Source organism: Streptococcus rifensis, from assembly GCF_053203525.1.
In genome coordinates, this window is record NZ_JBRUCW010000008.1 from 1 (window position 1) to 56207 (window position 56207).

A 56207-nucleotide genomic window follows, 5' to 3' on the forward strand; every position below is an offset into this window, starting at 1 on the left:
AATCAGGCGGTTAGAGGTTCGACTCCTCTAGGGTGCATTAAGTGGTATCGGGAAGTAGCTCAGCTTGGTAGAGTACTTGGTTTGGGACCAAGGGGTCGCAGGTTCGAATCCTGTCTTCCCGATTTTTTTATTTTGTAGAGAGGTGAGTCTTTCGACTTGCTTTTTTTCTTGTTAATTTTATGGTAGAATAAAGAGATATAAGAATGGGAGGGGAAACCATGCGTTGTCCTAAGTGTAGCGGTATTAAGTCAAGTGTTATTGATAGTCGACAAGCTGAAGATGGTAATACGATTCGAAGAAGACGTGAATGTGAAGAGTGTCGTTACAGATTTACAACTTATGAACGGGTAGAGGAAAAAACGCTTGTTGTTGTGAAAAAGGATGGCAATCGCGAGCAATTTTCCCGTGATAAGATTTTTAATGGCATTATTCGATCCGCACAAAAAAGACCAGTATCAAGTACTGAAATTGATGAGATTGTTAATCGTATAGAGCAAAAAATTCGTAGTCAGCATGATGGCGAGGTGGCTAGCGATGTGATTGGCGGGCTAGTGATGGATGAGCTGGCTAAGCTGGATGAGATTACTTATGTTCGCTTTGCTAGTGTTTATCGTAGCTTTAAAGATGTGGCTGAGTTAGAAACCTTGCTTAAGGAAGTCATTTACGGTAATAAAGAAAAAGGGAATAAGGAAGACTAATGAAACCAAATGAGACCTTTTTGTTCCTTAAAGAAAACATGGTTCATCAGGACATGGTTAGTTTAGGGCGTTGTTATCTGCCCTTGATTGGTCAGTCCGGCCTTTCCCTTTACACTTATTTCCTATCTTTTTATGATTATGGCACTTCTAACCATCAATTCAGTGAGATTCTTAATCACCTTAATTTAGGGATTGATGTGATTGAGCAAAGCTTAAATGTGTTAACTGCTGTCCACTTGGTCTCCTTTTCTCAGAACGATGATCAGACCTATAACATTGAGCTCAAATCTCCTCTAGACAGTGAATCTTTTTTGAATCATCAGGTCTTATCGCATTTGTTGGAGAAAAAAATAGGTGAGGTTGCCTATCATCGCCTTAAGCCTGAAACAGTTCTTTCGGCTAAATCACTAAATAAGGGTTTAGTTGATATTTTTGGAGGCGTTTCTGATATGGGTGAGAAAGTGACTGTTCCAGCAGTTAATGATTTTGACTTGCAGCATTTTAAGCAATTAATGGCCCGTGATCGTCTTAGATTTGAAAATGAAAAAGCTGACCTTCTGTCTTTATTTCATTATGCAGAATTGGCAAAGAAATCATGGTTTGAGACCTATCAGGCAGCGAAAGAAACGGCTATTGGTCAGGTTATCTCCACGAAACGGTTGTTAAAAACGCTTGAAAAGGACTCATTAGAAGTCGGAGAGTTTTCGCAAGGAGAGCATTCCTTGCTTCGCTGGGCCAAAACACGCAAACCACTTGAATTTTTGGCCGATATTAAGGAGACTCGTCAGGCCAGTATTACGAGTTCAGAGCGACAGGTTCTAAAAGATCTTGCTCAAATAGGTCTACTAGACTCTGTTATTAATGTTTTGGTGCTTTACACCTTTAACAAGATTAATAGTGCCAACCTCAATGAAAAATATGCCTTAAAATTAGGCAATGAATTATCCTACAAAAAAATTAATAGTGCAGAAGCCGCAGTTCTCTTTTTAAGGGAGCCAAGGGCTCAGGAACAGGGGAAACGGGCAACAACTACAAAGTCCACTCAGTCCAATGTTCCTGAATGGAGTAAGGAAAGCTACCGTACTGAAGCAACCCCTGAAGAATTAGAAGAACTTGAAGCACTTCGCCGCAGAATGCTTGGAGATAAGGAGGTCTAAGATGCTAGATATTGCCAAACAAGTGGGTAATCGTCCCAACAAGGCACAGAAAAGCTATGAAGACTTGCGGGCCGAAACCTTGGCTGATGCAGATGTTCAAGCTTTTATCAACCAGTATGAACTGACAGAGGACGAAGTCGTACGCTCCATTTCTAAGTTTTTTGAGTACATTAAGGAGAGAGATAACTTCCTAAGTGGCTCAGACAGCTATATCATGAAGGGCTATCGCCCAGTTCTGATTAAGAATAAGGGCTATGCCGATGTCAACTATCAAGAGACCCAAGAACTACTGAATGCAGTTACTCAAAGGACAATCAATCAGCGGATTAAGTTAGTTAATTTGCCCAAGGGTTTACGGCAGGTCTCGGCAGAAGATATGGACTTTAGTGATCCAAATCGGATGAAGACCTATGCTTATCTAGCTGACTTTGTAGAGCATTTTAAGGATAGTTACCAGCCAGGACTTTACCTATACGGTTCTTTTGGGGTGGGTAAGACCTTTATCATGGCTTATCTAGCCAGAGAATTATCTGAGAAGTGTCAGGTAGCGACAACCCTGCTCCACTTTCCGAGCTTTGCTGTCGATGTCAAAAATGCTATCAGTCATAATAAGGTTAAAGAAATCTTGGATGAGGTCAAGGCCAGTCCGGTCCTTGTTTTGGATGATATTGGGGCTGAGCAATTCAGTGCTTGGATCCGTGACGATGTGCTGCAGGTGATTTTACAATACCGGATGCAGGAAGAGTTACCGACTTTCTTTACCTCGAATTTTAGTCTTGAAGATTTGGAGCGTCATTTTGCTAATGGTCGTTCAGGCGATGAGACTTGGCAGGCTAAACGGTTGATGGAGAGGATCAAGTTTTTAGCAAAACCTTTGCATTTGAAAGGAGATAACCGTCGATGAACGAAACGATTAAGCTCATGAAAACCCATGTCTCAGTACGTTCGTTTACGGGTGAGGCTATTCCTGAGGAGCACCTGACGGAGATTTTAAAAGCTGGTCAAGCAGCATCAAGTTGGAAAAATTTCCAATCGTATAGCATTATCAAGGTTCGGTCTCAAGAAACCAAACAGGCCATCTATGATTTGCAACAACAACCTTGGATATTGTCTTGTGATACTTTCTTGTTGATGGTTGGTGACCTCAAGCGAGCAGAATTAGCAACCAAACTTCACACGGAACAGTTTCATGCAGACGGTGCGGAGAACTTGTTGATCAGTGCTGTTGACACAGCTCTTGTCGGGCAGAATATCCTCTTAGCGGCGGAAAGCATGGGCTATGGCGGGGTTATGATCGGTCTGGTCCGTCAATCGTCTAAGGAATTGTCTGAGTTGCTTCATTTGCCAGATTACACCTACCCTATCTTTGGAGTTGCTCTTGGTGTGCCTAAGCGCCATAATCCAGTGAAACCAAGATTGCCACTGGAAGCAGTGGTCTTTGAGGAGCGCTACCAAGAGCAGGATGCCCACGTTATCCATGATTTTGACGCCGTTCAGACGGAGTATGCCGGCGCTCGTCAGACAGAACTGTGGTCAGAACGGATTGCCCAGCAGTTTGGGGCACCGGAGAGTCCTGTAACGGCAGAGCATCTTAAAAATCAGAAATTACTTTAAAGCGCAGAGGTGACCAAGGTCCCAGCTCTGCTGTTTTTAAAAAGCCCTCATAGGGTATATCTAAGAGAGAAAGAGAGACCTCATGGCTTTACCAACCATTGCAATTGTCGGACGTCCCAACGTTGGCAAGTCTACCTTATTTAACCGAATCGCGGGTGAGCGGATTTCAATTGTTGAAGATGTGGAGGGGGTGACCCGTGACCGCATCTATGCGACGGCGGAGTGGCTTAACCGGAAATTTTCGATTATTGATACTGGGGGCATCGACGATGTGGACGCGCCCTTTATGACCCAAATTAAGCATCAGGCTGAGATTGCTATGTCTGAGGCGGATGTGATTATCTTTGTGGTGTCCGGCAAGGAAGGACTGACGGATGCGGACGAGTATGTCTCGCGTATCCTCTATAAGACCCACAAGCCAGTCCTTTTGGTGGTCAACAAGGTTGATAATCCTGAGATGCGTAATGATATTTATGATTTTTACGCGCTAGGTCTGGGTGATCCTTATCCGGTATCGTCTGTGCACGGGATTGGTACAGGTGATGTTTTAGATGCTATTGTGGAAAATCTTCCGCAGGAAATCGAGCCTGAAAACCCAGATATCATCAAGTTTAGTTTGATTGGTCGTCCAAATGTCGGCAAATCCAGCCTCATCAATGCTATCTTGGGAGAAGACCGGGTGATTGCCTCGCCAATCGCTGGAACAACCAGGGATGCTATTGATACGACTTTTACAGACAGTGATGGGCAAGAATTTACCATGATTGATACTGCTGGGATGCGTAAATCAGGTAAGGTCTATGAAAACACTGAGAAATACTCTGTTATGCGTGCCATGCGTGCTATTGACCGGTCTGATGTGGTCTTGATGATCATTAATGCTGAAGAAGGCATCCGCGAATACGACAAACGTATCGCTGGTTTTGCCCATGAAGCTGGTAAAGGCATGATCATCGTGGTTAATAAATGGGATACCATCGAAAAAGACAATCATACCATGAAGGCTTGGGAAGATGATATTCGGGATAACTTCCAGTATTTGGCCTATGCGCCGATTATCTTTGTTTCTGCTTTGACCAAACAGCGCCTGCATAAGTTGCCAGAGATGATTAAAGGTATCAGCCAAAGCCAGAACACACGGGTTCCATCTGCTGTTCTCAACGATGTGATCATGGATGCGATTGCCATTAACCCGACACCGACGGACAAGGGCAAACGCCTCAAGATTTTTTATGCGACCCAAGTGGCGACCAAGCCACCGACCTTTGTGGTCTTTGTCAATGAAGAAGAGCTCATGCATTTCTCTTACCTGCGTTTCCTTGAAAACCAAATCCGTAAGGCCTTTGTCTTTGAGGGAACGCCGATTCATCTGATTGCGCGTAAACGGAAATAAATCAAATTTTATAGCAAAATAAGATTGAAAAGGCTTCCAATCTTTTTTTGAACAGGAGAACACATTTATGGGCTATTCTAATCCCTATTTTAAATGGTTAAAAAACTACCTCGTTTTTTACCTGCTTCTAAATGTGCTGGTAGCAGTGCTCTTACTGGCTTTTGAACGTGGCTGGATTCTTTTGACGTATTTGTGGGTCATGGTTCCCCATCTTCCCATTTTTTTGCTTGGCGTCTTGGCGGTTTATGTTGCGCACAGGAGTCAGAATCGCTCTATTTGGTTACTGCCTGCAATTCTCTTTGTCTTGTCCAATGCCTGGTGGTTCTTCTTTGCCTTCACTAATGGTTACTGGCAGTATCTCTTCTTTGTTGTCTTGACTGTGATCCCGATAGTCTGTAGTTGGCTGCTTTATGCAAAAGCTCCTCGCTAACACGTCTTGAATAGAGGCATCCTTATTAAGATTAACGTACCCAAAAGCGCGTCCTGCGCTTTTTTCTATGTTTTCTACTAGCCTGTGATTTTGGACTATGGTATAATAAGGAGATACCTTTAAGGAGATATTATGAGTAGATTAATGCCTGGTTATGTCCGCAATCAAGGGATTGCTCTTTATGAGGCGCAAGCCTTGAATGACATGACAATCCAGGACGAGACCATTGTTGCTACTATAGATGGTCATCACCTGATTTTTAGTTTTGAAGATAGCTTAATTCAATGTGACTGTGACCTTTTTGGGAAAAAAGGGTTCTGTGAACATTTGGCTACTATGGAATATTACTTGAAGAATGATGAAGCTGGCCATAAGTTAGCCGAAACATTGCAATCAAGTAGTGAGCAACTGCAAGAAGAGGAACGACAGAAGTCGGAAGGGAGTGATTTCTTAGACCGTCTTCCCTTAGATGGTCAAAGAAGTCACGTTCTTTATCGCCTGGAAGCAGAAGGACACTATAGTCTACTGGACCGACAGTTGGTCTGGACCTTGAAAATTCTGCGTTTGCCCGATACTAGGTCTTATATCATTCGCGACATCAAGGCTTTTTTAAAGACTTTAAACGCGGGCAAGGACTACCAGATTGGGAAAAATTATTTTGAGCCAATTCAGCTGGGGCAGTTTGACAAAGCCAGCCAAGCCCTCCTAACGTTTTTGACTCGCCTCTTACCTGAAGCTGTTGACTTTGATAGTAGTTTCTATTTGCCTAACTTTGGCAGGAACTTGCGGTTACCAGAGGGCTTTTTTGAAGAGGGCTTAGCCCTATTACAAGGCTTGTCTGATTTCCAGTTAGTCTTAGATGAGCATAGTTATCGTCAAGTCAGTGTTATGCCTCTGACGGGAGAGGCACCACTTTATGCCTTTCATGTGATCGTCCAGCAAAGCTTGATAGATTTAAGGATGAATGAACAGTCTTCCCAGGCATTCTTTCAGAGCCGTTACCTCTTCAAGGACGGTGTCTTCTACCGTTTGACCAATCATCAGCAACTCTTGCTAAATGCGTTGAAGGAATTAGTTCCAGATAAAGATGGACAGCGCTTGCTACAGGTAGATTTAGAAGACAAGGATCGATTGGCTCTGCTTTTACTCGATTTGGAGAAAATGGGCTCAGTCAAAGCGCCAAAAAACTTTAAGATTCATGATTTTACAGCTTACTTTGAATTTACGCGTCTGGCTAATGACACCATCTGTTTAGAAATAGCTTTGGATTTTGATAAGATTTGGGTCCCTGATCAAGCTATGCTGGAGAGTTTGCCGTTTTCAGTTCATTATCAGCATCTAGCAGCCATTCATGATTTGATGCTATCTCATGGATTTCAACCGGGATTTACTAGTGAGAAACCATTGGTTCTTAGTCAAGATTTTTATGATTTTTACACAAAGACCCTGCCGGCCTTTGAAGACTTTGGAGAAGTCGTCCTTTCTGAAACGGTGACAGATACATTTAGCTCTTCTCAGGCAAAGCTTCATCTCGACTTGACAGGAGATTTCTTAGATGTAGCCTTTGATTTTCAAGATGTTAAAAAAGAAGAGATCTCAGCAGCTTATGAGGCTCTCCAATCTGATCAGCCTTTTTATGTGACAGAGTCAGGTAAGATGATCATTTTTGATGAAGAGACTAAGAGGGTTAATCAGACCTTGCAGGATCTTCGGGCCCAGCTATTGCCAAATGGTGCTCTTAAAATGACAACCTTATCAGCCCTTCAATTGGCTCAACAATTTGACGGAGAGGACTCCATTCATCTTTCAGGGACTTTTCAAGGTTTGATGGACCATTTGAGATTTCCAGAACGGTTTGAGTTGCAGCCATTTGAGCTTAATGCTACCTTGCGGGATTACCAGCTCTTAGGGGTTAAATGGTTGTCTATGCTAGCCCACTACGGATTAGGTGGGATATTAGCAGATGATATGGGGCTTGGAAAAACCTTACAGACCATCGCCTTTCTGTCTCATAGCTTAAAGGCAGATCAAAAGGCCTTGATATTAGCACCATCCAGTTTGATCTATAATTGGCAGGATGAATTTCAAAAATTTGCTCCGCATATCGATGTGGTTGTTTCGTATGGCTCAAAGGCTCAACGAATGGAATTGTTGACCGGTGACCATCAAATTACTGTGACATCTTACGCCTCCTTCCGTCAGGATTTTGAGGCTTTTCAGGAAAAGCATTTTGATGTCTTGATTCTAGATGAAGCTCAGGTGATGAAAAATGATCAGACCAAAATTGCTCATCATTTGCGTCAATTTGAAGCTAAATCCTGCTTTGCCCTATCTGGAACACCTATTGAAAACCATCTGACAGAAATCTGGTCTATATTCCAGATTGTCATGCCGGATCTTTTGCCAGCGAAGCGTGCCTTCAATAAATTGACCGCTAAGGAAGTTGCTAAGACAATTCAACCTTTTGTCCTGAGACGCCGTAAAGAAGAGGTCTTGACAGAACTTCCAGATCTTCAAGAAATCAATCAAATCAATGAATTGACTGATGAGCAAAAAGCTATTTATTTAGCTCAAATTCAACAACTTCGTGATAGTTTAAGCGATGCAAGTGACAGTGAAATCAACAGCAAGAAAATCGAAATTCTCTCTGCTATTACCCGTCTACGTCAAATTTGCAATTCCCCAAAACTCTTTATGCCTGATTATCAGGGGGATAGTGGTAAGCTAGAAAGTCTGCGTCAACTCTTGCTCCAAATCCAAGAGGGAAATCATCGTGTTCTGATCTTTTCACAATTCCGAGGGATGTTGGAGTTAATCCAAGAGGAATTGGACAAGCTAAACATGACCAGTTATACCATCACAGGGTCAACCAAGTCCGATGAGCGTCAGGATATTACACGTGCTTTTAATGCAGGTAGTCGCGATGCTGTCCTGATTTCCCTGAAAGCAGGAGGAGTTGGGATTAACCTTACAGGAGCTGATACGGTCATCCTTGTTGATCTCTGGTGGAATCCTGCTGTTGAAGATCAGGCTGTCGCCCGGGCATATCGAATGGGGCAACAGAAAAGTGTTGAATTTTACCGCTTGATCACAAGAGGTACCATCGAAGAGAAAATCCAAGCCCTCCAAGATAATAAGCGTCAACTGATTGCAACAGTACTAGACGGTCAAGATACACGTGGCAGTCTAAGTGCGGAGGATATTCGCGAAATCCTCAGTCTACCAAGACAGTAGATTTTGCATAGCTTATTAAAATACGATATAATAGGGTTCATAAATGAAGTTGAATAAAGGGCTTCTTACTTTAAAATATCTTTAGAAAGGACTTTTTATGCGAGAACAATTTCCTCTAATTGATGATGATGAATTAATGGTGCGTGAGCAACCTGTCATGAACCTTTATGATGATAAGGATTTGATTTCAAATATTAAGGGTCCTTATGATGAGCCATCGTTTACTTCTGAACAGGAGAGTTCATTTTCTTATCGGGAATCTATCCTGACACCTAAAGACCATTCAAGGCCTGGTTATGAAAGAGCAAGGGTATCCTCTGCAGTTGCTCATAGAAGCATGAGAACTTCTCAGCCACAGTCTAGTGAAAAGCAGAGAGAAAGTGCCTTTTCCTACACTCAAGTTGCTCGAGCGCAAGCGCGAGAGGACTTAAAACGCAAGCGTTCAGCTTCTTATCTCAATTTTGATAAACCTGGTTTTAAGAGTAAGGAGTTACCACAACCAAAGCCGACACGAAGGGATTTAGACAAGGAGCAAATGGATGATTTAGCACGATCTGCGAACAGATTAAGGCAAAGTAGCTATATCTTGGCAGAACTCAAGCCTGATGTGCTAGAAGTGAATGAAGAAGAGGCACCAAAGTCTCCAAAAAATAATTATGATTTCCTAAAAACCAGTCAAGTCTATAACTACCAAGGAAACTCACAAAAGAAAAATAAGAAAGTCGCTCAAGAACTGGACTTGACGCGTTTTGAATAATAAAATAATTATGACAAAAACCTATCATTTTATCGGAATTAAAGGCTCAGGAATGTCAGCCCTTGCCTTAATGCTTCATCAAATGGGGCACAAAGTTCAAGGGTCTGATGAGGAAAAATACTATTTTACTCAACGAGGGCTTGAACAGGCAGGTATTACGCTATTGCCCTTCTCAGAGGCAAATCTGACAGATGGTGTTGAAGTGATTGCAGGAAATGCCTTCAAGGCAGCAAACAATGTAGAAGTGGCCTATGCTGAGAAACACGGAATTCCTTACCGCCGTTACCATGAATTTCTTGGAGCATTCATGACAGAATTTACGAGCTTTGGAGTTGCCGGCGCTCATGGAAAAACATCGACAACTGGATTGCTTGCCCATGTGCTTCGCAACATCACCGATACGAGTTTTCTGATTGGTGATGGTACGGGTCAGGGTTCTGCAAGTGCTGAATATTTTGTATTTGAGTCGGATGAGTATGAACGCCATTTCATGCCTTACCATCCTGAATACTCTATTATTACCAATATTGATTTTGACCATCCGGACTATTTCACCAGTCTTGAAGATGTTTGTAATGCTTTTGATGATTATGCCAAGCAAGTCACTAAGGGTCTCTTTGTTTATGGTGAGGACAAGCATCTACGTCTGATTACAGCAAATGCGCCTATCTATTATTATGGGTTTTCAGATGAGAATCACTACGTTGCTTATGATGTTGAACGTTCAACGTCAGGATCTCGCTTTAAAGTCCGATTTGATCAGGAAGAGTTAGGAGAATTTGCGATTCCGACGTTTGGGAAGCACAATGTCATGAATGCTACAGCTGTAATTGCAACTCTCCACCAAGCTGGTTTTGACCTAAACTTGGTACGTGAGCATTTGATTACTTTTGCTGGCGTGAAACGACGTTTTACGGAGAAGAAAGTTAATGATACGGTTATCATTGATGATTTTGCCCATCATCCGACAGAGATTATGGCTACTATTGATGCAGCGCGTCAGAAATATCCGACAAAAGAAATTATAGCGATTTTTCAACCGCATACCTTTACGCGTACCATCGCCCTATTAGATGAATTTGCCACAGCCCTTGATTTGGCTGACGTTGTTTATCTTGCACAAATTTATGGTTCTGCACGAGAAGTAGACAATGGTGATGTAAAAGTCGAAGATTTAGCTGCTAAAATTCATAAGCCTGGATCTGTGGTGACAGTTGAAAATGTGTCTCCATTGTTAGACCATGACAATGCTGTTTACGTCTTCATGGGAGCAGGGGATATTCAATCCTATGAATATTCATTTGAGCAACTGCTCTCTCGACTGACCCAAAATGTACAATAACATATGATGACAATTAGACATGTGACGATGGATGATATCGAACGTATCATAGCAATCGAGTTCCAGAATTTTTCAGTAGAAGAAGCGTCAACGATAGAAGCCTTCCACTCTCATATTCGCCACAATAGTGAAACCTTCTTGGTTGCTGAGATTGCTGGTGAAATAGCTGGCTTTATTGAGGGGCCTGTTATTGAGGGTGAATTTTTGACAGACGACCTTTTTCAAGGCTCTCTACCTAATCCCAAGAAAGGTGGTACCATCGCTGTCACCTCTCTAGCTATCGCAAAGGAGCACCAAGGCCAAGGTGTTGGGACGGCGTTGATTGCCGCCTTAAAGGATGTAGCAGTTGCCCAAGAACGCCAAGGCATTACTCTGACTTGCCATGACTATTTGATTCCTTATTACGAAATGAACGGGTTCAAGGATAATGGTTTATCGGCCTCTACACATGGTGGAGCCACATGGTATAACATGACTTGGGAATGCCCTTAAAAAGCTGTAAAAACAAGCCTTAGAGGTGAAAAGGCTTGCTTTTATAGTGTTTTTAAGATATAATGACTAGTAATTGTGTGAAAGGAGTTAGCCGTTGTCTGATAAATTAAATCCAAACGACCAAGAGTTAACTTTTAAAGAGAAAATCCTAAGAGATTTAGAACTTCTCAAAACTCAGGTTGAAGAGACAGATGAAACTGTCTTTGAAAACAACCCCTTATCGACGGAATCTCAACCCACGGATGCCACTCAGGTGGTCAGTGAGGATATTGAACGTCTCAAAGCAGAACTAGCTGCCAAGATGACCTCTTCTAAAACTGAAACATCTGATAGACCAGTTAATGAAGTTCCTGATTTCGTAGCAGAACAAGCACGACATTTATCTGAAGGAAGTGATGGAGTTAACCATGATATTCCAGTCGTTAAACCTGAACCAGAAGCAATCCCTCATAAAGTGGATTTAACTTTCAAACCAGAGGTTGATCCGACTGAAGAGTTTATGGAAACGGAAAAAATAGAGCCACAAGTCTCATCAGAACCCTCCTATGCTGCTGAAAAGTCAGAAACTCCTACAGTCGTAGCAGAACCGACAAGACTTAGTCGTTCTTCTAATTCTGAAAGAACTCCTAAGAAACCTAAAAAAGTTAAGAAAAAATCCAAAGCTAAAAAACTGGTTGTTGGTATTTTCACGACCTTATTAGTGGTTTTAATTGCAACTGCGATTGCAGGATATTTCTTTGTCAAAGATAGTTTAGCTCCAGTAGATGCGAGTGCGACAGAATTTATCCAAGTCCAAATACCAGAAGGTTCTTCTGTTAAGGATATCGCTCAGACCCTTGAAAAAAATGGCTTAATTAAGAATGCTACGGTCTTTGATCTATACACCAAGGTCAAAAATCAGTCTGGCTTCCAAAGTGGCTACCATCAATTGCAAAAGAGTATGGCTGTTGATGACATCATCGCAACCCTTCAACAAGAAGGGACGGCTGAGGAGGTAGTGCCATCTTTAGGAAAAGTCACGATCCCTGAAGGTTACACCTTAAAACAAATCTCAGAAGCTATCACTGTTAACGCTGCATCATCTAATCGTTCAGCTTCACCTTATACCTCTGAAGAGTTTATGGAACTTGTAACGGACGAGGCTTTCATTAGTGAGATGCAGGAGAAATACCCAGACCTCTTAGGTGGATTACCGACTGCTGACTCAGGTGTGATTTATCGCTTGGAAGGTTACCTCTTCCCTGCAACCTATGAGTACCAAGATGAAACACCTCTTCGTGAAATTGTTGATCAAATGTTAGCAGCTATGGATGCAAACCTAAGAACTTATTATGAAACGATTCAAAGTCAAGGACAAACCGTTAACCAAATTTTAAGTTTGGCATCCTTAGTGGAAAAAGAAGGGTCTTCTGATGAGGATCGTAAGAATATTGCTAGTGTCTTTTATAACCGTATGCAATGGGGGATGCCTCTGCAATCAAATATTGCTATTTTATATGCAGAAGGTAAGCTAGGCGAGAAAATTTCCCTAGTTGAAGATGCTACGATCAACACTCAGATTGAATCACCTTATAATGTTTACACAAACCTTGGATACATGCCTGGGCCTGTCGTAAGTCCAAGCTTATCGGCAATTAAAGCGACCATTGAACCAAGCACGACTGACTATTTTTACTTTGTAGCAGATGTGACTACTGGTAAGGTTTACTTTGCTAATACTATTGAAGAACATAATGTTAATGTTCAGACCTATGTCAATGAACAGATTCAATCTTCTGCAACTGAATAAAAAAGAGAAACAAAATGATGTGCTCGGTCACATTGTTTTGTTTTGTTACCATAACAAAGAAAAGAGAACATATTAAAATGGCTGATAAAACATTTCCTATGACACTTGCTGAAAAAGAGCAATTGGAAAAAGAACTTGAAGAATTAAAGTTAGTACGTCGCCCTGAAATCGTTGAACGCATCAAGGTAGCACGCTCTTATGGCGACCTTTCAGAAAACAGTGAATATGAAGCAGCAAAAGATGAGCAAGCCTTTGTAGAAGGTCAAATTTCAACGATTGAACATCAAATTCGCAATGCCGAAATTGTTGATAGCGATGCGGTAGCTGCAGATGAGGTGGCTATCGGTAAATCTGTTACCATCCAAGAAGTTGGCGAAAAAGAAACAGAAGTTTACACCATTGTTGGTGCAGCGTCTGCGGATGTTTTTGCCGGTAAAATTTCAAACGAAAGTCCTATGGGACATGCCCTAATTGGAAACAAGATTGGGGATACCGTCACAATCCCAACACCAGCAGGAAGCTACGACGTTAAAATCGTCAAAGTTGAAAAAGCAAACTAATTTAGAATCCGTCTTTGAACGGATTTTTTTAATTTTCTCACGAATAGATAAGGGAAAGGAGTTAAGATGAAAAAAGTCATTATTCTATTAACCGTTTTAGTCAGCCTCATTTCCTTAAAGGGAATCCGTGCTGAAGAGAGCTCAAGTCCGCTTCCTAATGGACAGGAATTGCAACAGTTGTCTTTGAATGAGGTTAAACTAAAAATTCGACAGAAAGAATCCTTCTATCTCTTCGTGGGGCGTATGGATAATGTCAATGCTCAACTGGCCATGGCGCAGTTGCTCCAGGTACAGGAATTGACTGGAAAAGAAGTCTACCACTTGGATACCAAAGGTATCGAAACAAGGCCTTATCGTGCTTTTTCTAGAAAGTATGCTATCCGTTCTGCAGCTTATTTATCTCACTTTGAAAATCGTCAACAAGTGTCGGTCTATCATAACGACTGGCGGGCAGACGTGACTGATCTTATCGCTTATTTGGAGCAGGAGTAGCAAAAATCCCTTTGGAAAGAGACCAAAGGGATAAGATTTATCTAGAGCGTTGCTTACCAGCATTGCGTTTTTTAGTGTTTTTTGGTTTATGAGGTAGAACAGCTTGATTATTGGACGCTGGTGTGACATCTTTCTTGTAGCTAGAAGTAGCTGATGGACGGATCTTAGGAGGATTCTTTTCAAACTCCTCAGCGATTTTACGCTTATGATGAGGCCGCACGATGTAATTGACTATCAACTGTTGGACGATTTGGATAATACCACCGACAAGCCAGTAGAGGGTCACACCTGCAGGAGAGGTGAAGGAGAAGAAAACAATCATGAGAGGGCTCATGTACATCATGGATTTCATCTGTGCCCGTTGGTCTGGGTCCACTGCCAGCATGGAGAGATAAGACTGAAGGAAGTATAGCAAACCTACGATTACAGTTAAAACGATGGAAGGACTACCAAGGTCCATGCCTAGGAAGGTCGCCTCTGAAACCCCTGGCGTATAACGGGCAGCGTAGAAAATCGCTGTAAAGAAGGGCATCTGAATGAGAAGCGGTAAACAACCCATGCCACCAAGCATGGAAAGACCATTTTCCTTTTGAACAGCCATCATTTCTTGCTGGATTAAGAGCTGTTCTTGTTGGTCTTTGGCATTTTTCAGGCGTTCTTGGATAGGGTCAAGGATTGGTTTTAGGTGTTCGCGACGGACAGCTTGGGAACTAGCTTTCCAAGCTTGGTAAAGTCCTAAGGGAAAGATAATGGCCCGAACAATCAGGGTTGTCAGGATAATTCCAATCCCATAACCAAACCCTTGGTCTTTAGCAAAGTAAGTAATCAATTGGCCCATAGGGGCGACAAGAAGGTTGTAAACCCAACCTTCTCCTGTCGGGACACCGTTTTCGTTTTGGACACAGCCAGCTAGAAAAACGATAGCAAGTAGGCCTAAGCCTACTAGTCGTAGAAGTTGTTTCTTTTTCACAAATTAAATTTCCTTTTTTAAGATAATATTATTCTATTCTACCCTTTTTAGGCAAGTTAGACAAGTTTTAACCACCATTATTGTTTGACTTTGAAATCTTTATAATCGTCAAAATGAGCCATGGTTACATCAAGGTATGAAACGTGTGAAAAGGGAGTTGGTCCCTTTCGAATGTCATGGATGAATTGGCTGATTTTTTCAGGATGATCGGATTGGGCCAATATGGTCACTGTACCATCATCGTTGTTCCAAACTCGGCCGTTGATATCTCCAATTTCAAGAGCTAGAGACAAGACGCCCCAACGAAAGCCAACACCTTGAACACGGCCAGATGCGGTCATTTTTACTTTTTTCATAGGTTCATCCTCCTTTATGATATAATATCCTTATGGAAATTATATCATCTAGGGTTAATAATGCAATCAAAAACGCCAAAAAATTACAGCAAAAGAAATACCGGAAAACCAGCTATCTGATTGAAGGCTGGCATCTTTTTGATGAAGCAATAGCCGCTAATGCCATTATTGAAAAAATCTTTGTCACTCAGGAGCATGCTGACAAAGTGAAGAATTATCCGCAAGCTGTTCAGGTAACTGCAGAACTATTGAAAGATCTTGCAGAGAGCCCCTCGCCTCAAGGTATTGTAGCGGTTGTGACTCTTCCAGAACAGCAGATGCCAGAGCTACTTACAGGGCGCTTCTTAGTTCTTGAAGATGTCCAAGATCCTGGGAATGTCGGGACCATGATTCGGACAGCGGATGCAGTCGGTTTTGATGCGGTCATCGTTTCTGAAAAAACTGCTGATATCTACAATCTCAAAACGCTGAGGTCAATGCAGGGCAGCCATTTTCATCTGCCTATTTATCGAGTGGACACAGCAGAAGCACTGACAAGATTAAAAGCTTGTCAGATCCCGCTTGTGGCGACGACACTCTCTGAGCACTCCATTGATTACCGGGAGGTGCCAAAGACAGAAAGTCTAGCTCTCATTATGGGCAATGAGGGCCAAGGAATCAGTGAGGTAGTGGCACAGGAGGCTGATATATTAGTTCATATCGCAATGCCTGGAAGAGCGGAAAGTCTCAATGTGGCTGTTGCTGCTGGAATCCTCCTATTTCACTTCGTATAGCTGATATTTACTCGTTTTTATCAGGTCAGTCCTGAACCGCCCGATTAGAGATATAGGCTTAAAAATGGTATAATAATGATAAAGATTCTTTTCGGGGAGTTTGCGCAATCGTTGAGCGACCAAAGGAAAGAATCTGTAAGTGAGGTTTTGCCTATGCACTATACACAAGACAAAGAATTTATGGAATACATTGGGCAGCTGATTGAAAATCCCAGAATGAAGCGAATGGATCAGATTGTCCACCATCACCATTCAACGCGCTTAAAACACTCGATCAATGTTGCCTATACCAGTTATAAGATTGCTAAAAAATTTGGCTGGGATGCCAAATCCACAGCACGTGGTGGGCTCATGCATGATATGTTTTATTATGATTGGCGGACGACTAAGTTTAATAAAGGTCACGCTTGGATTCATCCGCGAATTGCCCTGCGGAATGCTCGAAAAATTACAACGGTTAACAAGTTAGAAGAAGATATTATTTTGAAGCACATGTGGGGAGCAACGATTGCCCCACCCCGCTATAAAGAGTCTTATATTGTGACCACAGTAGATAAATACTGGGCTGTCCGAGAAGCGATAACGCCCTATACAGAGGCCTTTAAACATCGTCGTCGCCCACATCTGTTCCACCGTCGTATATTAAAACGTTAAGTTAATTAAAAAGGATGAAAGAATGAACGATACTGCTATTCAGACACAGACTGGACTATCCAGTTTTTATGCTAAGATCTATGGATTTGTAGCCATGGGCATCGGTTTATCAACCTTTGTCAGTGGCTTGATGTTAACCGTTTTTCAAAACCATCTTGTTAACATGATTACAGGTTCTCCTTGGCGCTTGTACTTGATTATCTTTGCTGAGTTAGGCTTAGTGCTCTTTGCCTCAAGGGCTGCGGCTAAGAATAGTCCGATGGCTTTGCCATTGTTTCTCATTTATTCTATGGTGAATGGCTATACGCTTAGTTTCATTATTGCCCGTTATACGCAGACGACAGTTTTTCAGGCACTGTTGAGTGCGACTGTCATGTTTGCTATTATGGCTATTATCGGTGTGACCGTTAAGAAAGATTTGTCAGGGCTTGGTAAGGCTTTGATGGGAGCTCTAATAGGTATTATCATTGCGTCTATTGTCAACATTTTTATCGGTAGTGGGACCATGTCTTACATTATTTCTATCATCACTGTGTTGATTTTTGCAGGATTAATTGCTTGGGATAATCAGCGTATTCGCCAAGTGTATTTTGAGCTAGATGGTCAGGTACCAACTGGTTGGGCAGTCTCATTAGCCTTAAATCTCTATCTGGATTTTATCAACCTCTTTATCCATCTCTTAAACATCCTGTCTCGGAATGATTGATCAAAGAGCACTGAAACAGCCTAACGGCTGTTTCAGATTGAAGACAAAGTCTCTTTTGAAACTTTCCTTAGGTGATAACGGACGGTAGCGACTCCCTTCGGGATTCCAAGCCTAAGTTTTGAGCCTAAGGTCTCCAAACTTCCGAGTACCTGAAACTATTGCGTTTCAGGTACTTTTATCACAGCGGAAAGTTTCGATAATTGCTCGCTTAGCTCGCAAAAGATCATCTCTTTAAAACCTTGCTAGGACTTTGTAATGTCCTGTTGACAGAAAAACTAGGGTTTGTCTACGTTCTCAAACAGCCTAACGGCTGTTTTTTTTGATAATCGTCAGGGTTTTAATTGATTGAAAAATTTGGTAAAATAGCAATTAAGTTTGACGCTTATAATGGCTTTTTAAAAAGAGCTATTCATGATATGAGGAGAAGATATGACAAAAACACCATTTATTACCTTTGAACAGGCTGAAGAGCTGGCAAACCAATTTCCGACTCCTTTCCATCTTTATGATGAAAAAGGGATTCGGGAGAAGGCACGCGCCCTTAACCAGGCCTTTTCATGGAATAAGGGCTTTAAGGAATATTTTGCAGTCAAGGCGACCCCAACACCAGCTATTTTGAAAATCTTTCAAGAAGAAGGCTGCGGGGTGGACTGTTCCAGTTATGTTGAGCTCTTGATGAGCCAGAAGTTGGGCTTTAAGGGTCAGGATATCATGTTTTCTTCCAACAATACGCCAGCGTCTGAATACCAATATGCTGCTGAACTGGGGGGCATTATTAACTTAGATGCTTATGAAGACCTTGCTTTTGTCAAAGAAAGCCTCGGTGGAAAACTCCCTGAGACCATGTCCTGCCGTTTTAATCCTGGTGGTGTTTTTGCCATGGGGACAGATATCATGGACCATCCTGAGGAGTCTAAATTTGGCATGACCAAGGAGCAACTCGTCCAAGCCTTTAAGGAAATGAAGGCCGAAGGGGTGAAACACTTTGGCATTCATTCCTTCCTCGCCTCCAACACAGTGACCAATGATTATTATCCCACACTTGCCAAGCAACTCTTTGAATTAGCTGTTGAGGTGGTCGCTGAGACGGATGTCCATCTGGAATTTATCAACCTCTCCGGTGGGGTTGGGGTAGATTATCGTCCGGAGCAAAGGGCGAATGATATCTTAGCCATTGGTGAGGGTGTTCGTCGTGTTTATGAGGAGGTTTTAACACCAGCTGGTCTCGGTGAGGTCAAACTTTATACAGAGTTGGGACGTTTTATGACCGGGCCCCACGGTTTGATTTTGACCCGTGTCTTGCACCGTAAGGAGACATATCGTACCTATATTGGGGTTGATGCCTCGGCCGTTAACCTCATGCGACCTGCCTTTTACGGAGCTTACCACCACTTGACCAATCTGTCTAGTCAATCGCCCCAAACAGAGGTTGTCGATGTGGTCGGCTCGCTCTGTGAGAATAATGACAAGTTTGCCGTTAATCGGGAGTTGCCAGAGACACAAATTGGAGACCTTCTGGTAATTCATGATACGGGTGCGCATGGATTCTCAATGGGCTACCAGTACAATGCCAAGCTTCGCTCTGCAGAAATCCTCCTACAAGAAGATGGCAGTCCACGTTTGATTCGTCGCGCAGAAACACCAGAGGACTATTTAGCAACTGTGGCTGGATTTGATTTTGACCTGTAAACAATTATTATCTTAAAAGATTCTACAAGCAATTCGCTTGTAGTTTTTTGTTTTAAATAAGTTAGTAAGAAAGACAAAATTATTCCTTAATTATAGCGCTTACTTTTTTGCCAATTAATTTGGAAAAAATATCTACTATTCATTAAAACGTTTTCATATTATACTAGGACATATAGGAAAGGAGAAGATATGAAAGAACGTTCTACTCTGATACTTAATAAGTTACTTGTTTCCAAATTTCCTATCCCCCTAAAACGCTTTGAGTCAGATTTTAATGTCGGCTCTCGCACTATCCGAAATGATATTTCTGCTATTAATGACTTTTTAGCTGAAAGAGACTTTCCTTTAATAGTGTCGAAACGGACTCAAGGATTGAGCTTACAACTGACTGAAGGTCAAGAAAGGCAATTAAAGACGGAGTTAGAGATTGATGAAGCCAATGATTTTTTAAATCGCGAGGAACGTCATCTGGATCTGCTCTTAGATCTGGCATTTGGCGAGGAAAGTGTTTTTCTCAATAAAAAAGAAATGATTTACGGTGTTTCCAAGTCAACCATCGATGAGGATATGCGCCAGCTGAGGCAATTTTTAAAAACATACTCAATCGATGTGGTCAGTCATCCAAAGGACGGTTTATTGTTTGAAGGGAAAGAGTCCTCGATTCGTGTCATGCTTTTTACGATAGTGAGTCAGGAGTTGGCTAAGTCTCACAATCATTTAGAAGGCATCAAATCAAAAATCATCAATCGGTATATTCCAGAAGAATTATTGCAAAAGCTTGAAGCTATCTTTGATTTGACTATTTCAGATCGAGAAGACAGCCTCTATCGGACTTATTTTAATTTGTTTACTGCTATTTGGATTTTGAGATTAACCTTTGGGCATTATACTAATGAAAGTCAAGATGAGGAAGGGGACTTCCATCTTCCTGAGCCGCTGACCCACTATTTGAAACGGGTCAGGCAAGTCTTTCCTTTTCCAGTTTCTAAAGTTGAAAAGAACTATATTGCCTTTATTCTCAAAACCTTTAATATGCAGGTAACCGATAACCCTAGTAATTGGTTACAACTACAAATGTTAGTCATTCAGCTGATTCATTTTGTCGAAGAAAAAACCAAGATACCCTTTAATCAAAAAGAAGCCCAACTGCAAAAAGGATTATACCATCACATGATTGGTATGGTGGCTAGGGTCGAAAATGGTATTCAGCTAACCAACCCCTTGACGGATCGGATTAAACATAGCTATGATACCATTTATTTGGCTGTTAAGTCTTTCTCGGAACGCCTAAGTAAACTCTTTAAAAATGAGATTATTGATGATGAAATTGCTTTTCTGACCATTCATTTTTCGACAGCTTTAAGTGAAATTAATCAGGCCAGTCGTGGGGCCTTTCGAGCAGTTGTAGTTTGTAATCAAGGGGTAGCGACAGGAAAGTTGTTAGCTGAGAATTTAAAGGAGTTTTTCAACATTGACATTTTAGCTATTTTAAATTCCCGAGAAATTGATGTTATCCAGAAATTGGATGTGGACCTTGTATTTTCGACTATTGAAATGGATTATCGTGCTAAGCCCCTTTTGGTATTAGACTCGATTATCCAAGAAGATACAAAGCAGCGAATTCAGCAATTTTTAAATCTCCACCAAGATAAGCAAACGATAATTACCAAAAATACTGATTTCACGCAACTTTTTATGGATATTCTAAGGGTTATGGAAGAAGGTCAGACGGTCGATCAGAACACATACAAGCATATAGAAGAGTTATTTCAAAGAAATCATTTAAAGATTAATAAGAGAGAGGTTCAACCTATGATTGAAGATATTTTGACAGATGATAAAATTCTCATTTGTCAGGACAAAACCCAGTGGCGGGACGCTATTAAGTTTGTCGCCAAACCATTGAAAGAGCAGGGGATTATCAGCTCAGACTATATAGATGCCATGATTAAGAGTGTTGAGGAATATGGTCCGTACATAGTTATAGCTCCTGGTCTAGCCTTGGCTCACGCTAGGCCTGATGATGGCGCTAAGCAGTTAGGTTTGAGTTTAGCTATTTTTGAAGAACCTGTCTTATTTGAGGATGAGGACCAAGAAGATAAGTCTGTTCAAGTTGTCTTTTGCCTTTCAGCAATCGATGCCTTTTCGCACCTCAATGTGATGAAAAGCCTCGTTAATCTCATGCGTGATACTGATAAGATTGAACAGCTCTCTCAGGCGCGAGATATTGCAACCGTTAAACACATTTTATTCCACAAAAAGGAGGAAAACTAATGGGGAAAAAATTGGATATTTTATTTGTCTGCGGAGCAGGTCTTGGAAGTAGCTTTGCGGCTCAAATGGCAGCAGAGGATGTGTTAAATAAATACAACATTGACGCCAAATTAGACCACGTGGATATTTCAACAGCAGCATCTGTTCAGCCGGATATTATCATTACCGCTCAGAATTTCCAGAAGCAATTTGCAACATTTTCGATAGACGAAAGCAAAACAGCCGTCATTTATCTTAAAAACATTGTTTCTTCATCTGAAATTGAAGAAAAGTTAATCCCGGTTTTAAAAGAAAAGCAACTATTATAAAAGGAGATTAAAAAATGGGAATTGTTAATTTTATAATTAATAACATTTTAACGCAAGCAGCTATTACCATAGCTCTCATTGCCATGTTAGGTTTAATCCTGCAGAAAAAATCCTTTGGACAGGTCATTTCTGGAACCTTAAAAACACTTCTTGGGTTCCAAGTTCTTAGTGCTGGATCAGGAATTATCGTTGGTAGTTTGACGTATTTTGGTGAGATTTTCCAAAAAGGGTTCCATACGCAAGGGATTGTTCCATCGATTGAAGCCATTAATGGACAGGCTATGAACGACTTAGGCTTAGGGAGCGATATTGCCCTAACTTTCTTAGCTATCTTTATCTTTAACGTCATCTTTGCTCGCTTTACAAAATGGAAGTATATCTTCTTGACTGGTCAAGCTATTCTCTGGATGGCGACAATGACGACTGTTTTTGGTTATTTTGCCGGTCTTAGAGGCCTTGTTCTCATTTTAGTTGGTGGAATTGTTGGTGGTGCTTTTGCGGTTGCTATGCCAGCAATTGCACAGCCGATTATTCGCAAAGTAACAGGGTCAAATGATATTGCTCTTGGACATTTCTGTACGATTGGTTATTTGTTTGAAGCCGGAGTTGCTAAACTTTTTGGCGAAAGAGGCGAAAACAAGCGCTCCATTGAAGATATTGAATTACCAAAGGCTTTTGACTTCCTTCAAGACACTTATTTATCTGTCATGGTGGTTATGGTGCCACTTTATATCATTACGGCTCTCTTTGCAGGCCCAGATGCTGTGGACACAGGGAATCAACAATATGTCATGTATGCCTTCATGCAATCCATTCAATTTGTCGTTGGTGTCTACGTTCTACTAGCAGGAGTTCGCTTGCTCTTGGCTGAAATAGTTCCGGCCTTCCGTGGTGTTGCGATGAAACTAGTACCAGATGCTGTCCCTGCCTTGGACTGTCCGGTCTTTTTCCCTTACTCTCCTAATGCGGTTATTCTTGGCTTTATCACAACGACTATCGGGACTGTTATTGCAATGATTACTCTTCCGTTCTTTGGACTAGCAACCATTTTACCAGGAATGTTAACTAATTTCTTTGCAGGTGGGACTGCCGGTATCTTTGGTAATGCGGTAGGAGGCCGACGTGGGGCTATCATCGGTGGTATCGCTCACGGCTTCTTTATCACCCTCTTACCTGCCTTGCTTGTTGCAGCCTTTAATCAATTAGGTTTTGTAAATGCAACAGCAACGGATGTTGATACAGTCGTCGCAGCTCTACTATATGCCTGGATTTTGAGTCCAATCTTCAAAGTAATGGGTGTTTAACCTTGTGAGAAAGGAGGAAAGTCGATGTTTTCATTCTTTAAAAAGAAAGAAAAGGCGCCTGTTTCTGAACCTGAAAAACCAAATTTGACAGAGGATGACCGCCAAGAGTTATTGGCTAAGATTGAAGCTGAAAAAGCGTCGCAAGCCTCGTTAAATTCTGCAGAAGATTTGGCTAAATCTTACGAGAAAATTGGGTTATGGCAAGCAGAATTAGAGGAAATTGATGCTGCTATTGCTTCTCTGGAGGCAAGTCTTGAAAAACACTTGTCAATGGGAGAGGGCTATAAAAAGTTGATGAGCCTTTATAATCAGAAGCGTGCTCAAGCAGCCAAAGACAAGGACAATGACGGTATCGATTACTACATGTCCAAAATGGATGAGATGCGAAACATTGCCAAGAAATTAACATTGTCAAGGTAAGGAGTTGATTAGATGTATAAAACCATGAAAGAGGTTACTGATATTGCTGAAAAACTGAACATGACTATTGGTGCCTTTAATATGCATAATTTGGAAATGCTGCCAGATATGATTCGAGCTGCCGAGGAGGTAGGGGCCCCCATTATCATTCAAACCAGCATTGATACGGCTAAATATATTGGCTACTCAGTAGTCGTAGCAGTGGTTAAAGCGTTAGCCAATAATAGTTTGGTGGATGTGGCACTTCATCTAGACCATGCAAGAGACTTTGAGGCGATTAAAGATGCTATAGCAGCTGGATATTCAAGTATTATGTTTGACGGCTCTAATCTGCCCTTTAAAGAAAATATTGAGAAAACACGCCTAGTAGCAGAGTATGCTCATGCAAGAGGAGTTTCTGTTGAGGGTGAACTAGGAACCATCGGAGGGACAGAAGAAGGGATTTCGGTGGCTGAAAATGATAAAGTTTATACGAGACCAGACGATGCTGTCATCTTTGTTAACGAAACAGGGGTTGATGCCCTTGCAGTTGGTATTGGAACCAATCATGGTCAATTTAAGTCCAAAACGGATGTTCAAGTTCCTCTTTTAAAAGAAATTCATAGAGTGGTTGACGTTCCTCTAGTGATTCATGGAGGAACTGGTGTCAAAGAAGAAGACTATCCGGAATTAATCAATAATGGCATTCGCAAGTTCAATGTTGGAACAGAATTGCTGGTTAATTGGACACAGGAAGCTAAGGACGCTTTTGCTGAAACGGCAGTCAATAAGTCCCTTCGCCATAATATTATCCCTGCCAATCAAAAGGTTAAGGAGATTGTGAAACATAAAATGACTCTTTTTATGAACAGCAATAGTCCTCTTAATGTGAGCTAAGACTATGAAAAAATATTTGATCTTATTAGCAGGTCCTCCAGCGACAGGAAAGAGCCATTTAGTTAACTTAATCAAAGAAGTTCTTCCGAAAATCTATGCGGTATCTCCCGATGAATTCAAGGAAGATATGGCTGAAAGCGTAGGATTTGATAATCTGCAAGAAAAGGCCGTCCTAGAGGAAAAGGTTTGGCAGTATTACTATCAAGCCTTAGACCTCTACATGGCTGTTGGAAAACCCTTCGTTTTGACAGAGTATCCCTTCTCTTTTAAACAAAAGGATCGATTGCAGAGTTTGGCAGAAAAGCATTCTTATGAAATCATCACCATTCGATTAACAACTGATTTTGAAGTGCTCTGGCAGCGCCGTCGTCAGCGTGATCTTGATAAAAGCAGGCATTTGAGTTTTATCATGACGCATTTTCATCATGGCGATGAACTCGAGAATCGCCAGTTGGCAGATAATCATATCACTAAGGAAGCATTTTACCAGATTATTGAAGATCGTAGGTACAATGATTTCTCTCTTGGTAAACTTTATGAACTTGATGTGACTGATTTTTCAAAAGTTGATTACAGTTCCCTTTTAAACGATTTAAAAGCATTAACGTTTTGAGTTTAGAACGGGAGTGGGACAAAAATCGGTAACCGAATAGGTTCGATTTTGTCGTCCCACCCCCGCACAGTTGAGTAGGGCTGTAAAAGCTGATGAAATCAGCGAATTACAGGCCACTCAACCACTGCGTCTTGTTTAACTGATAATAAATTATTAAGAGGCTAGAACTTTTGTCCCAGCCTCTTTAAAATGAGTCCCTCTGATTCATACTATATATTGATGGACACTGTTAATTTCTTGAAATTTGCTGTCAAAAGGTCTACAATGGGAAAAAAGCTTGAGGAGGTTTTGAGATGAGTATGCTTTTATCTCCTGCAACTGTCGCAGGGTTAGACTTGAAAAATCGTGTGGTAATGGCACCGATGTGCATGTATGAGGTTCATGAGGAAGATGGTATTGCAACTCCCTTTCATTTTGCGCATTACGGAGCTAGAGCGATTGCTAACGTTGCCTTAATTATCCAAGAGGCAACAGCAGTCAGCCCAGAAGGACGCTTGTCTAATCGAGATTTAGGGATTTGGAATGACCAGCAATTGGAACGTTTAACAGATTTGGTTGATCAGCTCCATTTTCTAGGCAGTAAAGTTGGCATTCAGCTCGTGCATGCTGGGCGAAAGGCTAAGGATGTTGCAACTCCTTTGGCACCATCAGCACTGGCGTTTAATCAAGACTATGGGCAACCGGAAGCCCTGTCGCTAGCAGGTATTAGTGAAATAAAGGAGGCTTTTGTAGCAGCAGCTGCTAGGGCCCAACGAGCAGGTTATGATATGATTGAGCTTCATGGAGCGCATGGTTACCTGATTAACCAGTTTTTATCGCCACTGACTAATCAGAGAACTGACCAATATGGTGGGAACTTGGAGAACCGTTTTCGCCTACTCAAAGAAATCATAGAAGGGGTTAAAACCGTCTTTACGGGTCCGATTTGGGTTAGGCTATCGGTCAAGGATTACAGTCCTGGGGAGACGACGATGACAGAGTGGCAAGAGGTTGCTAGCTGGTTAGAAACTTTGGGTGTTAGTTGCATTGATATTTCTACGGGAGGAGTGATCGATGCTAGCCCAGATATCCCAGTTTATCAGGGTTATCAGGTCCCCTTTGCGACTAACATTAAACAAGTTGTAAGTGATGCTGCGGTTGCTGCGGTTGGGCTCCTTGATAACCCAGGACTTTGTGAGCATATTTTGCAGACTGGACAAGCTGATCTTATCATGCAGGGGCGGGCCCTGATTCGCAATGTCAATTGGTTGGCAGATGCTGCTGAAATCCTTCATGATAAAGATTACCAGCCCTACAATCACTCTTATATGAGAGGTCAGGTTCGCTAGCCTTAAACTGCCTGTGAAAATTTAAGGAAACAGCTTCTAGGACTTTCTTAATTTGCCTCTTTTTGGTATAATGAAAAGGATTAAAACTTAGGAGTGATTTTAGATGAATACTGGTTTAGCGATTTTATTGATTGTCCTTGCTTTGGCAGGTGGTACATTTTTAGGGGCCTTTTTGGTTCGTAAGCAAGTTGAAAAAGACTTTGCTGAAAATCCTCGTCTCACTGTCGATGCAGTGCGGGCTATGATGTCTTCAATGGGGCAAAAGCCTAACGAAGCCAAGGTGCAACAAGTTTACCGTCAAATCAAAGCGGCTCAAAAAGACGCTATCAAGAAAAAATAAGGATATGAGAAGGGACTGGGTTTTGCCCAGTCTCTTTTGGAGATTAAGCATGGACAATAGACCGATTGGTTTTTTAGATTCGGGTGTCGGAGGCCTCACAGTCGTCCGTGAATTCATGCGCCAATTGCCTCATGAGCGTGTTGTTTTTGTGGGAGATCAAGCAAGAGCGCCCTATGGACCGAGACCTGCTGAACAAATTCGGGACTACACCTGGGAAATGGTGCGTTTCCTCCTGACAAAAGATGTTAAGATGATTGTCTTAGCCTGCAATACGGCGACCTCTGTTGTTTGGGAAGAAATTAAAGCTAAACTAGATATTCCTGTCCTTGGAGTGATTCTACCCGGCGCTTCGGCAGCGATCAAATCAACAAAATCTGGTAAAGTTGGCGTGCTAGGTACCCAGATGACTATTACATCAGATATTTACCGTCAAAAAATTCAGGCGCTGTCACCTGAAACTGAGGTGACGAGTCTGGTTTGTCCTAGATTTGTGCCATTAGTCGAATCTAATGAAATGCATTCGAGTCTAGCAAAGAAAGTGGTCTACGAGACCCTCAAGCCTCTCAAGGGACAGGTGGATACCTTGGTTTTGGGATGTACACACTATCCCTTGCTACGCCCTATTATCCAAAACGCTATGGGGCCTCAAGTCAAGTTAATCGATAGCGGTGCTGAAACAGCTCGGGATATTTCAGTATTGCTTAATTATTTTGAAATCAATGCGGCGCGGGATGCTATCAAAACAAATCATCAGTTTTACACAACGGCCAGTCCAGATGCCTTTCAGGCAATCGCAGAAAGTTGGCTAGGTCAGAGGATAGAAGTGGAGCATGTTGAACTATGAGTCAAAAAATTTATGAATATAAAGACGAACATAATTGGTTTATAGGAGAATGGTCGCCCTATGAGGCTTCTATCTACTATCAGACTGTCCCTTTAAAGGAAGTTTCAATACTTGAAGACAGTCTGCGCTCTTTTCTGAACAAACTAGGTGAAAGGACTGGCGGACCAACATTGACTGTTATTCGTTATCAATCTGCAAATCTATTTTTAAATTTTGTGATTGATATGATAAATTCGGAACTGGGGCGAGAATTAAAAGCTAGTCAATTTAGAGGCGCTTTCTTAATATCTGAGCAGGATAAATTACACGGTATTCACATTCCCAAAGAGGGACTCAGTCTGTCTGCATTTTTGGGGAAAGACGATTCTCTTGGTGACAGCATTTTAGTCGCAACACGAAATGAAGGCAAGACTAAGGAGTTTCAGGAATTCTTCGCTAAGCTAGGCTATGGTGTGCAAAACCTTAATGATTTCCCAGAGCTGCCTGAAGTCGAAGAAACAGGCACAACCTTTGAAGAAAATGCCCGCTTAAAGGCGGAGACGATAGCGGAGTTGACAGGAAAGATTGTCCTTGCGGACGATTCGGGCTTGAAGGTGGATGCTCTGGGTGGTTTGCCAGGGGTGTGGTCGGCTCGTTTTTCAGGGCCAGATGCGACGGATGCCAAAAACAATCAGAAGCTATTGCATGAACTGTCCGTCGTCTTTGATCAAAAAGATCGTAGTGCACAGTTTCATTGCACGCTTGTTTTGGCAAAACCAGGGAAAGAGAGTTTAGTGGTCGAAGCAGACTGGCCAGGCTTTATTGCCTTTGACAGTCAAGGAGAGTATGGCTTTGGTTATGACCCCCTCTTTATCGTGGAAAGTTCTGGAAAGCGGGCGGCAGAATTGACCACTGAAGAGAAAAACACACAGTCTCACCGTGCCCTAGCACTGAAAAAACTCATGGAGGTCTTTCCAACATGGCAACACGATTGATCATTATGAGTGATTCTCACGGTGACCGTACTATCGTAGAAGAAATCAAAAAGCGCTATCAGGGCCAAGTGGATGCTATTTTTCACAATGGGGACTCTGAACTAGAAGCTAATGATGACCTTTGGAATGGCATTTATGTGGTCAAAGGCAATTGTGATTGGGCAGCCTTCCCAGAAAGGGTCACCCTTGATATTGCAGGGCTACGAATAGCTCAGACGCATGGCCATCTCTATGGTATAAACTATGGGTGGACCAGACTGGATTATTGGGCAGAAGAAGTAGAAGCAGCTATTTGCCTCTATGGTCACCTTCATATACCGGCAGCTGATATGCGCGAAGGGCGTCTCTTTATTAATCCTGGCTCAATCAGCCAGCCCAGAGGGATGATTCAAGAAAAACTGTATGCTCAACTGGATATTTACCCAGATCATTACCACATTGAATTTTTGGATCGCAATCACCAAACCTACCCAGCTTTAACAAGGGATTTGAAACGATGATAAATGCACATTTTAAAGAATTTTTACGGTCACAAGAGGAAACTTTTTTAACCCCAGCGGAAAATCTAGCCGTCCTCATTGATACCCATAACATGGATCATGCCAAGCTGGTCTTAACCCATATGGCTTATTCTCGCGTCCCTGTTGTGACAAAAGAAGGTAAATTTGTGGGGACAATTGGCTTGACAGAGATTATTCGCCATCAGCTGGAAAATGAATTGTCTGATGAAGACCTCAACCAAGATATCGGATCAATTGTTAAGACAGATGTTCTTTTTGTCAGTGATTTTTACAGTTTGACTCAGGTCATGCATGATTTGATTGATGAATCCTTTCTCCCTGTGGTTGATAAGGACGGTTTCTTCAAAGGCATTATCACGCGAAAGGCTATCTTAAAGGCTATCAATAGTATGTTGCATGAGTTTTCTGATAGCTATGATATCGAGGAAAAGCATGACCGCCATTGACGATTTTTTGAATCAAAAGGACTTATCTCACAATTCAGAAATGGCTTATCGCTATGATTTGGAGCAGTTCAGACAAGTTGTTGAAGGAAATATTGAAGCTGGAACCTTAAGGCATTACCAGCAGTTTTTGGGAGGTTTGAAATCAACAGCTCAAAAACGGAAATTATCGGCAGTCAATCAATTCCTGTATTTCCTCTATGAGACCGGACAGTTAAAACAGTACCATAAATTGAGTTTATCCGTTACAACGCGAATGGATCAAGTCATTCACAAGTCGAAACCAAAACTGATGGATTTGTCCATCTTATGGCAAGAAACAGCCTACGCTACTGGCCAACTTTTGGCACTGTTGATATGGCAACTGGGTCTACTGCCTAGTGAGATTCTTCAACTCAAGGCCACTGATTTAGAGTTAGACTTTAAGGTTATAACGGTTCGTCGTGGCTCGGATAAGCGTGTTTTGAAATTACCTAACCAGCTTCTCCCGTTTCTCAATAACCTCCCTAAGGAAGGTTTACTGTTTGCAAAGAATGAGCGCCCTTACTCTAGGCAATGGTTTTCTAATCAGTTGAACCTTTATTTAAAAATGCTTGGTTTAACTGAGCTGACTGCGCAAAAATTACGAGAACAATACATTTTAGAACAATTAGAGCGTGGGTTAAGTCTTGAACAAGTCGCTAAAACCCTAGGTTTAAAATCAACAGTCACACTGGAAAAATATTGGAAGTAATCCGTAAGCCAGCTGAGGAAAGTCTCTTATCCTCATAGCCTTTAAGAATTTTTTCATTCGGTTTTAGATTTTAGACGACAACTACAGCAAAAGGTGTAACAAAGCGGTGACGCTTGGTAATAAGAATGGATATAAAATTAAAAGATTTTGAGGGCCCCTTGGACCTCTTGCTTCACTTGGTCTCTAAATACCAGATGGACATTTACGATGTGCCGATCACTGAAGTCATAGAACAGTATTTAGCCTATATTGCAACCCTTCAAGCGATGCGGTTAGAGGTAGCTGGTGATTATATGCTGATGGCAAGCCAGCTGATGTTGATTAAAAGCCGAAAACTCTTGCCCAAGGTTGTCGCTGAAACACCTGAGGAAGCAGATCCTGAACTTGATTTGATCAATCAAATTGAAGAGTATCGGAAGTTTAAGTTACTGAGTCAGAAGTTGTCCAACCAGCATGATTGGCGGGCCCAATATTTCTCTAAACCCAAGCAGGACTTAGTCTATGAAGATGTCACCCTCAAGCGTGATAAGACGAGTGTTGATATCTTTTTGGCCTTTTCTCAGGTTATGACTGCAAAACAGGCTGAGTTTAAACGGAGCCACACGACGATTGCAGCTGATGACTTCAAAATTGAGGACATGATGGCCTATATCGAGTCTCGATTTGAAGAGCAACGAGAACTGCGCTTGGAAGATGTTTTCCAAGCTAGCCAATCCATGAGTGAGTTGATTACCATGTTTTTAGCAACCCTGGAATTAATGAAGACCCAGATGATAACAGCAACCCAAGAAGAACCTTTTGGGCCAGTGTATTTGAGAAAGGTAACCCATGAGTCGATTAGCTGAAATTGAAGCCCTGCTCTTTATTGCAGGGGAAGAGGGATTGAGTTTACGCCAGATGGCAGACGTTTTAGAACTCCCCCCAACTGGACTTAGCCAATCCTTAGAGAAATTGTCTCAAAAATATAAAGACGATGAGGAGTCCTGCCTGGCTCTCATTCAATCGTCTAATAAATACCGCTTGGTCACCAAGGAAAACCATGCTGACCTGTTGCGACGTTTTTCGAGAACTCCTATTAATCAAACCATGTCTAGAGCACTGCTTGAGACCTTATCAATAGTAGCCTATAAACAGCCAATTACGCGGCTTGAAATCGATGATATACGGGGCGTTAACTCTAGTGCAGCTCTGTCAAAATTGGTCACTTTTGAATTAGTCGCCTCAATCGGTACCAAAGATGTGATTGGACGTCCAAGACTTTATGCAACGACGGAACACTTTCTTGATTTTTTAGGCATTAATAGCTTGGATGAGTTACCAGAGGTGAGCGAGCTAGAGCTTGAAGGGGAAGAGAGTCAACTTTTCGTGGAACGAGCTGATCTTCCTGACGAGGATTTGGATGCTTTAAAAGATCTCGCAGAACGAAAAGAATCGGACTTGTCGGAAAAGGATCTGCCAGAGGCAGAAGGGCTTAGAGAGACAGAGTCAGCTGATTTTATTGCTGAGCCAGAGTAGGCCATGTCCTAGCTCTGCTATTGCCAAAAAGAAAAAGAGAAAGATAAATGCGTATCAATAAATTTATTGCCCATGCGGGTGTAGCGAGTCGTCGAAAGGCAGAAGAGCTTATTAAACAGGGGCTTGTAACAGTTAATGGTCAGGTCATCACTGATTTAGCTACAACCATTAAGTCTGGGGATCGTGTCGAAGTTGAAGGCACACCAATTTACAATGAAGAGAAGGTTTACTACTTGCTCCATAAACCACGTGGGGTGATTTCGTCGGTGTCAGATGACAAGGGGCGTCAGACAGTCATTGACCTATTGCCGCAGGTAAAAGAACGCATCTATCCAGTTGGCCGTCTTGACTGGGATACGACTGGGGTTCTAATCCTGACCAATGACGGAGACTTTACGGATGAAATGATTCATCCGCGTAATGAGATTGATAAGGTCTATGTGGCGCGTGTCAAGGGGGTAGCCAATAAGGAAAACCTTCGTCCGTTGACCCGTGGGGTGGTGGTTGATGGTAAAAAAACCAAACCTGCAGTTTATGAAATTTTGAAAGTGGACCCAGTGAAAGGTCGTTCAGTGGTTCAATTGACCATCCATGAGGGCCGTAACCATCAGGTGAAGAAGATGTTTGAAGCTGTTGGCCTTCCAGTGGATAAATTGTCACGGACACGTTTTGGGAATCTTGACTTGACAGGTCTTCGTCCAGGAGAAGCACGACGTCTCAATAAGAAAGACATTTCCAAACTTCACGAATTAGCTGTTCGTCAAAAATAATCATGAAAAAAGTACTCATCTCTTTGGTCCGTTGGTACCAAAAACGCATTTCACCTCTTAGCCCACCATCTTGTCGCTTCCAGCCGACGTGCTCGAATTACATGATAGAAGCCATTGAAAAGCATGGTCTTAAAGGGGTATTAATGGGGATTGGCCGTATTTTTCGATGCCATCCTCTAAGTTCTGTCGGAGACGATCCGGTACCGGATCATTTTACCTTACGTCGTCATAGGGCGTATAGAAAGTAGGATCTTATGTTTATTATTTGGGGTAGCAAGGGCTATCAAGATATTTTAGGGCAGCATGGTGCAATGATCGACTGTTCCCATTGCAATAACGCAGTTCAGATGCAGGTCATGGAGATCGGGCGACGTTTCACGCTTTTTTGGATTCCACTCTTTAAATATGGGCGTAAGTACTACCTGACCTGCCCGATTTGTGGCTATGGACATGAACTAACCAAGGAGCAAAAAGAGGCCTTGGTGAGGTAATGTTTAAAGAAAATCAAGAATTTTTCAGAAATTGCCGTAAAAAATAGTGCAAATCCCTTGACACCAGCTCTCAGAGTGATATACTAAAAAGTGAAATTGATTGGCTTACATCAAACCTGTTGTGATTTAAGTTAACCAATAGCTGACTACGCCAGTTGCTGAGCATGACTCCGACTGGCGTCGTTTATTTTTTAGGCAACCTTTTTTAGAGAGAGTTTTTAATAAGGATCTTTTCAACGCATTCTCCTGCCTATCACTCATGAAGGAACATTTCTTATGACACGAAATCACATCGTACTTTTTCAACCTCAAATCCCACAGAACACGGGCAATATTGCTCGGACCTGTGCAGCGACCAATAGTCCCCTCCATATTATTCATCCTATGGGCTTTCCCATTGATGATCGAAAAATGAAGCGGGCTGGCCTTGATTATTGGGATAAGTTAGAGGTCTATTTTTACGATTCGCTTGAGAATTTTTTGGAACAGTGCCAAGGACAGTTGCATTTGATTTCTAAGTTTGCTACCAAGATTTATTCTGAAGAGTCCTATGCGGATGATCAGGACCATTACTTTATCTTTGGTCGCGAGGACACTGGCCTACCAGAAGAGTTTATGAGAGCTCATTCTGAAGAGGCCCTCCGGATTCCCATGAATGATGAGCATGTTCGTAGCCTCAATGTGTCCAATACAGTTTGCATGATTGTTTATGAAGCTCTGCGACAGCAGCATTTTGCTGGGCTGGAGTTAGTACATACCTATGATAAAGACAAATTAAAATAAAGACGTTAACAAAGGCATCAGAAAAAGCCTCCTTCTCACACCATTTAGGCAGCAGAGGGAGGCCTTTGTGAGGTGTTAGCCAGTATCAATCATAAGGGGCGTCTTCGCGTTTGTATCAAATCAGTTGAGGAGTACTAAACGGATTTGGAAAATTCATGAAGCTTTCCATTAGGGCTCTTTGTCAACTGTAGTGGGTTGGTGAAATTTATCAATCATTTACGAATCTTTAAAAAAACAGGCACTTGCTCCATTTAGCTAGAGCGAGTTCCTGTTTTTTTGATTATTAAAGTGATCTGTCATTCTGTTATCGGCGCACTAGCTTAACAACAGCCTCAGTCCTTGCGGTGTGGGGAAACATGTCGACCGATTGGATATACTTGACTTCATAAGCCTTGACTAGCTTGGCGAGATCCTTAGCAAGGGTCGAGACATTGCAGGAGACGTAAACCATTTTTTCCGGTTTAAACTTCAGAAGGGTCTCCAGCAACTTGTCATCGATCCCTGTTCGTGGTGGGTCCACGATGAGAGAGGTGGCGCGGTAGCCTTCTTTGTACCATTTGGGAATGATAACCTCCGCAGGACCAGCCTCATAGTGACTGTCCGTAACGCCTAAGCGCGCAGCATTTGCCCTAGCATCCTCAATCGCTTCAGGAATAATATCCATCCCTCTGATAGAGGCCACTTTTCCAGCAAAGGCGAGACCGATGGTGCCAACCCCGCAGTAGGCGTCAATGAGGTGATCGTCTGGGGTCACGTCTAAGGCCTTGACGGCTTCGCCGTAAAGGATTTGGGTCTGCTTGGGATTGAGTTGGTAAAAAGCGCGTGGAGACAGGGAGAAGCGGTAGTCCAAAACCCCTTCTTCGATGCTATCCTTGCCCCAGAGAATCTTGGTATAGTCCCCGTAGATCTCGCTGGTTTTGGACTTGTTCAAGTTAAAGGCAATCGTCTCGATCTGAGGAAAAGCCTTGGTCAGGTCACGGATGACAAAGTCAAGGTTGACCGGTTTTGAAGCGATGAAGATAATCTGAACTTGGTCGGTCGCATCAGCCTTTCGAATCATGACTGTTCGGACTCCGGCAATCTTACGCTCATCGTAAATCGGCACATCGTAGCGGGTCAGCAGGAGACTGATCTGATTGATGATGGCTTGGGTTGTCTCGTCCTGCACCAAGCAGTCTCTCAGCTCGATCAGGCGGTGAGAATTTTGCTGGTAGAGGCCAGCGACTACCTTGCCCTTGAATTTCCTAACTTGAAACTGTAGCTTGGCCCGGTAATGGGTCGGATCGGCCATCCCAATCGTAGGACGGATGTCAAAGTTTTCATAGCCTTGGGGTTGGAATTTTTTTAGGGCTTGACGGAGCAAATCTGTTTTGAAATCCAGTTGCTTATCGTAACGCAGGTGCATAATTTGACAGCCCCCGCAGGCCTGATAGACCGGACAAGCTGGCTCCACTCGGAATTTAGACGGCTTGTTAATTTTAAGAAGTCTAGCCTGCGCATAATTACGCTTGACCTCAGTGATTTGGCAGAAGACCTCCTCACCTTTGAGAGCCCCATCGACAAAGACCAGGGTTTTCTTATAAAAGCCAATGCCCTCGCCATTGATGCCGAGACGCTTGATTTTAAGAGGTATGTTTTGTTTAATGGTTAAAGTCATACCTTTATTATAACATGGGAAGAGAGAGTGTGGAGGGAAAAGGGTATTTCTGTGACTCAAGAACGTTCGGTTTCTTGAGGAACGCTTACATTTTTTGTAAAAAGCTATTGACAGCTGTCTAAAAACGTGTATAATTAAATTCAAATCAGAAAAGTAATCAAGGATTTGTTTTCAGGGAGCTTGTGGTTATTGTGAACAAGTAGCAGGTCATGGTGAAATTGGGCTGATTGTTAATAATGGGTTCTAACACATGTGAATCCGGTAGGCACCCCTTACCGTGCAGCTCCTTGTTGGAGGAGATTGAGATGATGGGATAGGACTATCCAATTGAGCCCATCAACCGAGGTGGTACCGTGTTATTTTACCATAACGCCCTCGCATACACTAAGTATGCGAGGGTTTTCTGTTGCTCTTAGTAACTTGGCTTTTAAAAAAAGACAAGTGCTTAGAGCAACGGATATAGCTTTCCGCAGGAAAGACTATGTTCACCCCCCTCTTAACGATTGCGTAGCAGCTTTTAGAGAGTTATAAACTGACTCGAAGAGTTTGATAAATTCTAACTCTATTACCAAATGAAACAAGGAGAATCTTATGAAGCGCACATTACCAGCAGATGTTTTAAGTCCGATTTTAGCTTATATGAGGATAAAAGGGGAGCATAAGGTCATCCTTGAAAGTATTCCTCGTGATAAGGAGACGGCTCGTTACTCTATCCTAGCCTATAATCCTGTCTACGAAGTCTGCTTTCAGAATGGGGTGTTGACGGTCAATGATGAGGCTGTTGACGGGGATCCCTTGGTTGTGCTGAATCAACTAACCTTGGCTAAACCTGAAAAGACAGACCTGCCTTTCAATGGTGGGGCCCTTGGGTTTGTCGGTTACGACATGATTGGTCTTTATGAAGCGATTGGCACTATTCCTGAGGATACTATTGGGACACCGGACATGCATTTCTTTCTCTATGAGTCTTATATGATATTCGACCATAAAAAGGAAGTGATTCACCTTGTTGAAGATGTCCTCTATACCGAGCGTAGTCAGGAAGACTTGGCAGAGGCCCTAGAGGCTATTATCAACCAATTGAAGCAAGCGAGTCCTCAGGAATTTGCTCCTAAGGTGATGGACAAGCTGGCCTTTACAAACCATATCGACCAAGATGAATTTGAAAACATGGTTATTAAAGCCAAGGACTTGATCAGGCAAGGCGATATGTTCCAATGTGTCTTGAGCCAACGTTTCTCGGCAGATTTAGCAGGTGAACCGTTTGCCTACTATCGCAATCTGCGTGTGTCAAACCCATCCCCTTATCTTTATTTCTATGATTTTGGGGACTACCAAGTGATTGGGGCCAGCCCAGAGAGCCTGGTTTCGGTTAAAAAAGGTGTAGTGGTCACCAATCCCATCGCTGGTACAAGACCAAGAGGGATCGATGAAGAAGAAGATCGCCGGCTGGCAGAGGAGCTTCTAGCAGATGAGAAGGAAGTAGCAGAGCACCGTATGCTGGTTGACCTAGGGCGCAACGACATTGGAAAAATCGCTAAGAATGGAACGGTTGAGGTCAGCAAATACATGGAAGTTGAGTATTTCCGTTATGTGATGCACTTGACCAGCCTTGTCAAGGGAGAATTACGTCCCGACTTGACGGCCCTTGATGCCCTTAAATCAACCCTGCCAGCTGGCACCGTCTCTGGAGCTCCCAAGATCAGGGCCATGCAACGGATTTATGAGTTGGAAAAGGAGAAACGAGGCGTTTATGCGGGTGCTATTGGTTATCTCTCTGCAGATGGTGAGATGGATTTTGCCATTGCCATCCGGACCATGGTTTTGAAAAATGGGAAAGCCTACGTCCAGGCTGGTGCTGGTATCGTGAACGATAGCGTGCCCACTAATGAGTACCAGGAGACCTTAAACAAGGCTAAGAGCATGATGAAGATTGGAGACAGCCATGATATTAGTTATTGATAATTATGATTCCTTTACCTATAATTTGGTGCAATACCTTGGCGAATGTGATCAGGTTATCGTTCGTCGCAACGATGATAAAGACCTCTACAGCTTAGCAGAAGAGGCAAATGGCCTAGTCTTTTCACCAGGACCAGGCTGGCCGGCAGAGGCTGGACGGATGGAGCAGCTGATCAAAGATTTTGCTGAGAAAAAGCCTATTCTAGGGATTTGTCTTGGCCATCAAGCCATTGCAGAGGTCTTTGGAGGCCGTCTAGGACTCGCTAAGCAAACTATGCATGGCAAGCAAAGTCAGATGGAGCAGTTGATAGGTTCTCCTTTGTTTGAAGGATTACCAAGAGAAAGTGCCATTATGCGCTACCATTCCATCGTCATCGAAACATTGCCTGAGAGCTTTGACGTGGTCGCAAAAACCTGTGATGACCAGGAAATCATGGCCATTCAGCATCACAGGTTACCGATATATGGCCTGCAGTACCATCCGGAAAGTATTGGTACAGAAAACGGCTTAACGATGATTCACAATTTTGTAAAGGTGGTTAAGGACTATGAAAGAAATCTTTGAAAAACTCGTATCTGGAGTAGATTTGAAAACAGCAGAAGTCGAAGGGGTGTTTAGGGATATTTTGGATGGTCAGGTTTCTGAAAGCCAGATTGCAGCCTTGCTTTTTGGCTTAAAAGCAAAAGGAGAAACACCTGAAGAAATAACCGGTGTTGTCAAGGCGCTTAAAAGTCATGCTGTGCAACTACCTGAGACCTTCTCTGATGCCATGTGTAACTGTGGAACAGGCGGCGATCAGTCATATAGTTTCAACATCTCAACAACGGCTTCCTTTATTCTTGCTGCCGGTGGTATACGTGTCGCTAAAGCTGGTAATCGCTCGATTTCCTCGAAGTCAGGATCAGCAGATGTCCTAGAAGCACTTGGGATAAACGTTGCGGCAGAACCCGACGTCCTTGCTAAGGCCCTTAATGAGGTTGGAATGGCCTTTATCTTTGCCCAGTCCATGCACCCAGCTATGCGCTTTATCGGCCCGGCACGTAAGGCTTTAGGCCTTCCTACTATCATGAATCTGGTTGGTCCTCTTGCTAATCCCTTAAACTTGGAAAGCCAACTGATGGGGATTTATCGGGAAGACCTCCATTTAGCAGTTGCTAAAGTCATGCAAGATTTAGGTCGAAAACGGGCCCTGATCATCACTGGACCAGATCATATGGATGAAGCAGCCTTATACGGGACCAACACTTATACCCTTTTGGCCGATGGGCAAATTAGTCAAGATAGCTTTAGCTGTGCGGATCTTGGGATGGAAAAAGTCACCTTGTCTGACATTAAAGGTGGCGATGCTAAGGAAAATGCCGAGATATTAATCAGCGTTTTGAAAAATGAACCCAGCCCTTATCTTGAAACGACAGTCTTAAATGCTGGTTTAGGCTTCTATGCGAATGGCCGCGTAGACAGTCTTCAGGCTGGTGTTGCCCTTGCTAGAGACCTCTTAGCGGATGGGTCTGCTTACCAAAAATTAAAAGACCTACAGGAGGTGCAACGATGAGTCAACAATTTCTACCAAATATCCTTGCAGCAAAAACTGAGGAGGTTGCCCAATTACTTGAGGAGCAAGTAGGAAACCTTCGAGAAACCTATCGGTTTTATGATTATCTCAAAAATCATTCTGACAGGTTGCAAGTTATTGCTGAAATCAAAAAAGCCAGTCCCAGTCTTGGAGACATTAATTTGGAAGTGGATATCTTGGCTCAGGCACGCGCTTACGAGTCAGCAGGTGCTGCCATGATATCCGTTTTGACAGATGCCGTCTTCTTTAAAGGAGATATAGCTGATTTAAGAGCTGTTTCAGATCAGGTCAATATTCCGACCTTGGCCAAAGACTTTATCATAGATGAAAAACAAATCATTCGTAGCCTTAATGCAGGGGCAACGGTTATTCTCCTCATTGTAGCAGCCCTATCTGAAGAACGGCTAGGCCAACTATACCAGTATGCTACTCAGTTAGGCTTGGAAGTGTTGGTTGAGACCCATAATTTGGAAGAGCTCCAAATCGCTCACCGAATTGGTGCCCAGATTATTGGGATTAATAACCGGAATTTGACCACATTTGAGACAGATTTAAATACAAGTCTGACATTAGCAGACCACTTCATTGATGGGCCCGTCTATATTTCAGAATCAGCCATTTTATCCGAGAACGAAGCCCGTCAAGTAGCTCCTGCCTTCAGTGGTATTTTAGTAGGAACAGCACTGATGCAGGCTGCTTCTCCGGCTCAACGATTAAAGGAGTTGCGTATTGACAAAGGTTAAAATATGCGGGGTTAAAACCCCAGAAGCTGTCAAAGCAGCTGTGCAATCCGGTGCGGATTTTGTCGGGTTTGTATTTGCTAAAAGCAAGCGTCAAATTTCTCTATCACAAGCCCATCGTTTGGCCCACTGGATCCCTGCTTATGTCCGTAAGGTCGGTGTCTTCGTTTCGCCTAGTTTAGAGGAGTTACAAGAGGCGATTAAAACAGTACCCTTAGATATGGTCCAGATTCATGGAGATTTTGATAGTCATCTGGGGGAAAGGCTTACTGTCCCTGTTATAAGAGCAGTGCAAATGACGGGCGAGACCTGTGATCTAGAGAGTGACTCAGAGTTTGTCCTTTTGGATGCTCCGGTAGCCGGATCAGGGAAAACCTTTGACTGGAGTAGGCTTGACAGCGTTAACTTAGAAAGTTCTTTCTTCATGGCAGGTGGCCTCAGTATTGATAATGTTAAGGAAGCCATTGAGCGTTTTAAGCCTTTTGCCGTAGACGTTTCCAGTGGCGTCGAAACCGATGGCGTTAAGGATATTGATAAAATCAAACAATTTACAGAAAAGGTGAAATATGACTTATAATCAACCAGATCAAAAAGGTTTCTTTGGGCAATATGGTGGGCGTTTTGTCCCAGAAACACTGATGACAGCAGTATTAGAGTTAGAGGCCGCTTACGAAGAAGCTAAAGTAGACCCAAATTTTCAAAAGGAGTTAGACCAACTGCTTAAACATTATGTAGGGCGTGAAACACCTCTCTATTTTGCTAAGAATCTAACAGATCATCTCGGTGGTGCAAAAATATACCTTAAGCGTGAAGACCTCAATCACACTGGAGCCCATAAAATTAACAATGCTCTAGGACAAGTACTCTTGGCTAAGCGGATGGGTAAAAAAAGAATCATTGCTGAAACCGGTGCAGGTCAGCATGGTGTGGCAACAGCAACCGCAGCAGCGCTCTTTAATATGGATTGCACCATCTACATGGGAGAAGAAGATATCAAACGCCAAGCACTCAATGTCTTTCGGATGGAATTATTGGGTGCAAAAGTTGAAGCTGTCACAGATGGCTCACGCGTCCTGAAAGATGCAGTCAATGCAGCGCTCAGAGCCTGGGTGGCGCAAATCGAAGACACGCATTATGTGATGGGATCAGCCCTTGGACCAGCACCCTTCCCTGAAATTGTCAGAGATTTTCAGAGTGTCATTGGACGAGAGGCAAAAGTTCAGTTTGCCCAGCAGACTGGTCAAGAACTGCCAGATGTTATCATGGCCTGCGTTGGTGGGGGCTCAAATGCCATCGGACTTTTCCATCCCTTTGTAGAAGATGAGAGTGTCCAGATGATTGGTGTTGAAGCAGCTGGTAAAGGGCTTCATACAGAAGAACATGCTGCGACATTTGCCAAGGGACGCCCAGGTGTTCTTCATGGAGCTTTGATGACGGTCTTGCAGGACGAAGCCGGACAGATTATGGAGGCATTTTCGATTTCAGCAGGCCTTGATTATCCAGGAATTGGGCCTGAGCATTGCTATTTTAACGAGATTGAAAGAGCCAGCTATGTCAGTGTCACAGACCAAGAAGCCCTTGAAGGGTTTCAAACCCTGTCTAAGCTAGAAGGTATTATTCCCGCTCTTGAGTCTAGTCACGCCATTGCTCATGCCCTTAAATTAGCACCAGAGCTAGGTAAAGATAAAAGCCTGTTGATCTGCCTATCAGGGCGGGGAGACAAGGATGTCGTTCAAGTCAAAGCGATACTAGATCAGCAAAAGGAGAATGAGGCATGAGCAAACGTTTAACCAAAATCTTAGAAAATCGCCTAGCAGATGGCCACCGCATCATTGTGCCCTATATTATGGCTGGGGACCATGAAAAAGGACTGGACGGTCTACAAGACACGATCACCCTTTTAAGTGAGGCTGGTGCAGCGGCCATTGAGATTGGTATTCCTTTTTCGGATCCTGTTGCTGACGGTCCTGTGATTGAGGCGGCAGGTTTAAGAAGTTTGGCTAAGGGGGTTACCTTAGCTGACATTATCAAGACCTTGAAAACGATAGACAGCCCAGTACCTCTTGTGATGATGACCTATTTGAACCCGCTCTATCAGTATGGTTTAGAAAGGGTTGTGACAGATTTGAAAGAAACATCTGTTAAAGGTCTGATTATCCCAGATTTACCGCATGAACATACAGATTTGCTAAAACCACTTTTAGAGGGGACAGATCTTGCTTTTATCCCACTGGTCAGTTTGACAACAGGGCTTGAGCGTCAAAAGACTTTAGTCGCATCGGCAGAAGGATTTGTCTACGCTGTTGCCATCAATGGGGTGACTGGAAAAACAGATCAGTACCGAGAAGATTTAGACAAGCACTTAGCAACTTTAACTGAACTGTCTCCCATTCCAGTATTAACCGGTTTCGGGGTATCAACACAGGCAGATGTGACTCGCTTTAACAAGGTATCTTCTGGGGTTATCGTGGGCTCTAAAATTGTAAAAGACCTCTTTGAAGGAAAGCAAGATGACGTCAAACAATTTGTTCAAGAAGCCAGCGCTTCTGCTAAAGATTAAATCAATATAAGCTCCTAACATTAGGCCTCTTTTGGGCAATTTCAGACTGAGGTGTGTAAGCAGCAGTTCAGAAAAATAGTTAGAGAAGGTAATGCCTCGCTATTAGCTTTCCCATAAGAAAAGAGGCTATCAAAAACACCCTTTTTGACTAAAATCTGATATACTAATAATAGTTATTTGGAAGGAGAGAAGCTGACATGTCGAAGATTAAAATCGTTACAGATTCTTGTATTAGTATTGAACCTGAGGTGGTTACAAATCTTGGAATCACCATTGTGCCGCTGTCTGTTATGGTCGATGGGGTGCTTTACTCAGACGATACTCTAAAGGAAGGGGAATTCTTGCAGCTGATGAAGAATGCTAAAGCTCTTCCTAAAACGAGCCAGCCTCCTGTTGGTCTTTTCGCCGAAACCTATGAAGCCATCAGTGATTCAGAAGATGAGGTAATCTCCATCCATACCTCCCATGCTCTGTCTGGGACAGTCGAAGCGGCTCGTCAAGCAGGTTTACTGGCTAATCGTGAGGTGACTGTTGTTGACTCAACCTTTACCGATCAATGCCTAAAGTTTCAGGTCGTTGAAGCTGCTAAACTGGCTAAGGCTGGAGCGAGTAAGGCTGCTATTTTGGCCAAAATTGAAGAAGTGCGCAGCAAGTCGCAACTCTTTATCGGCATTTCAACCTTGGAAAACCTTGTTAAAGGTGGGCGCATTAGCCGTGTTTCAGGGATGATGAGCTCCCTCTTGAACATTAAGGTTGTCATGGAAATGGTTGACCACCAATTACAGCCAATCTTAAAAGGTCGAGGCACAAAAACGTTTGCAAAATGGCTAGACTCATTTATTGCACAGGCTGAAAAAGGTGGCAAAAAAGTGGCTGAAATTGGCATTTCTTACGCAGGGGTCAAGGATTATGCCATGGAGATGAAAGATAAGCTTTCCCATTTAGTAGCTGAGGAAATTTCTGTTCTTGAGACAGGGTCTATCATCCAAACCCATACGGGAGAAGATGCTTGGGCAGTTCTGGTGCGTTATGAATAAGCGAGAGGCATGGACTGCTCTTCTTGGGCTAGTGGTGAGTTTTGGTCTAGCCTACTTCTTTTTTCAACAGGTTATTCCAGAAGCCCAGCCCTTGTTATTACGATCAACTCCGGTTGAAGAAAGAACGGAGCCTTTTTATTATGTGGCTTTAGGAGACTCTTTAACAGAAGGGGTTGGGGATTCTACTAGTCAGGGAGGCTTTGTCCCTCTGGTCAGCAGTAACCTGTCCCTTCAATATGGTTATGAGGTTGAGGCAGAAAATTATGGTGTTGCTGGCAATACCAGTAAACAGATTCTAAAACGAATGGCTGAGGATACAGCTCTTCAAGAGAGTCTGTCTAGAGCCGATTTGATGACCCTATCGGTTGGGGGAAACGATGTCATGCGGGTGATTCGAGACAATCTCGATAGCCTGACGGTAGAAACATTCGAAGAACCCGCTCAAGCTTATAGCAAACGCCTAAGTCAGATTATCACTCAAGCACGCTCTGAAAATCCGTCACTATCTATCTATGTCCTAGGCATCTATAACCCTTTTTATCTCAATTTCCCGGAAGTGACGGAAATGCAGTTGGTCATAGATAATTGGAATACAACGACTGAAGAGACGGTGGCTACGTTTGAAGGGGTTTATTTCGTGCCGATCAACGATCGCCTCTATCGGGGAATCGATGGCCAAGAAGGGGTGACCGAGAATCAACAAGGTCAGACCGTCGTCGTGAACGATGCTCTTTTTGAGGGGGATCATTTTCACCCTAATAATGTAGGGTATCAAATCATGCAAGCAGCAATTATGGAGAAAATAGATGAGACGCATCACATTTGGCAAGAGGATTAATAGTTGGAAGTGGCTCTTTATTGGTTTAGTCGGCGTGCAGTTGGCCCTAGTGACAGTATTTTTTCTAAGAGCGCTGACGCCTAGAGAAGCAGTGCGCACACCACAAGAGGTTCCAACTAACTTTCAAGTAGGGACTTTTTCAACAACACGGGATCAGCTTAATGCGGCCATAGATGCTTATCTAGAAGACTTCCAGTCGGAGACCTTTACCTATGATGTTTACGTCACCGAAAAGCGGGTTGTGTTTGAGGGGGCTTATGAAATCCTCGGTGCTCGCATACCACTTTACGTCTATTTTTCACCCTATCGCGAGGACTCGGGTGCGATTGTCCTAGAGGTTAATGAGGTTTCAGCAGGCACCTTATCTTTGCCAAAATCGGAGATTTTAAAATACATCAGCAAGAACTACAAGCTACCCAAAGCCATTCTAATTGACCCAGAAACAGGAAAGATAACTGTAGACCTTCCTAATCTGGAAAACAAATTTGACATGGCCGTTAAAGCCCGCAGCATCGACCTGTACAATGATCATTTGATTTTTGAAATCTTCCATAAATAAACGGCCTTCAGATTTATCGACAGGAAACATTTTCAGGATTTTGTACTATCAATTTTGGAATTTTTTCAAAAAATAGCCCAAAATAATCCAGAAAAGACTTTTATTGCTTGACCTAATAGGTTTTTTAAGATATGATAGTATTTGTTAGAGCGAAAGCTCATCAATAATTTTTGGAGGATTTAGCACAATGGCTAATAAACAAGATTTGATTGCAAAAGTAGCAGAAGCTACAGGTTTGACTAAGAAAGATTCATCTGCAGCAGTAGATGCAGTATTTGCTTCAGTATCAGATTACCTTGCAGCTGGTGAAAAAGTTCAATTGATCGGCTTTGGTAACTTTGAAGTACGTGAGCGCGCTGCCCGTAAAGGTCGCAACCCACAAACTGGTAAAGAAATCACTATCGCTGCTTCAAAAGTTCCAGCATTCAAAGCTGGTAAAGCTCTTAAAGACGCAGTTAAGTAATTCAATAAGAAAAAGCCTATTGTATCAAGCTTTATAGCCTGTGCAATGGGCTTTTTTATATGTTTTGGGGCATTTTTGGGGCATGAAATCAGTAGTTTTCCATGATTTCGGCGATGTTTGTCTTCATCTTTTTGGTTACATGGGTATAGATTTGAATAGTCGTCTTAGAATCGGCATGGCCAATACGATCCATAGGGTTTAGACTAAATCCGCTTGATAGAAAAAACCCGTCAAAGCAATTCATCATTTGACGGGGAATATAATTTCAGTTAACCTTGTCGCAGGTCTTCTAGGATAGCTTTAGCTTGGGCTAGGTTGGTATGCTGGCTTTGCCGCAGGTGTTGGGCAACTTGTTCAATTTCGTCTCCTTCAGCTCCAGCAAGCATGGCTAGGGACTTGGCTTGGAGTTTCATGTGACCCGCTTGGATTCCCGTTGTTACAAGAGCCCTGAGAGCCGCAAAGTTTTGGCAAAGGCCCGTTGCAACGACAAGACCAGCTAAGGTTTTAGCATCTGGATGATTGAGGAGGTCAAAGGCTGCCTTAACCTTTGGATTAAGGCCGATGGAGCCACCAACAGTGGCAATCGGCATAGGAAGCGTCAGTTGACCGATCAGGTAACCATCGGTCATTTCCCACTTGGCAAGCCCTCGGTATTGGCCGTCTTGACACGCATAGGCATGACTACCGGCTTCAATGGCTCGCCAATCATTTCCTGTCGCTAGAACAATAGCGTCAATACCATTGAAAATACCCTTATTGTGGGTTGTTGCCCTGTAGGGATCAATCTGTGCTAGGCGACTCGCCAGAGCGATTCGGTTAGCTGTTTCGATGCCACCGGGTAGAGTTGCAGGATCGATTTGGCAGCTAGCGGTAACTAGTGCGTCTGTTGCGTAGTTTGATAATATAGCCATGAGGGCTTGTCCGCCAGTTAACTGGGTGAGGTAACCTTTGATGGCCTCGAGCATGGTATTAAGAATATTAGCACCCATGGCTTCTTGGACATCTGTGTGGAGATAGACGATGAGAAATTCACCCTTGACTTCGGTTGTGAGATACCTAGCACCGCCACCTCGCGCAACGATAGAGGGATGAGCTTCATTGGCAATGGTCAAGATATCGTTCTGGTGTTGCTGGAGTTGAAAGAGGGCTTCAGCTAAATCTGTCACCTCATAGAGAGCCACTTGACCAATCATGAGGCGCTCGTGTATTTCTGCCTTAAAACCGCCTGATTTTCCAATGAGTTTATTGGCGTAATTGAGGGCAGCAACAACAGAGGGCTCCTCTGTGACCAAGGGAATATGGTAAAACTGGCCATTAAGGAAAAATTCGGGAACGACACTCATGGGTAGAGCAAAGGTACCGACATGGTTTTCAGCCATTTGACCTGCAGTGCTCTCAGGAAGATTATCGTCCTGGTTTAGGGTAAGGTAGGATTCTTCTGAAAGCCCCTTTTTCAGCAAGTCGATCCGTTCTTGGCGTGTTTTTTTATGAAAGCCGCTATATGAAGACATAAAAACTCCTTTGTAATCATTGAGTTAGGGAGTTGGTTTCCTATAGTAGGAAATCATTTGCCCTTCTGAGATGGGAACCATACCGATGGATTGGTAGAAAGCATTCGCCGTGGTATCATAGAGATCCGTGTTGAGCTGGAGCATGCGAATATGGGCATACGTCTCCCAAACGGTTTGCAACAACTGGCGACCAATGCCCTGTTTTTGATAGTCAGGGTCAACCAGTAAATCTTGGATTAGAACGATATGTTGGCCGTCTCCGACACAACGAATAAAGCCCACCAGCTGATCTTCAACAAAAGCCCCTAGGACGAGTAACGACTGGTCAAAGGCTGGTGCTAAGAGACTGGCGTCTTGCAAATAAGTGGACCATCCAACAGCTCTATAGAGGTCCTTGACAGGTTTGCTTTCATCCTTATAGTTAAAGGGTTTAATAATCATGGTAGTTCTCCTTGCTGTTATTATAACACATCTTGATGCTTGAAAAGAGAAAGAATACTATCCTTTTTAACGGTGAAAAATAGGGGAATAAACCTCTTTTTTAGACCTGTCACTGCTCAATTTTACCTTTACAAAATAAGAGATTTGACATACAATGATAAAATGACAAATGAACTGATATTAAGAAGTATACAATTACTTTTGATTGGCTTGATTATATGGGTCGTTCTACTGATTAGAACCCATGTGCTAGCCCATAAGATTAACCTAAAGGAACGGTTTTGGACAGGATTTTTCATTGGTTATGTCACGGATTTGCTGGATACTTTGGGAATTGGTACCTTTGCGACAACCACAGCCCTATTTAAGGCGACTCGTCTGGTTGAGGATGATCGTAAAATTCCAGCGACCTTGACCACAGCCCATGTTATCCCAGTTATCGTAGAGGCACTGTGCTTTATTACCATTGTGAAAGTTGACATGACGACCCTCATTTGCATGTCCTTGTCGGCCTTTTCTGGTGCTTTGGTCGGAGCAAGAATGACCAAATCCTGGGATACCCGTCGGGTCCAAAAAATCTTGGGGGCCTTGCTTATCATCGCGGCCATCATCATGGTTTATCGGCTCATTACTAATCCTGGAGAAGGGTTGTCTGAATCAGTCCAAGGCTTGAGAGGAATCAAGCTGATTATCGGGATGGTCTTTGATTTTTGTGTCGGACTCTTAATGACCATGGGGCTAGGCAATTATGCGCCAGAGTTGATTTTCTTTTCATTGATGGGGATTAATCCTGCTGTCGCCTTACCGGTCATGATGTTAAATGCTGCGCTGATCATGGTTGCAGGAGCCAAATCTTTTATTCAATCTGACCGGGTCCATTGGCCTGGGGTTTTAGGCATTATTGTCGGAGGGATTTTAGGTGTGCTAACAGCCGCAATGTTCTTGACTCAGTTAGATGTCAACCATTTAAAACTATTGGTTGTCTTTATTGCTCTCTATACTGGCGGAATGCTGCTGAGGGCTTCTCTGGTCAAACGAAGCTTTTAATTCCTGACATCAGAACAGCTTTTTAGGGTCAAACGGCCTGTGAAATGGTACAATAAAAGGGAGAATGTGTTAAGAGCCTGTCTTGACATGTTGTGAAGAGGTACTAGAATAACTTGCTGAGAGCCATCAGGATCAGAATAAGCAAGTCTATCTAGGCCCGATAAGGATCTGCCTTAAATGTTCACAGAGCCTAACACTAAAAAGACGATTATCAAGAGGAAATATGATGACTAGAGGATTATTAATCTCAGTAGAAGGCCCAGAAGGGGCAGGAAAAACGAGTGTCGTAGCGGAGCTTCTCCCCAAACTACGTGCTTATGGTGATGTTACTATGACTCGCGAACCAGGCGGTGTCCCCATTGCTGAAAAAATTCGAGAGGTCATCTTAGATACCAAACACACCAACATGGACGACAAGACAGAACTGCTCTTATACATCGCTGCGCGACGTCAACACCTCAAAGAACGGGTCTTGCCAGCTCTTGCAGCTGGTCAAATCGTGCTTGTAGATCGCTTTATTGATTCCTCTGTAGCATATCAAGGCTTTGGTCGAGGCCTGAATCCTTCAGATGTGGATTGGTTAAACCAGTTTGCGACTGATGGCTTGGTTCCTGATCTCACCCTTTATTTTGATATCGATGTCAAGCTTGGATTAGATAGGATTGCCAAAACCCGTGGGCATGAGGTGAACCGTTTGGACCTTGAGGGAATTGACCTTCATGAGCGTGTGCGACAAGGTTATCTGTCTATTTTAGAAAAGAATCCCAAACGCTTTGTCCTTGTTGATGCTAGCCAGCCGTTAGATCAAGTTGTTTCCGATGCTTGGACCATTATTGAAGACCGATTCTTTAAGGACTCCTTATGAAAATAGAAGATCTAAAAAAACAGCAACCAAAGGTATTTTCAGAATTTCAACAGATAGTACAGACAGGTCGGTTGGCGCATGCCTATCTCTTTTTAGGGAACTTTGCGAGCTTAGAGATGGCTCTCTTTTTGGCACAGGCCCTTTATTGTCAAGACCTTAAAGAAGGCTTACCTTGCCAAGAGTGTCGCAATTGCCGGTTAATTGAAGCGGGGACGTTTTCGGATGTTAAACGCCTAGCCCCGACCAATCAGGTCATTAAGACAGACTTGGTTCGAGAGGTCATGCAAGATTTCTCACAGTCAGGCTTTGAGACGGATCATCAGGTATTAATCATTGAAGGGGCTGATAAGCTTCATGTCAATGCTGCTAACAGCTTGTTGAAATTTATTGAAGAGCCACAGAGTAAGGTCAATATTTTTCTAATCAGTGACCAAGAAGAACGGATTCTTCCTACTATAAAAAGCCGCTGCCAGATAGTTCATTTTCCTAAAAATGAAGAATTAATGAGAGAAGAACTAGAACAAGCCGGAGTTTTGAAGACCCAAGCACAGCTTTTAGCAGCGATATCTTTTTCGACGGAGCAGGCCTTAAATCTGAACAAAGGGCAACAATTTCCAACGCTGATGAGTGTCGCTGACCAGTGGGTTAAGAGCTATCTTGCTCAAGATGGACAAGATTATCTCTTAACGGCTAAGTTATGCCAGCTTATTGACGATAAGGCAGGACAGGCCTTGGTTTTGGATTTATTGACCCTCTTGTTGGCTCAAGCGTTACCGTCAACAGCGGCACAAGATGGGCTTAGCCAACTCTTAAGGGCAAAAGACATGTGGCAGGCAAACGTTAGTTTGCAAAATGCTTTAGAGTATATGGTTTTAGAAGCTAGAACGTAAGGGGGGTATATGGACAAACGCGATTTATTTAATGCTTTAGACACTTTTTCACAGGACCTCATGCAGACCTTAGCAGAAGTAGAGTCCATCAAGGTTCATTTACAAGAATTGGCCCAAGAAAATACAGCTTTAAGGCTTGAAAATGACAAACTGAGAGAACGTTTGTTTCAAGAGGAGAGCTCGGTGGATGTCTCTAAAAAACGACAACGCAATACCAGTGTGATTGAAAAGAATTATGACGAAGGCTTTCATATCTGCAAAGATTTTTTCGGACAAAGACGAGATAATGATGAGCCTTGTTTGATGTGTTTGGAAGTCATTTATCGGGAAGATGTGTAACCATGCAAATACAACGCTCTTTTAAAGGCGAAACGCCTTATGGTACCCTATACCTCGTCGCTACACCGATCGGTCATCTGGCGGATATGACCTTTCGCAGTGTCGAAATCTTGAAAGCAGTGGATATCATTGCAGCAGAGGACACGCGAAATACAGGTATTTTATTAAAGCACTATGGGATTGAGACTAAACAAATAGTCTTTCATGAGCATAACGCCATAGCTAGAATACCTGACATTCTGGCCCTCCTCAAAGAGGGCAAATCTGTTGCTCAGGTTTCGGATGCTGGCCTTCCGTCCATTTCAGATCCTGGGCATGATCTGGTCAAGGCTGCCATTGCTGAAGAGATTCCGGTGGTGGCCTTACCTGGTGCTTCAGCAGGCATTACAGCTCTGATCGCCTCTGGTCTTGCGCCCCAGCCCCATGTTTTCTATGGGTTTTTGCCCCGCAAAGCGGGTCAACAACGACAGTTTTTTGAAAGCAAGAAAACTTATCCAGAAACTCAGATATTTTACGAGTCACCCTACCGTGTTTCAGACACGCTGACCAATATGCAGGCTGTCTATGGGGACCGTCAGGTGGTTATCGTTAGGGAATTGACCAAGATTTATGAAGAGTATCAGAGAGGGCCTATCTCTGAATTGCTCCTCTACCTTGCGGAAACCCCGCTAAAGGGGGAATGCTTGTTAATTGTTTCAGGCAATAGCTCTGACCACACCGAGCAAAGTCAGGACGATCTGGATATCCCTCAGGCTGTTCAGACGCTTATCGATGACGGGCAAAAACCAAATCAGGCCATCAAGGCTGTTGCCAAACGTTATGGCTTAGAACGGCAGAATGTCTATCAAGCATTTCACGGCTTTTAACCAGGATAACTAGAAAGGACTTGTCTATGCGAAATACCACTCCGATTCAGGTTAGCTCAGAAATTGGCCGATTAAAAAAGGTGATGCTGCACCGTCCGGGCAAGGAAATCGACAATCTCATGCCGGATTATTTGGAGCGGTTATTGTTTGATGATATTCCTTTTTTAGAAGAAGCTCAAAGAGAGCACGATCAGTTTGCGCAAGCCCTAAGAGACGAAGGCGTGGAAGTTCTCTATCTAGAAGACTTGGCAGCGGAATCTTTGACTACACCTGAGATTAGACAACAGTTTATCGAAGAATACATAGCGGAGGCTCATATCCGTAGCCAAGCCATGCAAGATGCTATTCGAACCTTCTTGCTTGCGATACCAGATAATCGTCAGTTGGTCGATAAGACGATGGCCGGTATTCAAAAGGTCGAATTACCTGATATTCCATTGGAGAAAAAGGGGCTAACAGACTTTGTTGAGTCTCATTATCCCTTTGCTGTGGATCCTATGCCTAACCTTTACTTTACGCGCGATCCCTTTGCGACTCTTGGAAAAGGGGTTTCTCTCAATCGGATGTATACTGACACGCGAAACCGTGAAACCTTATACGGGAAATACATTTTTACCCACCATCCCATCTATGGGCAAGGGGTCCCCTTGGTTTATTCACGCGAGGAACGCACACGGATTGAAGGTGGGGATATCTTAGTGCTGTCAGAAGACCTTCTGGCTATTGGGATTTCCCAGCGGACAGATGCTGCCTCCATTGAAAAACTCTTGCAAAATTGTCACCAAGAAGGTCTTGGTTTTAAGACTGTTATTGCATTTGAGATTGCTAATAACCGAAAATTCATGCACTTGGACACGGTCTTTACCATGGTTGATAGGGATAAGTTCACCATTCATCCTGAAATTGAACAAGATCTCAGGCTCTATACATTAACTATAGAAGATGGCGAACTCTCAATCGTTGAAGAAGACTGCGACTTGGCCACACTTTTAGCCCGACATCTCAATCTTCCGCAAGTAGACCTCATCCGCTGTGGAGGTGATAACAGGGTCGCAGCAGGTCGGGAACAATGGAACGATGGCTCCAATACCTTGACCATTTCGCCTGGCGTTGTTGTCGTCTATAACCGTAACACCATTACCAATACCATTTTAGAATCCCGTGGCTTACGCCTCATCAAGATAGGAGGCAGTGAATTAGTCAGAGGTCGAGGGGGTCCTCGCTGTATGTCCATGCCACTTGAGCGGGAACCATTATCCTAACACTCATCAGGGTTTGCAAAGCTGAGTCAAGAGACCATCTTTTCTTAAGCAGGCAAACCCTGATTTTTTTGGCCTCAAAGCATTTTTTTGTGATACAATAGAAGACAGTAGTGGTAAGTTTTTTCTAACGCAAAGGATAGGACATTCCGTTATTTTTGCATTAAAAAACATTGCCCAACTTACTGATGAAAAGGAGACCTTATGTCAAAAGTACAACGTTTAATCGAAACCTTTGTCCCAGAAAACTACAAGCTTTTCTTGGATATTGACCGCCCGTCCAAGACCTTCAAAGGTCAAGTGACCATCACAGGGGAAGCTGTTACAGAGCAAGTGTCCCTCCACCAGCACGAGTTGAATATCCTCTCTGTCAAGGCTGGCGACAAATCGCTTGACTTCACCATGGATGACGAGCATGAAGCAGTGCATATCGCCCTTGGTGTGACTGGTGACGTGGTCTTGACCCTCGATTTTGCTGGGAAAATTACGGATAACATGACAGGCATTTACCCATCCTACTATACAGTAGATGGTGTTAAAAAAGAAGTCATCTCAACCCAGTTTGAGAGTCATTTTGCTCGTGAAGCCTTCCCCTGTGTGGACGAGCCAGAAGCCAAGGCAACCTTTGATTTCTCTGTCAAATTTGACCAGAGTGAGACTGAAATTGCCCTCTCTAACATGCCAGAAATCAAGAGCGACGAGCGCAAAGAGACAGGCATCTGGACCTTTGACACGACTCCTCGTATGTCCTCTTACCTCCTCGCTTTCGGTCTTGGTGACCTTCAGTCTAAACTTGCTAAAACCAAAGGCGGAACAGAAGTGGGAATCTTTGCAACCAAGGCACACCCAGCGTCTTCGCTTGACTTTGCACTTGATATTGCCGTTCGTGTGATTGATTTCTACGAGGATTACTTCAAGGTCAAGTACCCGATTCCGCTATCTTACCAGTTGGCCCTTCCTGACTTTTCAGCAGGGGCTATGGAAAACTGGGGCTTGATTACCTACCGTGAAATTTATCTTTTGGTCGATGAAAACTCAAGTGTAACCAGCCGTCAGCAGGTAGCCCTTGTCATCGCCCACGAATTGGCGCACCAGTGGTTTGGTAACCTTGTGACCATGCAGTGGTGGGATGACCTTTGGCTCAACGAAAGCTTTGCCAATATGATGGAATATGTGGCGATTGATGCCATTGAGCCAAGTTGGAATATCATGGAAGACTTCCAGACGACAGGTTGTCCGCATGCGCTTAAACGCGATGCAACAGATGGCGTTCAGTCTGTCCATGTCGAAGTGAATCACCCAGATGAGATCAATACCCTCTTTGATTCAGCCATTGTCTATGCCAAAGGAAGCCGTCTCATGCACATGCTTCGTCGTTGGTTAGGCGATGAAGCATTCGCTGCTGGTCTCAAGATTTACTTTGAAAAACACCAGTATGGTAATACCGTTGGTCGTGATCTTTGGGATGCGCTGAGCCAAACCTCTGGCAAAGACGTAGCCAGCTTTATGGACTCATGGCTGGAGCAACCGGGTTACCCAGTTGTTCAGGCTAAAGTTGCAGACAACACCCTTAGCCTTAGCCAAGAGCAGTTCTTTATCGGAGAACACGAGGCTAAAGATCGTCTCTGGGAAGTGCCCCTCAACAGCAACTGGTCTGGTCTTCCAGATACCCTCACAGAAGCCGAAACGACTGTTTCAAACTTTGGGGAGCTTGCTACTACAAACACAGGTGCCTTCCGCCTCAATACGGAAAACACAGCTCACTATATTACAAATTACCGTGGGGAATTGCTCGATGCTCTCTTAGCTGAGTTACCTGAATTGGACCCAACAACCGTTCACCAAGTCTTACAAGAACGCCGTTTGTTGGCAGAAGCAGGTCATATATCAACCGCTGACCTGGTTGGTCTAATCGCTGGCTTAACTGCTGAGAAATCCTACATGGTAGCTGCTGGAATTAGCTATATCAGTGGTAGCTTACATCGTTTTGTTGATGAAGGCAGTGCTGTTGAGAAGGCCTATAAGGACTTCTTAATCAAGATTTATGGTGCTGATTATGCCCGTCTCGGTTTTGAAAAAGTCGCTGGAGAGCCTGACGAAGATGAAATGATCCGTCAAATCGTCCTCGGTGAATTACTCTATGCCGACCAAGCAGATGCTGTTGCCAAAGCGTCAGCCCTTTACGAAGCTCACAAGGACAATCTTGCCAGTCTTCCAGCCAGCCTTCGTTCTCTGGTCCTTGTCAACCAGATGAAAAATGCCGAGACAGACGCCTTGGTGGACCAATACTTGGACGCTTATGTGGCAACCAACGACAACAACTTCCGGCGTGACTTGGCCTTGGCCCTAGCCCGCACCAACAGCGAGAAAACGGTCAACCGCATCCTAGAAAGCTTCAAGGACAAGGATATCATCAAACCTCAGGACTTGTCCATGTGGTATGCCTTCTTCCTTCGTCGTCCATTTACCCAAGAACGTGTCTGGGCCTGGGCGCGTGAGAACTGGGATTGGATCAAGTCAGCCCTCGGTGGGGACATGAGCTTTGACAAGTTTGTCATCTACCCAGCCAATAGCTTCAAGACAGCTGAGCGCTTGGCAGAGTTCAAGGCCTTCTTTGAGCCACAACTCAGCGACATGGCCATCAGCCGCAACATCTCCATGGGTATCAAGGAAATCGCAGCCCGCGTTGCCTTGATCGAAACTGAAAAAGACGCTGTGCATCAAGCCATCGAAGCGCAAAACTAGTAACGCAAAAAACCAAGTCAGAATCTGGCTTGGTTTTTAGACTGTCATAAATATAAGCGTTCAATATTGGCTATAGGAGTTCAGTTGAGATAATACATTTTTCCCAATTTATGCTATGCTAATGGTATCAACGTCAAGGAGGTTGTCATGACCATTACAGAAGTAATCGAGACGATTAAGGCCTTTTATCAAGGGGATCCTGGTATCACAGAAGAGACGACGCGGGACCAGGTGCTTTACGGACAGACGGACAAGGACTGTACAGGTGTTGTAACCTGTATTTGGCCCAGTGTTCAGGTCATTGAGGAGGCTCACGCGCTTGGGGCGAATCTCATCATCTGCCACGAGGCCCTCTTTTGGAACCACGGGGACCATCAGGACTGGTTGCAGGAGAATGGGATTCAGGCTTATGAGGGCAAGAAAGCCCTGCTGGACCAGTATGGCTTGACCGTTTGGCGGTGCCATGACTATGTGCACTCGGGCATGCCGATTGAGACGGGGGAGTACAAGGACGGGATCTTTTATGGCTTGGCCAAACAGCTGGGCTGGGAGGGCTATGACATCAGCAATCACCCCATGCCCACCCTCTTTGAAATCCCTGAGGTTTCTGGTCGCGAGCTGGCGAGCCACCTCATTCACAAGCTTGGCCTTGACGGGGTGCGCGTGATTGGAGATCCTGAGACTCGAGTGAGACGTGTCAAGATTCCTTTTCATGTTTTTGGCGATGCCAATGCGGACATCATTCAAATCGATCAGGAAGACTTTGACGCCATTTTGCCCATGGAGATGGTGGACTTTACCCTAGCTGAATACATCAAGGATGCTAGTCTCCTGGGGCAGAACAAGGTTGCTATCAGCGCAGGCCATTTCAACCTGGAAGAACCTGGCATGGCCTATATGGCTGACTACCTTCCTGCTGTGCTTGGGCACCAAGTCCCTGTCCACTTTGTCAAGGTGGGCGATACCTATGGCTATATTACAAAATAAAAGATAGAAGGGAATATTATGCCTAAAAAAATAGTATTTCGAGCAGATGATCTGGGCTACTCTGAGGGGGTCAACTATGGGATTGAAAAGGCCATCCGAGATGGCCTAATCAGGAGTCAAGGGGTTATGGTCAATATGCCAGCCACCCAACATGGGGTGGACTTGGTCAAGGGCTATGACATTGCCTTTAGTGTCCATGCCAATATCTGCAGTGGTCGTCCCTT

Annotated in this window: 60 protein-coding genes, 1 tRNA gene and 1 pseudogene (1 of these 62 running past the window's edge); 57 read left to right on the top strand and 5 right to left on the bottom strand. The window is 43.4% G+C overall.

From position 1 onward, the window contains the following. Positions 1-48 precede the first annotated feature (48 nt). The 14 genes from ACVRYP_RS05860 to ACVRYP_RS05925 all read left to right on the top strand — a co-directional run bounded on the left by ACVRYP_RS05860 (position 49) and on the right by ACVRYP_RS05925 (position 13958). Positions 49-122: transfer RNA gene (locus ACVRYP_RS05860), tRNA-Pro, on the top strand. 96 nt (positions 123-218) lie between these two features. After that, entirely contained in the window at positions 219-698 is a 480-nt protein-coding gene (nrdR, locus tag ACVRYP_RS05865; protein ID WP_447467917.1) for a transcriptional regulator NrdR, read from the top strand. Then, entirely contained in the window at positions 698-1855 is a 1158-nt protein-coding gene (locus ACVRYP_RS05870; protein WP_447467812.1) for a replication initiation and membrane attachment family protein, read from the top strand. Before nrdR ends, ACVRYP_RS05870 begins: the two co-directional genes overlap by 1 nt. A 1-nt stretch (position 1856) precedes the next feature. Then, positions 1857-2759: a primosomal protein DnaI gene (gene dnaI / locus ACVRYP_RS05875; protein WP_447467813.1), complete on the top strand. Its 903-nt coding sequence runs from the start codon at positions 1857-1859 to the stop codon at positions 2757-2759. Next, the gene (locus ACVRYP_RS05880; RefSeq protein ID WP_447467814.1) at positions 2756-3469 is read left to right on the top strand and encodes a nitroreductase family protein; all 714 of its coding nucleotides are present in this window, start codon (positions 2756-2758) and stop codon (positions 3467-3469) included. Before dnaI ends, ACVRYP_RS05880 begins: the two co-directional genes overlap by 4 nt. An 82-nt stretch (positions 3470-3551) precedes the next feature. Then, complete coding sequence (gene der, locus ACVRYP_RS05885) at positions 3552-4862, top strand: ribosome biogenesis GTPase Der (protein WP_447467815.1); 1311 nt, start codon at positions 3552-3554, stop codon at positions 4860-4862. A 67-nt stretch (positions 4863-4929) separates the two neighbouring features. Further along, positions 4930-5292: a hypothetical protein gene (locus ACVRYP_RS05890; protein WP_447467816.1), complete on the top strand. Its 363-nt coding sequence runs from the start codon at positions 4930-4932 to the stop codon at positions 5290-5292. Positions 5293-5424: 132 nt separating this feature from the next. Beyond that, positions 5425-8526 (top strand): pilus expression-regulating Snf2 family helicase, encoded by a 3102-nt coding sequence (locus ACVRYP_RS05895; protein ID WP_447467817.1) that lies wholly within the window; start codon positions 5425-5427, stop codon positions 8524-8526. Positions 8527-8623: 97 nt separating this feature from the next. Further along, positions 8624-9283 carry a divisome accessory protein ZapJ gene (gene zapJ / locus ACVRYP_RS05900; RefSeq protein ID WP_447467818.1) on the top strand — a complete coding sequence of 220 codons (660 nt, stop codon included), beginning with the start codon at positions 8624-8626 and terminating at the stop codon, positions 9281-9283. Between the two features lie 10 nt (positions 9284-9293). Further along, positions 9294-10625 (top strand): UDP-N-acetylmuramate--L-alanine ligase, encoded by a 1332-nt coding sequence (gene murC, locus ACVRYP_RS05905; protein WP_447467819.1) that lies wholly within the window; start codon positions 9294-9296, stop codon positions 10623-10625. 6 nt (positions 10626-10631) lie between these two features. After that, complete coding sequence (locus tag ACVRYP_RS05910) at positions 10632-11117, top strand: GNAT family N-acetyltransferase (protein ID WP_447467918.1); 486 nt, start codon at positions 10632-10634, stop codon at positions 11115-11117. A gap of 94 nt (positions 11118-11211) precedes the next feature. Then, entirely contained in the window at positions 11212-12906 is a 1695-nt protein-coding gene (gene mltG, locus ACVRYP_RS05915; protein ID WP_447467820.1) for an endolytic transglycosylase MltG, read from the top strand. 77 nt (positions 12907-12983) lie between these two features. After that, the gene (gene greA / locus ACVRYP_RS05920) at positions 12984-13466 is read left to right on the top strand and encodes a transcription elongation factor GreA (RefSeq protein ID WP_447467821.1); all 483 of its coding nucleotides are present in this window, start codon (positions 12984-12986) and stop codon (positions 13464-13466) included. A 66-nt stretch (positions 13467-13532) separates the two neighbouring features. After that, complete coding sequence (locus tag ACVRYP_RS05925; RefSeq protein WP_447467822.1) at positions 13533-13958, top strand: hypothetical protein; 426 nt, start codon at positions 13533-13535, stop codon at positions 13956-13958. A 37-nt stretch (positions 13959-13995) separates the two neighbouring features. Here ACVRYP_RS05925 and yidC read toward each other — a convergent pair whose 3' ends face one another. Together yidC and ACVRYP_RS05935 are read right to left on the bottom strand one after the other, a co-directional pair. Next, positions 13996-14928: a membrane protein insertase YidC gene (yidC, locus tag ACVRYP_RS05930; protein ID WP_447467823.1), complete on the bottom strand. Its 933-nt coding sequence runs from the start codon at positions 14926-14928 to the stop codon at positions 13996-13998. A 77-nt stretch (positions 14929-15005) separates the two neighbouring features. Then, a complete protein-coding gene (locus ACVRYP_RS05935) occupies positions 15006-15284 on the bottom strand; it encodes an acylphosphatase (protein ID WP_447467824.1) in 279 nt (92 codons plus the stop codon). A gap of 32 nt (positions 15285-15316) precedes the next feature. On the opposite strand from ACVRYP_RS05935, the gene ACVRYP_RS05940 reads away from it, so the two are divergent. From ACVRYP_RS05940 to ACVRYP_RS06050, 23 genes and pseudogenes are all read left to right on the top strand, one after another. Next, the gene (locus ACVRYP_RS05940) at positions 15317-16057 is read left to right on the top strand and encodes a TrmH family RNA methyltransferase (protein WP_447467825.1); all 741 of its coding nucleotides are present in this window, start codon (positions 15317-15319) and stop codon (positions 16055-16057) included. Positions 16058-16210: 153 nt separating this feature from the next. Next, positions 16211-16711, top strand: coding sequence for an HD domain-containing protein (locus tag ACVRYP_RS05945; RefSeq protein ID WP_447467826.1), 501 nt, complete (start codon positions 16211-16213; stop codon positions 16709-16711). A gap of 22 nt (positions 16712-16733) precedes the next feature. Beyond that, on the top strand, positions 16734-17417 hold the full coding sequence (locus tag ACVRYP_RS05950; protein WP_447467827.1) for a Bax inhibitor-1/YccA family protein: 684 nt from the start codon (positions 16734-16736) through the stop codon (positions 17415-17417). A 429-nt stretch (positions 17418-17846) separates the two neighbouring features. After that, positions 17847-19106: a diaminopimelate decarboxylase gene (locus ACVRYP_RS05955; RefSeq protein ID WP_447467828.1), complete on the top strand. Its 1260-nt coding sequence runs from the start codon at positions 17847-17849 to the stop codon at positions 19104-19106. 189 nt (positions 19107-19295) lie between these two features. Continuing rightward, a complete protein-coding gene (locus ACVRYP_RS05960) occupies positions 19296-21380 on the top strand; it encodes a BglG family transcription antiterminator (protein ID WP_447467829.1) in 2085 nt (694 codons plus the stop codon). Further along, positions 21380-21688, top strand: a complete 309-nt coding sequence (locus tag ACVRYP_RS05965) for a PTS sugar transporter subunit IIB (protein WP_447467830.1) — start codon at positions 21380-21382, stop codon at positions 21686-21688. The genes ACVRYP_RS05960 and ACVRYP_RS05965 overlap by 1 nt, the downstream gene beginning before the upstream one ends. A gap of 14 nt (positions 21689-21702) precedes the next feature. Continuing rightward, positions 21703-22992: a PTS sugar transporter subunit IIC gene (locus ACVRYP_RS05970; protein ID WP_447467831.1), complete on the top strand. Its 1290-nt coding sequence runs from the start codon at positions 21703-21705 to the stop codon at positions 22990-22992. A gap of 24 nt (positions 22993-23016) precedes the next feature. Beyond that, a complete protein-coding gene (locus ACVRYP_RS05975; protein ID WP_447467832.1) occupies positions 23017-23412 on the top strand; it encodes a tetratricopeptide repeat protein in 396 nt (131 codons plus the stop codon). 12 nt (positions 23413-23424) lie between these two features. Then, positions 23425-24288, top strand: coding sequence for a class II fructose-bisphosphate aldolase (locus tag ACVRYP_RS05980; RefSeq protein WP_447467833.1), 864 nt, complete (start codon positions 23425-23427; stop codon positions 24286-24288). Positions 24289-24292: 4 nt separating this feature from the next. Then, positions 24293-24901, top strand: a complete 609-nt coding sequence (locus ACVRYP_RS05985) for an AAA family ATPase (RefSeq protein WP_447467834.1) — start codon at positions 24293-24295, stop codon at positions 24899-24901. 293 nt (positions 24902-25194) lie between these two features. After that, a complete protein-coding gene (locus ACVRYP_RS05990; protein ID WP_447467835.1) occupies positions 25195-26229 on the top strand; it encodes an oxidoreductase in 1035 nt (344 codons plus the stop codon). A 103-nt stretch (positions 26230-26332) separates the two neighbouring features. Next, complete coding sequence (locus ACVRYP_RS05995; RefSeq protein ID WP_307121458.1) at positions 26333-26569, top strand: YneF family protein; 237 nt, start codon at positions 26333-26335, stop codon at positions 26567-26569. 49 nt (positions 26570-26618) lie between these two features. After that, positions 26619-27413: a glutamate racemase gene (gene racE / locus ACVRYP_RS06000; RefSeq protein ID WP_447467836.1), complete on the top strand. Its 795-nt coding sequence runs from the start codon at positions 26619-26621 to the stop codon at positions 27411-27413. After that, a complete protein-coding gene (locus ACVRYP_RS06005; protein WP_447467837.1) occupies positions 27410-28387 on the top strand; it encodes a nucleoside-triphosphate diphosphatase in 978 nt (325 codons plus the stop codon). The genes racE and ACVRYP_RS06005 overlap by 4 nt, the downstream gene beginning before the upstream one ends. After that, a complete protein-coding gene (locus tag ACVRYP_RS06010) occupies positions 28372-28887 on the top strand; it encodes a metallophosphoesterase (protein WP_447467838.1) in 516 nt (171 codons plus the stop codon). Before ACVRYP_RS06005 ends, ACVRYP_RS06010 begins: the two co-directional genes overlap by 16 nt. Beyond that, positions 28884-29354 (top strand): cyclic-di-AMP-binding protein CbpB, encoded by a 471-nt coding sequence (cbpB, locus tag ACVRYP_RS06015; protein ID WP_447467839.1) that lies wholly within the window; start codon positions 28884-28886, stop codon positions 29352-29354. The genes ACVRYP_RS06010 and cbpB overlap by 4 nt, the downstream gene beginning before the upstream one ends. Beyond that, positions 29341-30084 (top strand): site-specific tyrosine recombinase XerD, encoded by a 744-nt coding sequence (xerD, locus tag ACVRYP_RS06020; RefSeq protein ID WP_447467840.1) that lies wholly within the window; start codon positions 29341-29343, stop codon positions 30082-30084. Before cbpB ends, xerD begins: the two co-directional genes overlap by 14 nt. A gap of 125 nt (positions 30085-30209) precedes the next feature. Continuing rightward, positions 30210-30929: a segregation/condensation protein A gene (locus tag ACVRYP_RS06025; protein ID WP_447467841.1), complete on the top strand. Its 720-nt coding sequence runs from the start codon at positions 30210-30212 to the stop codon at positions 30927-30929. Then, a pseudogene (scpB, locus tag ACVRYP_RS06030) lies at positions 30913-31473 on the top strand (SMC-Scp complex subunit ScpB); the annotation flags it as partial. The gene ACVRYP_RS06025 and the pseudogene scpB, both read left to right, overlap by 17 nt. 173 nt (positions 31474-31646) lie before the next feature. Beyond that, a complete protein-coding gene (locus tag ACVRYP_RS06035; RefSeq protein ID WP_447467842.1) occupies positions 31647-32369 on the top strand; it encodes a pseudouridine synthase in 723 nt (240 codons plus the stop codon). Positions 32370-32371: 2 nt separating this feature from the next. Further along, positions 32372-32617: a membrane protein insertion efficiency factor YidD gene (gene yidD / locus ACVRYP_RS06040; RefSeq protein WP_447467843.1), complete on the top strand. Its 246-nt coding sequence runs from the start codon at positions 32372-32374 to the stop codon at positions 32615-32617. 6 nt (positions 32618-32623) lie between these two features. Further along, on the top strand, positions 32624-32860 hold the full coding sequence (locus tag ACVRYP_RS06045) for a zinc-ribbon domain-containing protein (RefSeq protein WP_447467844.1): 237 nt from the start codon (positions 32624-32626) through the stop codon (positions 32858-32860). A gap of 276 nt (positions 32861-33136) precedes the next feature. Further along, positions 33137-33643, top strand: coding sequence for a tRNA (cytidine(34)-2'-O)-methyltransferase (locus ACVRYP_RS06050; RefSeq protein ID WP_447467845.1), 507 nt, complete (start codon positions 33137-33139; stop codon positions 33641-33643). A 304-nt stretch (positions 33644-33947) separates the two neighbouring features. Here ACVRYP_RS06050 and rlmD read toward each other — a convergent pair whose 3' ends face one another. After that, positions 33948-35300 carry a 23S rRNA (uracil(1939)-C(5))-methyltransferase RlmD gene (rlmD, locus tag ACVRYP_RS06055; RefSeq protein ID WP_447467846.1) on the bottom strand — a complete coding sequence of 451 codons (1353 nt, stop codon included), beginning with the start codon at positions 35298-35300 and terminating at the stop codon, positions 33948-33950. Between the two features lie 591 nt (positions 35301-35891). Here rlmD and trpE point away from each other — a divergent pair. From trpE to hbs, 11 genes are all read left to right on the top strand, one after another. Beyond that, entirely contained in the window at positions 35892-37262 is a 1371-nt protein-coding gene (gene trpE, locus ACVRYP_RS06060; RefSeq protein ID WP_447467847.1) for an anthranilate synthase component I, read from the top strand. Next, positions 37246-37827: an aminodeoxychorismate/anthranilate synthase component II gene (locus tag ACVRYP_RS06065; RefSeq protein ID WP_447467848.1), complete on the top strand. Its 582-nt coding sequence runs from the start codon at positions 37246-37248 to the stop codon at positions 37825-37827. Before trpE ends, ACVRYP_RS06065 begins: the two co-directional genes overlap by 17 nt. Beyond that, the gene (gene trpD / locus ACVRYP_RS06070) at positions 37811-38815 is read left to right on the top strand and encodes an anthranilate phosphoribosyltransferase (RefSeq protein ID WP_447467849.1); all 1005 of its coding nucleotides are present in this window, start codon (positions 37811-37813) and stop codon (positions 38813-38815) included. Before ACVRYP_RS06065 ends, trpD begins: the two co-directional genes overlap by 17 nt. Further along, entirely contained in the window at positions 38812-39579 is a 768-nt protein-coding gene (gene trpC / locus ACVRYP_RS06075; protein ID WP_447467850.1) for an indole-3-glycerol phosphate synthase TrpC, read from the top strand. The genes trpD and trpC overlap by 4 nt, the downstream gene beginning before the upstream one ends. Continuing rightward, positions 39566-40153 (top strand): phosphoribosylanthranilate isomerase, encoded by a 588-nt coding sequence (locus ACVRYP_RS06080; RefSeq protein WP_447467851.1) that lies wholly within the window; start codon positions 39566-39568, stop codon positions 40151-40153. The genes trpC and ACVRYP_RS06080 overlap by 14 nt, the downstream gene beginning before the upstream one ends. Beyond that, positions 40143-41354: a tryptophan synthase subunit beta gene (gene trpB / locus ACVRYP_RS06085; protein ID WP_447467852.1), complete on the top strand. Its 1212-nt coding sequence runs from the start codon at positions 40143-40145 to the stop codon at positions 41352-41354. The genes ACVRYP_RS06080 and trpB overlap by 11 nt, the downstream gene beginning before the upstream one ends. Continuing rightward, positions 41351-42136, top strand: coding sequence for a tryptophan synthase subunit alpha (trpA, locus tag ACVRYP_RS06090; RefSeq protein WP_447467853.1), 786 nt, complete (start codon positions 41351-41353; stop codon positions 42134-42136). Before trpB ends, trpA begins: the two co-directional genes overlap by 4 nt. Positions 42137-42333: 197 nt before the next feature. Further along, positions 42334-43173 carry a fatty acid kinase binding subunit FakB gene (gene fakB, locus ACVRYP_RS06095; protein WP_447467854.1) on the top strand — a complete coding sequence of 280 codons (840 nt, stop codon included), beginning with the start codon at positions 42334-42336 and terminating at the stop codon, positions 43171-43173. Further along, positions 43166-44011 (top strand): SGNH/GDSL hydrolase family protein, encoded by an 846-nt coding sequence (locus ACVRYP_RS06100; RefSeq protein ID WP_447467855.1) that lies wholly within the window; start codon positions 43166-43168, stop codon positions 44009-44011. Before fakB ends, ACVRYP_RS06100 begins: the two co-directional genes overlap by 8 nt. Next, the gene (locus ACVRYP_RS06105; protein ID WP_447467856.1) at positions 43980-44570 is read left to right on the top strand and encodes a YpmS family protein; all 591 of its coding nucleotides are present in this window, start codon (positions 43980-43982) and stop codon (positions 44568-44570) included. Before ACVRYP_RS06100 ends, ACVRYP_RS06105 begins: the two co-directional genes overlap by 32 nt. A 187-nt stretch (positions 44571-44757) precedes the next feature. Then, positions 44758-45033, top strand: coding sequence for a non-specific DNA-binding protein Hbs (gene hbs, locus ACVRYP_RS06110; protein ID WP_307121485.1), 276 nt, complete (start codon positions 44758-44760; stop codon positions 45031-45033). Positions 45034-45302: 269 nt separating this feature from the next. On the opposite strand, the gene ACVRYP_RS06115 is transcribed toward hbs, so the two are convergent. Together ACVRYP_RS06115 and ACVRYP_RS06120 are read right to left on the bottom strand one after the other, a co-directional pair. Next, positions 45303-46544 (bottom strand): hydroxymethylglutaryl-CoA reductase, degradative, encoded by a 1242-nt coding sequence (locus ACVRYP_RS06115; protein WP_447467857.1) that lies wholly within the window; start codon positions 46542-46544, stop codon positions 45303-45305. A gap of 24 nt (positions 46545-46568) precedes the next feature. Beyond that, a complete protein-coding gene (locus ACVRYP_RS06120) occupies positions 46569-46985 on the bottom strand; it encodes a GNAT family N-acetyltransferase (protein ID WP_447467858.1) in 417 nt (138 codons plus the stop codon). A gap of 162 nt (positions 46986-47147) precedes the next feature. Here ACVRYP_RS06120 and ACVRYP_RS06125 point away from each other — a divergent pair, with 162 nt between their 5' ends. The 9 genes from ACVRYP_RS06125 to ACVRYP_RS06165 all read left to right on the top strand — a co-directional run. Next, positions 47148-48032: a sodium:solute symporter gene (locus ACVRYP_RS06125; RefSeq protein WP_447467919.1), complete on the top strand. Its 885-nt coding sequence runs from the start codon at positions 47148-47150 to the stop codon at positions 48030-48032. Positions 48033-48258: 226 nt separating this feature from the next. Next, positions 48259-48897, top strand: a complete 639-nt coding sequence (gene tmk / locus ACVRYP_RS06130; RefSeq protein WP_447467859.1) for a dTMP kinase — start codon at positions 48259-48261, stop codon at positions 48895-48897. Next, complete coding sequence (locus tag ACVRYP_RS06135; RefSeq protein ID WP_447467860.1) at positions 48894-49787, top strand: DNA polymerase III subunit delta'; 894 nt, start codon at positions 48894-48896, stop codon at positions 49785-49787. Before tmk ends, ACVRYP_RS06135 begins: the two co-directional genes overlap by 4 nt. 9 nt (positions 49788-49796) lie before the next feature. Continuing rightward, complete coding sequence (gene yabA, locus ACVRYP_RS06140) at positions 49797-50126, top strand: DNA replication initiation control protein YabA (RefSeq protein ID WP_447467861.1); 330 nt, start codon at positions 49797-49799, stop codon at positions 50124-50126. A 2-nt stretch (positions 50127-50128) separates the two neighbouring features. Then, positions 50129-50992, top strand: coding sequence for a 16S rRNA (cytidine(1402)-2'-O)-methyltransferase (gene rsmI, locus ACVRYP_RS06145; protein ID WP_447467862.1), 864 nt, complete (start codon positions 50129-50131; stop codon positions 50990-50992). Positions 50993-51018: 26 nt separating this feature from the next. Then, entirely contained in the window at positions 51019-52254 is a 1236-nt protein-coding gene (arcA, locus tag ACVRYP_RS06150; protein ID WP_447467863.1) for an arginine deiminase, read from the top strand. Positions 52255-52455: 201 nt separating this feature from the next. Beyond that, positions 52456-54996 carry a M1 family metallopeptidase gene (locus ACVRYP_RS06155; protein ID WP_447467864.1) on the top strand — a complete coding sequence of 847 codons (2541 nt, stop codon included), beginning with the start codon at positions 52456-52458 and terminating at the stop codon, positions 54994-54996. 147 nt (positions 54997-55143) lie between these two features. Continuing rightward, positions 55144-55983: a Nif3-like dinuclear metal center hexameric protein gene (locus tag ACVRYP_RS06160; protein WP_447467865.1), complete on the top strand. Its 840-nt coding sequence runs from the start codon at positions 55144-55146 to the stop codon at positions 55981-55983. An 18-nt stretch (positions 55984-56001) separates the two neighbouring features. Next, on the top strand, positions 56002-56207 hold the 5' end (the start) of the coding sequence (locus tag ACVRYP_RS06165) for a ChbG/HpnK family deacetylase (protein WP_447467866.1). Its footprint extends 550 nt past the window's final position; the window shows 206 of its 756 coding nt (coding positions 1-206); its start codon is at positions 56002-56004; its stop codon lies beyond the right edge, outside the window.

Excerpts from the sequence above, each read along its gene's own strand:
- nrdR (WP_447467917.1), top strand. The coding sequence starts at position 219 with ATGCGTTGTCCTAAGTGTAGCGGTATTAAGTCAAGTGTTATTGATAGT.
- ACVRYP_RS05985 (WP_447467834.1), top strand. The coding sequence starts at position 24,293 with ATGAAAAAATATTTGATCTTATTAGCAGGTCCTCCAGCGACAGGAAAG.
- trpA (WP_447467853.1), top strand. The coding sequence starts at position 41,351 with ATGAGCAAACGTTTAACCAAAATCTTAGAAAATCGCCTAGCAGATGGC.
- ACVRYP_RS06125 (WP_447467919.1), top strand. The coding sequence starts at position 47,148 with ATGACAAATGAACTGATATTAAGAAGTATACAATTACTTTTGATTGGC.
- ACVRYP_RS05965 (WP_447467830.1), top strand. The coding sequence starts at position 21,380 with ATGGGGAAAAAATTGGATATTTTATTTGTCTGCGGAGCAGGTCTTGGA.
- ACVRYP_RS05940 (WP_447467825.1), top strand. The coding sequence starts at position 15,317 with ATGGAAATTATATCATCTAGGGTTAATAATGCAATCAAAAACGCCAAA.
- rsmI (WP_447467862.1), top strand. The coding sequence starts at position 50,129 with ATGCAAATACAACGCTCTTTTAAAGGCGAAACGCCTTATGGTACCCTA.
- ACVRYP_RS06045 (WP_447467844.1), top strand. The coding sequence starts at position 32,624 with ATGTTTATTATTTGGGGTAGCAAGGGCTATCAAGATATTTTAGGGCAG.
- ACVRYP_RS06120 (WP_447467858.1), bottom strand. The coding sequence starts at position 46,985 with ATGATTATTAAACCCTTTAACTATAAGGATGAAAGCAAACCTGTCAAG.
- ACVRYP_RS05955 (WP_447467828.1), top strand. The coding sequence starts at position 17,847 with ATGACAAAAACACCATTTATTACCTTTGAACAGGCTGAAGAGCTGGCA.
- ACVRYP_RS05995 (WP_307121458.1), top strand. The coding sequence starts at position 26,333 with ATGAATACTGGTTTAGCGATTTTATTGATTGTCCTTGCTTTGGCAGGT.
- trpE (WP_447467847.1), top strand. The coding sequence starts at position 35,892 with ATGAAGCGCACATTACCAGCAGATGTTTTAAGTCCGATTTTAGCTTAT.
- cbpB (WP_447467839.1), top strand. The coding sequence starts at position 28,884 with ATGATAAATGCACATTTTAAAGAATTTTTACGGTCACAAGAGGAAACT.
- ACVRYP_RS05980 (WP_447467833.1), top strand. The coding sequence starts at position 23,425 with ATGTATAAAACCATGAAAGAGGTTACTGATATTGCTGAAAAACTGAAC.
- ACVRYP_RS05935 (WP_447467824.1), bottom strand. The coding sequence starts at position 15,284 with ATGAAAAAAGTAAAAATGACCGCATCTGGCCGTGTTCAAGGTGTTGGC.
- greA (WP_447467821.1), top strand. The coding sequence starts at position 12,984 with ATGGCTGATAAAACATTTCCTATGACACTTGCTGAAAAAGAGCAATTG.
- ACVRYP_RS05960 (WP_447467829.1), top strand. The coding sequence starts at position 19,296 with ATGAAAGAACGTTCTACTCTGATACTTAATAAGTTACTTGTTTCCAAA.
- murC (WP_447467819.1), top strand. The coding sequence starts at position 9,294 with ATGACAAAAACCTATCATTTTATCGGAATTAAAGGCTCAGGAATGTCA.
- trpB (WP_447467852.1), top strand. The coding sequence starts at position 40,143 with ATGACTTATAATCAACCAGATCAAAAAGGTTTCTTTGGGCAATATGGT.
- ACVRYP_RS05950 (WP_447467827.1), top strand. The coding sequence starts at position 16,734 with ATGAACGATACTGCTATTCAGACACAGACTGGACTATCCAGTTTTTAT.
- ACVRYP_RS05880 (WP_447467814.1), top strand. The coding sequence starts at position 2,756 with ATGAACGAAACGATTAAGCTCATGAAAACCCATGTCTCAGTACGTTCG.
- ACVRYP_RS05890 (WP_447467816.1), top strand. The coding sequence starts at position 4,930 with ATGGGCTATTCTAATCCCTATTTTAAATGGTTAAAAAACTACCTCGTT.
- rlmD (WP_447467846.1), bottom strand. The coding sequence starts at position 35,300 with ATGACTTTAACCATTAAACAAAACATACCTCTTAAAATCAAGCGTCTC.
- ACVRYP_RS06100 (WP_447467855.1), top strand. The coding sequence starts at position 43,166 with ATGAATAAGCGAGAGGCATGGACTGCTCTTCTTGGGCTAGTGGTGAGT.
- ACVRYP_RS06025 (WP_447467841.1), top strand. The coding sequence starts at position 30,210 with ATGGATATAAAATTAAAAGATTTTGAGGGCCCCTTGGACCTCTTGCTT.
- xerD (WP_447467840.1), top strand. The coding sequence starts at position 29,341 with ATGACCGCCATTGACGATTTTTTGAATCAAAAGGACTTATCTCACAAT.
- yidD (WP_447467843.1), top strand. The coding sequence starts at position 32,372 with ATGAAAAAAGTACTCATCTCTTTGGTCCGTTGGTACCAAAAACGCATT.
- ACVRYP_RS05975 (WP_447467832.1), top strand. The coding sequence starts at position 23,017 with ATGTTTTCATTCTTTAAAAAGAAAGAAAAGGCGCCTGTTTCTGAACCT.
- ACVRYP_RS06035 (WP_447467842.1), top strand. The coding sequence starts at position 31,647 with ATGCGTATCAATAAATTTATTGCCCATGCGGGTGTAGCGAGTCGTCGA.
- ACVRYP_RS06050 (WP_447467845.1), top strand. The coding sequence starts at position 33,137 with ATGACACGAAATCACATCGTACTTTTTCAACCTCAAATCCCACAGAAC.
- ACVRYP_RS06160 (WP_447467865.1), top strand. The coding sequence starts at position 55,144 with ATGACCATTACAGAAGTAATCGAGACGATTAAGGCCTTTTATCAAGGG.
- der (WP_447467815.1), top strand. The coding sequence starts at position 3,552 with ATGGCTTTACCAACCATTGCAATTGTCGGACGTCCCAACGTTGGCAAG.
- ACVRYP_RS05895 (WP_447467817.1), top strand. The coding sequence starts at position 5,425 with ATGAGTAGATTAATGCCTGGTTATGTCCGCAATCAAGGGATTGCTCTT.
- yabA (WP_447467861.1), top strand. The coding sequence starts at position 49,797 with ATGGACAAACGCGATTTATTTAATGCTTTAGACACTTTTTCACAGGAC.
- dnaI (WP_447467813.1), top strand. The coding sequence starts at position 1,857 with ATGCTAGATATTGCCAAACAAGTGGGTAATCGTCCCAACAAGGCACAG.
- ACVRYP_RS05945 (WP_447467826.1), top strand. The coding sequence starts at position 16,211 with ATGCACTATACACAAGACAAAGAATTTATGGAATACATTGGGCAGCTG.
- ACVRYP_RS06115 (WP_447467857.1), bottom strand. The coding sequence starts at position 46,544 with ATGTCTTCATATAGCGGCTTTCATAAAAAAACACGCCAAGAACGGATC.
- ACVRYP_RS05970 (WP_447467831.1), top strand. The coding sequence starts at position 21,703 with ATGGGAATTGTTAATTTTATAATTAATAACATTTTAACGCAAGCAGCT.
- ACVRYP_RS06105 (WP_447467856.1), top strand. The coding sequence starts at position 43,980 with ATGAGACGCATCACATTTGGCAAGAGGATTAATAGTTGGAAGTGGCTC.
- fakB (WP_447467854.1), top strand. The coding sequence starts at position 42,334 with ATGTCGAAGATTAAAATCGTTACAGATTCTTGTATTAGTATTGAACCT.
- hbs (WP_307121485.1), top strand. The coding sequence starts at position 44,758 with ATGGCTAATAAACAAGATTTGATTGCAAAAGTAGCAGAAGCTACAGGT.
- ACVRYP_RS06005 (WP_447467837.1), top strand. The coding sequence starts at position 27,410 with ATGAGTCAAAAAATTTATGAATATAAAGACGAACATAATTGGTTTATA.
- ACVRYP_RS05870 (WP_447467812.1), top strand. The coding sequence starts at position 698 with ATGAAACCAAATGAGACCTTTTTGTTCCTTAAAGAAAACATGGTTCAT.
- tmk (WP_447467859.1), top strand. The coding sequence starts at position 48,259 with ATGACTAGAGGATTATTAATCTCAGTAGAAGGCCCAGAAGGGGCAGGA.
- trpD (WP_447467849.1), top strand. The coding sequence starts at position 37,811 with ATGAAAGAAATCTTTGAAAAACTCGTATCTGGAGTAGATTTGAAAACA.
- ACVRYP_RS06135 (WP_447467860.1), top strand. The coding sequence starts at position 48,894 with ATGAAAATAGAAGATCTAAAAAAACAGCAACCAAAGGTATTTTCAGAA.
- ACVRYP_RS05990 (WP_447467835.1), top strand. The coding sequence starts at position 25,195 with ATGAGTATGCTTTTATCTCCTGCAACTGTCGCAGGGTTAGACTTGAAA.
- ACVRYP_RS06155 (WP_447467864.1), top strand. The coding sequence starts at position 52,456 with ATGTCAAAAGTACAACGTTTAATCGAAACCTTTGTCCCAGAAAACTAC.
- trpC (WP_447467850.1), top strand. The coding sequence starts at position 38,812 with ATGAGTCAACAATTTCTACCAAATATCCTTGCAGCAAAAACTGAGGAG.
- racE (WP_447467836.1), top strand. The coding sequence starts at position 26,619 with ATGGACAATAGACCGATTGGTTTTTTAGATTCGGGTGTCGGAGGCCTC.
- ACVRYP_RS06065 (WP_447467848.1), top strand. The coding sequence starts at position 37,246 with ATGATATTAGTTATTGATAATTATGATTCCTTTACCTATAATTTGGTG.
- arcA (WP_447467863.1), top strand. The coding sequence starts at position 51,019 with ATGCGAAATACCACTCCGATTCAGGTTAGCTCAGAAATTGGCCGATTA.
- zapJ (WP_447467818.1), top strand. The coding sequence starts at position 8,624 with ATGCGAGAACAATTTCCTCTAATTGATGATGATGAATTAATGGTGCGT.
- ACVRYP_RS05910 (WP_447467918.1), top strand. The coding sequence starts at position 10,632 with ATGACAATTAGACATGTGACGATGGATGATATCGAACGTATCATAGCA.
- ACVRYP_RS06010 (WP_447467838.1), top strand. The coding sequence starts at position 28,372 with ATGGCAACACGATTGATCATTATGAGTGATTCTCACGGTGACCGTACT.
- ACVRYP_RS05925 (WP_447467822.1), top strand. The coding sequence starts at position 13,533 with ATGAAAAAAGTCATTATTCTATTAACCGTTTTAGTCAGCCTCATTTCC.